The 56,011-nt window shown below is 66.6% G+C and carries 55 protein-coding genes (1 of these 55 cut by a window edge); 34 read left to right on the top strand and 21 right to left on the bottom strand.

Annotation, left to right across the window (positions count from 1 at the left end):
* The 15 genes from BSZ14_RS11035 to BSZ14_RS10965 all read left to right on the top strand — a co-directional run.
* Positions 1-1,327 carry the 3' portion of a methyl-accepting chemotaxis protein gene (locus BSZ14_RS11035; protein WP_076710959.1) on the top strand. It extends 470 nt beyond the left edge of the window, so only the last 1,327 of its 1,797 coding nucleotides appear in the window; the start codon falls outside the window, past its left edge; it ends in the stop codon at positions 1,325-1,327.
* Between the two features lie 118 nt (positions 1,328-1,445).
* Complete coding sequence (locus BSZ14_RS11030) at positions 1,446-2,018, top strand: NifU family protein (protein WP_076710966.1); 573 nt, start codon at positions 1,446-1,448, stop codon at positions 2,016-2,018.
* Positions 2,018-2,608, top strand: a complete 591-nt coding sequence (locus BSZ14_RS11025) for a malonic semialdehyde reductase (protein ID WP_076710958.1) — start codon at positions 2,018-2,020, stop codon at positions 2,606-2,608. The genes BSZ14_RS11030 and BSZ14_RS11025 overlap by 1 nt, the downstream gene beginning before the upstream one ends.
* Positions 2,609-2,615: 7 nt before the next feature.
* The gene (gene tsaB / locus BSZ14_RS11020) at positions 2,616-3,266 is read left to right on the top strand and encodes a tRNA (adenosine(37)-N6)-threonylcarbamoyltransferase complex dimerization subunit type 1 TsaB (protein WP_076710957.1); all 651 of its coding nucleotides are present in this window, start codon (positions 2,616-2,618) and stop codon (positions 3,264-3,266) included.
* Positions 3,266-3,736 (top strand): GNAT family N-acetyltransferase, encoded by a 471-nt coding sequence (locus BSZ14_RS11015; RefSeq protein WP_076710956.1) that lies wholly within the window; start codon positions 3,266-3,268, stop codon positions 3,734-3,736. Before tsaB ends, BSZ14_RS11015 begins: the two co-directional genes overlap by 1 nt.
* 98 nt (positions 3,737-3,834) lie before the next feature.
* Positions 3,835-4,257, top strand: a complete 423-nt coding sequence (locus tag BSZ14_RS11010) for a Fur family transcriptional regulator (RefSeq protein ID WP_042489602.1) — start codon at positions 3,835-3,837, stop codon at positions 4,255-4,257.
* Positions 4,257-5,003, top strand: a complete 747-nt coding sequence (locus BSZ14_RS11005) for a lysophospholipid acyltransferase family protein (RefSeq protein WP_076710955.1) — start codon at positions 4,257-4,259, stop codon at positions 5,001-5,003. The genes BSZ14_RS11010 and BSZ14_RS11005 overlap by 1 nt, the downstream gene beginning before the upstream one ends.
* A 63-nt stretch (positions 5,004-5,066) precedes the next feature.
* The gene (locus BSZ14_RS11000; RefSeq protein WP_076710954.1) at positions 5,067-5,459 is read left to right on the top strand and encodes a hypothetical protein; all 393 of its coding nucleotides are present in this window, start codon (positions 5,067-5,069) and stop codon (positions 5,457-5,459) included.
* 177 nt (positions 5,460-5,636) lie between these two features.
* Positions 5,637-6,959, top strand: a complete 1,323-nt coding sequence (gene miaB, locus BSZ14_RS10995) for a tRNA (N6-isopentenyl adenosine(37)-C2)-methylthiotransferase MiaB (protein WP_076710953.1) — start codon at positions 5,637-5,639, stop codon at positions 6,957-6,959.
* A 405-nt stretch (positions 6,960-7,364) separates the two neighbouring features.
* Positions 7,365-8,363 carry a PhoH family protein gene (locus BSZ14_RS10990; RefSeq protein WP_042489596.1) on the top strand — a complete coding sequence of 333 codons (999 nt, stop codon included), beginning with the start codon at positions 7,365-7,367 and terminating at the stop codon, positions 8,361-8,363.
* A 14-nt stretch (positions 8,364-8,377) separates the two neighbouring features.
* Positions 8,378-8,647, top strand: coding sequence for a type II toxin-antitoxin system VapB family antitoxin (locus tag BSZ14_RS10985; RefSeq protein ID WP_076710952.1), 270 nt, complete (start codon positions 8,378-8,380; stop codon positions 8,645-8,647).
* Positions 8,644-9,057: a type II toxin-antitoxin system VapC family toxin gene (locus BSZ14_RS10980; protein WP_076710951.1), complete on the top strand. Its 414-nt coding sequence runs from the start codon at positions 8,644-8,646 to the stop codon at positions 9,055-9,057. Before BSZ14_RS10985 ends, BSZ14_RS10980 begins: the two co-directional genes overlap by 4 nt.
* Entirely contained in the window at positions 9,054-9,569 is a 516-nt protein-coding gene (ybeY, locus tag BSZ14_RS10975) for an rRNA maturation RNase YbeY (RefSeq protein ID WP_076710950.1), read from the top strand. Before BSZ14_RS10980 ends, ybeY begins: the two co-directional genes overlap by 4 nt.
* Positions 9,570-9,578: 9 nt before the next feature.
* Positions 9,579-10,484, top strand: a complete 906-nt coding sequence (locus BSZ14_RS10970) for a hemolysin family protein (RefSeq protein WP_076710949.1) — start codon at positions 9,579-9,581, stop codon at positions 10,482-10,484.
* The gene (locus BSZ14_RS10965) at positions 10,481-10,921 is read left to right on the top strand and encodes a GNAT family N-acetyltransferase (RefSeq protein ID WP_076710948.1); all 441 of its coding nucleotides are present in this window, start codon (positions 10,481-10,483) and stop codon (positions 10,919-10,921) included. Before BSZ14_RS10970 ends, BSZ14_RS10965 begins: the two co-directional genes overlap by 4 nt.
* A gap of 66 nt (positions 10,922-10,987) precedes the next feature.
* On the opposite strand, the gene BSZ14_RS10960 is transcribed toward BSZ14_RS10965, so the two are convergent.
* Together BSZ14_RS10960 and BSZ14_RS10955 are read right to left on the bottom strand one after the other, a co-directional pair.
* Positions 10,988-11,260, bottom strand: a complete 273-nt coding sequence (locus BSZ14_RS10960) for a hypothetical protein (protein WP_139330419.1) — start codon at positions 11,258-11,260, stop codon at positions 10,988-10,990.
* A gap of 286 nt (positions 11,261-11,546) precedes the next feature.
* Positions 11,547-12,377: a hypothetical protein gene (locus BSZ14_RS10955; RefSeq protein WP_076710946.1), complete on the bottom strand. Its 831-nt coding sequence runs from the start codon at positions 12,375-12,377 to the stop codon at positions 11,547-11,549.
* Between the two features lie 240 nt (positions 12,378-12,617).
* Here BSZ14_RS10955 and BSZ14_RS10950 point away from each other — a divergent pair, with 240 nt between their 5' ends.
* Positions 12,618-13,943 (top strand): PQQ-dependent sugar dehydrogenase, encoded by a 1,326-nt coding sequence (locus BSZ14_RS10950; protein ID WP_076710945.1) that lies wholly within the window; start codon positions 12,618-12,620, stop codon positions 13,941-13,943.
* On the opposite strand, the gene BSZ14_RS10945 is transcribed toward BSZ14_RS10950, so the two are convergent.
* The 3 genes from BSZ14_RS10945 to BSZ14_RS10935 are packed head-to-tail and all read right to left on the bottom strand — an operon-like array spanning position 13,927 to position 15,196.
* Positions 13,927-14,463, bottom strand: a complete 537-nt coding sequence (locus BSZ14_RS10945; protein WP_042489586.1) for a GNAT family N-acetyltransferase — start codon at positions 14,461-14,463, stop codon at positions 13,927-13,929. The genes BSZ14_RS10950 and BSZ14_RS10945 overlap by 17 nt on opposite strands.
* Positions 14,464-14,465: 2 nt before the next feature.
* On the bottom strand, positions 14,466-14,768 hold the full coding sequence (locus tag BSZ14_RS10940; RefSeq protein WP_076710944.1) for a polyhydroxyalkanoic acid system family protein: 303 nt from the start codon (positions 14,766-14,768) through the stop codon (positions 14,466-14,468).
* Positions 14,765-15,196: a VOC family protein gene (locus BSZ14_RS10935; protein WP_076710943.1), complete on the bottom strand. Its 432-nt coding sequence runs from the start codon at positions 15,194-15,196 to the stop codon at positions 14,765-14,767. Before BSZ14_RS10935 ends, BSZ14_RS10940 begins: the two co-directional genes overlap by 4 nt.
* Before the next feature lie 221 nt (positions 15,197-15,417).
* Here BSZ14_RS10935 and lnt point away from each other — a divergent pair, with 221 nt between their 5' ends.
* The 3 genes from lnt (at position 15,418) to BSZ14_RS10920 (ending at position 19,144) form a co-directional block, all read left to right on the top strand.
* Positions 15,418-16,968: an apolipoprotein N-acyltransferase gene (gene lnt, locus BSZ14_RS10930; protein ID WP_076710942.1), complete on the top strand. Its 1,551-nt coding sequence runs from the start codon at positions 15,418-15,420 to the stop codon at positions 16,966-16,968.
* A gap of 41 nt (positions 16,969-17,009) precedes the next feature.
* On the top strand, positions 17,010-18,209 hold the full coding sequence (gene metK / locus BSZ14_RS10925; protein ID WP_042489576.1) for a methionine adenosyltransferase: 1,200 nt from the start codon (positions 17,010-17,012) through the stop codon (positions 18,207-18,209).
* A 131-nt stretch (positions 18,210-18,340) separates the two neighbouring features.
* The gene (locus BSZ14_RS10920; RefSeq protein WP_076710941.1) at positions 18,341-19,144 is read left to right on the top strand and encodes a hypothetical protein; all 804 of its coding nucleotides are present in this window, start codon (positions 18,341-18,343) and stop codon (positions 19,142-19,144) included.
* A gap of 5 nt (positions 19,145-19,149) precedes the next feature.
* Here BSZ14_RS10920 and BSZ14_RS10915 read toward each other — a convergent pair whose 3' ends face one another.
* Positions 19,150-19,968: a formate/nitrite transporter family protein gene (locus tag BSZ14_RS10915; protein ID WP_076710940.1), complete on the bottom strand. Its 819-nt coding sequence runs from the start codon at positions 19,966-19,968 to the stop codon at positions 19,150-19,152.
* 64 nt (positions 19,969-20,032) lie between these two features.
* Here BSZ14_RS10915 and trmB point away from each other — a divergent pair, with 64 nt between their 5' ends.
* Positions 20,033-20,713, top strand: coding sequence for a tRNA (guanosine(46)-N7)-methyltransferase TrmB (gene trmB, locus BSZ14_RS10910; protein WP_076710939.1), 681 nt, complete (start codon positions 20,033-20,035; stop codon positions 20,711-20,713).
* A 21-nt stretch (positions 20,714-20,734) separates the two neighbouring features.
* Here trmB and BSZ14_RS10905 read toward each other — a convergent pair whose 3' ends face one another.
* The gene (locus BSZ14_RS10905) at positions 20,735-20,947 is read right to left on the bottom strand and encodes a hypothetical protein (protein ID WP_042489504.1); all 213 of its coding nucleotides are present in this window, start codon (positions 20,945-20,947) and stop codon (positions 20,735-20,737) included.
* 157 nt (positions 20,948-21,104) lie between these two features.
* Here BSZ14_RS10905 and BSZ14_RS10900 point away from each other — a divergent pair, with 157 nt between their 5' ends.
* Positions 21,105-21,557 carry a hypothetical protein gene (locus tag BSZ14_RS10900; RefSeq protein ID WP_076710938.1) on the top strand — a complete coding sequence of 151 codons (453 nt, stop codon included), beginning with the start codon at positions 21,105-21,107 and terminating at the stop codon, positions 21,555-21,557.
* Positions 21,558-21,736: 179 nt separating this feature from the next.
* On the top strand, positions 21,737-23,008 hold the full coding sequence (locus BSZ14_RS10895; protein WP_198930499.1) for a methyltransferase family protein: 1,272 nt from the start codon (positions 21,737-21,739) through the stop codon (positions 23,006-23,008).
* Between the two features lie 90 nt (positions 23,009-23,098).
* On the opposite strand, the gene BSZ14_RS10890 is transcribed toward BSZ14_RS10895, so the two are convergent.
* Both BSZ14_RS10890 and BSZ14_RS10885 read right to left on the bottom strand, forming a co-directional pair.
* Entirely contained in the window at positions 23,099-24,472 is a 1,374-nt protein-coding gene (locus tag BSZ14_RS10890) for a glutamate--cysteine ligase (RefSeq protein WP_076710937.1), read from the bottom strand.
* 45 nt (positions 24,473-24,517) lie between these two features.
* Complete coding sequence (locus BSZ14_RS10885) at positions 24,518-25,261, bottom strand: 16S rRNA (uracil(1498)-N(3))-methyltransferase (RefSeq protein ID WP_076710936.1); 744 nt, start codon at positions 25,259-25,261, stop codon at positions 24,518-24,520.
* Between the two features lie 77 nt (positions 25,262-25,338).
* Between BSZ14_RS10885 and ppk2 the strand changes: the two genes are divergently transcribed.
* From ppk2 to BSZ14_RS10870, 3 genes are all read left to right on the top strand, one after another.
* The gene (ppk2, locus tag BSZ14_RS10880) at positions 25,339-26,094 is read left to right on the top strand and encodes a polyphosphate kinase 2 (RefSeq protein ID WP_076710935.1); all 756 of its coding nucleotides are present in this window, start codon (positions 25,339-25,341) and stop codon (positions 26,092-26,094) included.
* Positions 26,095-26,174: 80 nt separating this feature from the next.
* On the top strand, positions 26,175-27,185 hold the full coding sequence (locus BSZ14_RS10875; RefSeq protein WP_198930498.1) for a glycosyltransferase family 2 protein: 1,011 nt from the start codon (positions 26,175-26,177) through the stop codon (positions 27,183-27,185).
* A gap of 50 nt (positions 27,186-27,235) precedes the next feature.
* Complete coding sequence (locus tag BSZ14_RS10870; protein WP_241823725.1) at positions 27,236-28,243, top strand: glycosyltransferase family 2 protein; 1,008 nt, start codon at positions 27,236-27,238, stop codon at positions 28,241-28,243.
* Here BSZ14_RS10870 and BSZ14_RS10865 read toward each other — a convergent pair.
* Positions 28,240-28,449 carry a hypothetical protein gene (locus BSZ14_RS10865; RefSeq protein ID WP_076710933.1) on the bottom strand — a complete coding sequence of 70 codons (210 nt, stop codon included), beginning with the start codon at positions 28,447-28,449 and terminating at the stop codon, positions 28,240-28,242. The two genes, BSZ14_RS10870 and BSZ14_RS10865, sit on opposite strands and share 4 nt — an antisense overlap.
* A 25-nt stretch (positions 28,450-28,474) precedes the next feature.
* Between BSZ14_RS10865 and ubiA the strand changes: the two genes are divergently transcribed.
* The 8 genes from ubiA (at position 28,475) to glgX (ending at position 41,839) form a co-directional block, all read left to right on the top strand.
* Positions 28,475-29,383 (top strand): 4-hydroxybenzoate octaprenyltransferase, encoded by a 909-nt coding sequence (gene ubiA / locus BSZ14_RS10860; protein ID WP_076710932.1) that lies wholly within the window; start codon positions 28,475-28,477, stop codon positions 29,381-29,383.
* Positions 29,384-29,488: 105 nt separating this feature from the next.
* Positions 29,489-30,799, top strand: a complete 1,311-nt coding sequence (locus tag BSZ14_RS10855) for an Nramp family divalent metal transporter (protein WP_076710931.1) — start codon at positions 29,489-29,491, stop codon at positions 30,797-30,799.
* Between the two features lie 92 nt (positions 30,800-30,891).
* Positions 30,892-33,324: a glycogen/starch/alpha-glucan phosphorylase gene (locus BSZ14_RS10850; protein ID WP_083748211.1), complete on the top strand. Its 2,433-nt coding sequence runs from the start codon at positions 30,892-30,894 to the stop codon at positions 33,322-33,324.
* Positions 33,321-35,474 (top strand): 1,4-alpha-glucan branching protein GlgB, encoded by a 2,154-nt coding sequence (gene glgB / locus BSZ14_RS10845; protein WP_076710930.1) that lies wholly within the window; start codon positions 33,321-33,323, stop codon positions 35,472-35,474. The genes BSZ14_RS10850 and glgB overlap by 4 nt, the downstream gene beginning before the upstream one ends.
* 77 nt (positions 35,475-35,551) lie before the next feature.
* Entirely contained in the window at positions 35,552-36,814 is a 1,263-nt protein-coding gene (gene glgC / locus BSZ14_RS10840; RefSeq protein WP_042489477.1) for a glucose-1-phosphate adenylyltransferase, read from the top strand.
* Positions 36,815-36,822: 8 nt separating this feature from the next.
* A complete protein-coding gene (glgA, locus tag BSZ14_RS10835) occupies positions 36,823-38,277 on the top strand; it encodes a glycogen synthase GlgA (RefSeq protein ID WP_076710929.1) in 1,455 nt (484 codons plus the stop codon).
* Positions 38,274-39,899, top strand: a complete 1,626-nt coding sequence (locus BSZ14_RS10830; protein WP_076710928.1) for an alpha-D-glucose phosphate-specific phosphoglucomutase — start codon at positions 38,274-38,276, stop codon at positions 39,897-39,899. Before glgA ends, BSZ14_RS10830 begins: the two co-directional genes overlap by 4 nt.
* Positions 39,900-40,042: 143 nt before the next feature.
* Positions 40,043-41,839 (top strand): glycogen debranching protein GlgX, encoded by a 1,797-nt coding sequence (gene glgX / locus BSZ14_RS10825; protein ID WP_076710927.1) that lies wholly within the window; start codon positions 40,043-40,045, stop codon positions 41,837-41,839.
* Between the two features lie 52 nt (positions 41,840-41,891).
* Here glgX and cyoD read toward each other — a convergent pair whose 3' ends face one another.
* The 5 genes from cyoD to BSZ14_RS10800 are packed head-to-tail and all read right to left on the bottom strand — an operon-like array spanning position 41,892 to position 46,311.
* Entirely contained in the window at positions 41,892-42,275 is a 384-nt protein-coding gene (cyoD, locus tag BSZ14_RS10820) for a cytochrome o ubiquinol oxidase subunit IV (RefSeq protein ID WP_042489469.1), read from the bottom strand.
* Positions 42,272-42,907 carry a cytochrome c oxidase subunit 3 gene (locus BSZ14_RS10815; RefSeq protein WP_076710926.1) on the bottom strand — a complete coding sequence of 212 codons (636 nt, stop codon included), beginning with the start codon at positions 42,905-42,907 and terminating at the stop codon, positions 42,272-42,274. Before BSZ14_RS10815 ends, cyoD begins: the two co-directional genes overlap by 4 nt.
* Before the next feature lie 13 nt (positions 42,908-42,920).
* On the bottom strand, positions 42,921-44,933 hold the full coding sequence (cyoB, locus tag BSZ14_RS10810; RefSeq protein ID WP_089413630.1) for a cytochrome o ubiquinol oxidase subunit I: 2,013 nt from the start codon (positions 44,931-44,933) through the stop codon (positions 42,921-42,923).
* Positions 44,930-45,817 (bottom strand): ubiquinol oxidase subunit II, encoded by an 888-nt coding sequence (gene cyoA / locus BSZ14_RS10805; protein ID WP_076710925.1) that lies wholly within the window; start codon positions 45,815-45,817, stop codon positions 44,930-44,932. The genes cyoB and cyoA overlap by 4 nt, the downstream gene beginning before the upstream one ends.
* Positions 45,818-45,867: 50 nt before the next feature.
* The gene (locus BSZ14_RS10800; RefSeq protein WP_076710924.1) at positions 45,868-46,311 is read right to left on the bottom strand and encodes a hypothetical protein; all 444 of its coding nucleotides are present in this window, start codon (positions 46,309-46,311) and stop codon (positions 45,868-45,870) included.
* An 80-nt stretch (positions 46,312-46,391) separates the two neighbouring features.
* Between BSZ14_RS10800 and BSZ14_RS10795 the strand changes: the two genes are divergently transcribed.
* Positions 46,392-47,234, top strand: a complete 843-nt coding sequence (locus BSZ14_RS10795; RefSeq protein ID WP_076710923.1) for an HpcH/HpaI aldolase/citrate lyase family protein — start codon at positions 46,392-46,394, stop codon at positions 47,232-47,234.
* A 104-nt stretch (positions 47,235-47,338) separates the two neighbouring features.
* On the opposite strand, the gene BSZ14_RS10790 is transcribed toward BSZ14_RS10795, so the two are convergent.
* The 6 genes from BSZ14_RS10790 to BSZ14_RS10765 all read right to left on the bottom strand — a co-directional run bounded on the left by BSZ14_RS10790 (position 47,339) and on the right by BSZ14_RS10765 (position 55,838).
* A complete protein-coding gene (locus BSZ14_RS10790) occupies positions 47,339-49,336 on the bottom strand; it encodes an acetyl-CoA carboxylase biotin carboxylase subunit (protein WP_076710922.1) in 1,998 nt (665 codons plus the stop codon).
* Between the two features lie 204 nt (positions 49,337-49,540).
* The gene (gene bioB, locus BSZ14_RS10785; RefSeq protein WP_042489455.1) at positions 49,541-50,563 is read right to left on the bottom strand and encodes a biotin synthase BioB; all 1,023 of its coding nucleotides are present in this window, start codon (positions 50,561-50,563) and stop codon (positions 49,541-49,543) included.
* A 14-nt stretch (positions 50,564-50,577) separates the two neighbouring features.
* Complete coding sequence (gene scpA, locus BSZ14_RS10780; protein ID WP_076710961.1) at positions 50,578-52,833, bottom strand: methylmalonyl-CoA mutase; 2,256 nt, start codon at positions 52,831-52,833, stop codon at positions 50,578-50,580.
* A 72-nt stretch (positions 52,834-52,905) separates the two neighbouring features.
* Entirely contained in the window at positions 52,906-53,664 is a 759-nt protein-coding gene (locus tag BSZ14_RS10775) for an enoyl-CoA hydratase-related protein (protein WP_076710921.1), read from the bottom strand.
* Positions 53,665-53,672: 8 nt separating this feature from the next.
* Entirely contained in the window at positions 53,673-54,092 is a 420-nt protein-coding gene (gene mce / locus BSZ14_RS10770; protein ID WP_076710920.1) for a methylmalonyl-CoA epimerase, read from the bottom strand.
* A gap of 219 nt (positions 54,093-54,311) precedes the next feature.
* Positions 54,312-55,838, bottom strand: a complete 1,527-nt coding sequence (locus BSZ14_RS10765; protein ID WP_076710919.1) for an acyl-CoA carboxylase subunit beta — start codon at positions 55,836-55,838, stop codon at positions 54,312-54,314.
* Between the last annotated feature and the right edge of the window lie 173 nt (positions 55,839-56,011).

Below are 56,011 nucleotides of genomic sequence, written 5' to 3'. Positions count from 1 at the left end.
CGATACGCGGATCGATGCGCTGACCGGCGAGGTGAAGGCGTTGCATATCCGCGCCGATACCGTGGCCGAACAGGGACGCTGGATCCTGATCGGCGCGACGGTGCTGCTCGCCATCGCCGGGTTGGCGACCGGCCTGTACATCGCACTGCGCACCGTCGTCCGGCCGCTGCACGAGCTGCGCCAAGCCATGGGGCTGCTGGCGGAAGGGCAGACCGGGCGCGCCATTCCCCATGCCGAACGCGAGGACGAGGTCGGGGAAATGGCGCGGTCGATGGTCGCCTTTCGTGACCAGCTCGCCCGTGCCGAGGCGGAGAAGACCGCCCAGACCGGGCTGATCGTCGCCAGCATCGGCCAGGGCCTGTCGGCCCTCGCCAAGGGCGACCTGACCGCGCGGATCGACGCGACGCTGGACGAGCCCTTTGCCCGGCTGAAAAGCGATTTCAACGCGGCGATGGCGGCGTTGCATGCGACGATGGCGCGCGTCGTCGGTGCGGCCGGCGGCGTGCGGGCGGGCGCGATGGACATTCGCCAGGCCTCCGACGACCTGTCGCAGCGGACCGAGCAGCAGGCCGCCAGCCTGGAGGAAACCGCCGCCGCGATGGACGAGATCACCGCGACCGTCCGCCACGCCGCGACCGGCGCGACCGATGCCGCGCATGCGCTGGAACAGACCCGCGCCGATGCGCGCGACGGCGGCGCGGTGGTCGTCCGGGCCAGGGCGGCGATGGTCGACATCCAGCGCGCCTCGTCCGAGATCGAGGAGATCATCGGCGTCATCGACGGCATCGCCTTCCAGACCAATTTGCTGGCGCTCAATGCCGGGGTCGAGGCCGCGCGCGCGGGCGAGGCCGGACGCGGCTTCGCGGTGGTCGCCTCCGAGGTGCGCGCGCTGGCGCAGCGTTCGGCCGATGCCGCACAAGACGTCAAGCAGCGCGTGCTGGCCAGCGCCAGCGGGGTGCAGAACGGCGTCGCGCTGGTCGGCGAGACGGGCGTGGCGCTGGAGAAGATCAACGAGGGGATGGGTCGGCTGGGCACGCTGATGACCGGCATCGCCGACGATGCGAATCGCCAGGCCAAGGGGCTGGGCGAGGTGAACAGCAGCCTGTCCCAGATGGACATGGTGACGCAGCAGAATGCCGCGATGGTCGAACAGGCCACCGCCGCCGCGCGCAGCCTGGCCGACGAGGCGGAGCAATTGTCGCAGGCGGTCGAGCGCTTCGTCCTCGACATGGCACCCACGCCGTTGCGCGTCGTCGAGTCGGAGAAGGAACGGGTCGTGTCGATACCCGTCCGGCGCGCGGCGAACGAGGATTGGTCGGCTTTCTGATGGCCAGCCATAGCGGGTCGGCCAAAGCAGGCGCATCAAAGCGGGATTGCCTCTGCGGAAACGCATCCTTTCCCGCGTCCGGCTTGATCCCCATCGCGAGCCGCGCCACATGGGGGTCATGCTGATCGAGACCGAACCGACGCCCAACCCGGCGACGCTGAAATTCCTGCCCGGCCGCAAGGTCATGGACAGCGGCACCCGCGACTTCGCCTCGCCCGAGGAAGCCGCCGCCAGCCCGCTGGCCGAGGCGATCTTCAACCTGGGCGACGTGACCGGCGTGTTCTTCGGCCGCGACTTCGTCTCGGTCACGGTCGCGCCCGGCACCGACTGGTCGGATGTGAAGCCCGATGTGCTGGGCATCCTGCTCGACCATTTCTCGGCGCAGATGCCGCTGTTCCGCCAGGGTGCGGCGGACTTTTCGGTGCCGGTCGAAGAGGAAAGCTTCACCGACGATCCCGAGGATGCCGACATCGTCGCGCAGATCCGCGAACTGATCGACACGCGCGTGCGCCCGGCCGTGGCCAATGACGGCGGCGACATCGTCTATCGCGGCTTCGACAAGGGCAAGGTTTACCTCAAGATGCAGGGTGCCTGCGCCGGGTGCCCCTCGTCCAGCGCCACGCTGAAGAACGGCATCGAGCAGTTGCTGCGCCATTATGTGCCCGAAGTCACCGAAGTCAGGGCCGTCTGATGAACCCGATCGACGACGCCAGCCTGGATCGGCTGTTCCGCGAGGGGCGCACCTTCAACCATTATCTCGATACGCCGGTGGGCGAGGACGAAATCCGGGCGATCTGGGATCTGATGAAGATGCCGCCGACCTCGACCAACCAGAGCCCGGCGCGCATGGTCTGGTGCCTTAGCGCGGAGGCGAAGGAAAAGCTCGCGGCCTGCGCCTCGGACAGCAATGCCGACAAGATCCGCCAGGCGCCCGCCGCCGTCATCATCGGCATGGACGTGAACTTTCACGAAACCCTGCCGCAGCTCTTCCCGCATGTGGACGCCAAGAGCTGGTTCGAGGGCAATACCGAACTGCGCGAGGCCTCGGCCTTCCGCAACAGCTCGCTCCAGGGGGCCTATCTGATCCTCGCCACGCGCGCGCTGGGGCTGGATACCGGCGCGATGTCCGGCTTCGACCAGGGTGCGGTGGACAAGGCGTTCTTCGCCGACCAGCCGGGCGTTCGGTCGAACTTCATCGCGACGCTAGGTTACGGCGACACGTCGAAGCTGCACCCGCGCAACCCCCGGCTGGCGTTCGAGCAAGCCAACCGGATCGCCTGAGCCTCCCTTGCGCACGCTGGTCATCGACACCGCCACCGCCGCCTGCTCGGTCGCCCTTCTCGACGGCGACCGGGTGGTCGCGCATGGCCATGACGTGGTCGGGCGCGGCCATGCCGAGCGGCTGGTGCCGATGATCGCGGCCTTGCCCGATGGCGGCCGGGCAGAGCGCATTCTGGTCGATTGTGGGCCGGGCAGCTTTACCGGCATCCGCGTCGGCATCGCGGCGGCGCGCGGACTGGCACTGGGCTGGGGCGTGACCGCAACCGGCTATCAGTCGCTGGCGCTGGTCGCCGCCGCCGGGTTCGCCGCGCGCGACGATGACTCGCTGACCGTCGTGCTGGAGGGCGGGCATGGCGAGGTGTTCGTCCAGCCCTTTGCCCGCGATCTGACTGCCCTCGCCCCCTTCGCCTCGATGAAGCCCGATGCCGCGCTTGCCGCGCTGGAGGGGCGGGTCGCGATCGGTAATGGCGTGCGCTGGCTGACCGCGCTGTCACCCGACCTGATGGTGGTCGAGGTGCTGCCGGATGCGTCGCAGGCCTGGCGGCTTCCCGCCGACCTCACCGCCCTGCCCCCGCGCCCCGTTTACGGCCGCGCACCTGACGCCAAGCTACCCGGTGGCATCACCCCGCCCGACGCCGTCGGTCTCGGGGCGGCCTGATGGCCAGTATCGGCATCTCGCTTCGCCCCGGTGACGCGCGCGACGCCGGGGTCGTCGAACAGGTCATGGCCGCGGCCTTCGACCCGCAATGGGGCGAGGCCTGGACCCGCTCGCAATTGCTCGGCGTGATGGCGCTGCCCGGCATCAAGCTGCTGATCGCCGAGGCGGGCGAGGAACCGGCGGGCTTTGCACTGACCCGCGCGGTGTTGGACGAAGCGGAATTGCTGCTGCTGGGCGTCGCGCCCGACCATCGCCGCGCGCGGATCGGCAGCCGTCTGGTCGAGGCGGTCGTCGCCGACTGCGCCGCGCACGGCGTCGAGACGCTGCATCTGGAGGTGCGCTCCAACAACCCGGCCATCCTGTTCTATGCGACCCACGGCTTTGCCAAGTGCGGCGAGCGGCGCAATTATTACAAGGGCGCGGACGGGCGGCATTACGACGCGCATACCTACACCCGCCCCATCGGCTGACCCGATCACTGTTTCCAGGTTATTGCGAGTCGCTATCCTCTTTTCGCAATTAGCCTTTGGGGGTAGAGAGGGGTTCGCCCGAGGAGTTAGACGTTACCATGGCCCGCAAAATCGATCTCGAAGCGCTGTGCGCACAAAAGGGACTGCGCATCACCGAACAGCGCCGCGTGATCGCCCGCGTCCTGTCGGAAGCGGAGGACCATCCGGATGTGGAAAAGGTCTATGAGCGCGCCGCCAAGATCGATCCCGGCATCTCGATCGCGACCGTGTACCGCACCGTCCGTCTGTTCGAGGAAGCGGGCATCCTGGACCGCCATGATTTCGGCGACGGCCGCGCCCGCTACGAGCCCTCGCCCGAGGCGCATCACGACCATCTGATCGATGTCGAGACCGGCCGGGTGATCGAGTTCGTCGATCCCGAACTGGAACAGCTGCAAAAGGCGATCGCCGAGAAGCTGGGCTTCCGCCTGGTCGATCACCGGATGGAGCTTTACGGCGTCAGCCTCGACCGCAAGAGTTGATGGCGGTCGCCGTCCCCATCGACGCCGACAACAAGGGCGGCCTGCGTGCAGCGGGTCGCCTTTTGAGTATCCTGGGCGTGCTGCTGATCGCGCTGACGCTCCATGGAACGTGGCGGCTGGTCGGACGCGCTTCGCCGTGGCCGCCCCGGTTCCTGCGCCGGGTCGCGATGATCCTGGGCGCGGACATTCGCGTTACCGGCACGCCCGAGCGCCGCAACGTCATGATCGCGGCCAATCATCTGAGCTGGATGGACATATTGCTGCTGGCGGGCACGTCGGGAACGCGCTTCGTCGCCAAGGCGGAGGTGGCGGCGCTGCCGCTGGTCGGTTGGCTGGCGGGGCTGAATCGCACGCTGTTCGTCGAGCGCGGCGACCGGCTGGGGGTCGGCGATCAGGTCGCGGCGATCCGATCCGCGTTGACTGAAGGCCAACCTCTTGCGGTGTTTCCCGAAGGGACCACCGGCGACGACCTGTCCGTCCTGCCGTTCAAGCCCGCGCTGTTCGCGGCGCTGGTCCCGCCCTTGCCCGGCATTCGGGTGCAGCCGGTGCGGATCGACTATGGCACGGTCGCCCGCGACATCGCGTGGCTCGGCACCGATCCGGGTGACGCCCATGCCAAGCGCGTGCTGCGGCGGCGGGGGCGATTCACGGTGACCCTGCACTATCTCGAACCCTTCGACCCCGCCGGCTTCCCGGATCGCAAGGCGATCGCGGCCGATACGCGCAGGCGGATCGTCGGCGCCTGATATCCGACATCGCCGGCGGCGAACCCCCGGGATAGGATCGGCGCGCCATTCCGGGGGGACGCCATGCTCAAGACGATTCTCGTTGCCGCCAGCCTGCTGACCACGACCGCCGCCACCGCGCAGATGGCCAATCCCTGCCCCGGCGGCACGGTCCCCGCGACGATCCGTCACAACAGGATCAAGCCCGGCCAGTGGGTGACCTTCGCCAAGGCGATGGCGGCGCATAACGCCTGGTATGTCAGCCAGAACGATCCGACCCGCACCATGCTGGTCCGCGTGGTGACCAGAGGGGCTGGCGGCCCCGCCGTCACCGATACCGAAGCGGTGACGATCACCCGCTATGGCGCGACCAAGCCCCAGGCGGCCCTTGACGCCGCCTATTCGGCCTTCACCGTCCGCTATCGCCAGAGCAGCGAGATGGCCGACGAAACGCGGGTCTGTTTGCCAAAGGGCTGACAAAAAGCATTCCTCCCCTGTGAGGGGAGATGGCAGGGCGAAGCCCTGACGGAGGGGTGCCGCGCTTTCGATAGGGGTGACACCCCTCCACCATCCTGCGGATGGTCCCCCTCCCCTTGCAGGGGAGGAATAGCGGAACGCTGGCGAGCGCGGTCGATTTACGATAAGGGCCGCGTCATGCCCGCATCTCCCAAGACCTTTCACGTCAAGTCCTTCGGCTGTCAGATGAACGTCTATGACGGCGAGCGCATGGCCGAGCTGATGGCCGCGCAAGGGCTGACGACGACCGACGATGCCAGCGCCGCCGATCTGGTGGTGCTCAACACCTGCCACATCCGCGAACGTGCGACCGAGCGGGTCTATTCGGAGATCGGCCGCCTGCGCAAGGATGCGGGCGAGCAGGGTCGCAAGCCGATGATCGCGGTCGCGGGCTGCGTCGCCCAGGCCGAGGGGGCCGAGATCGTGCGCCGTGCCAAGGTCGATGTGGTCGTCGGCCCGCAGGCCTATCACAACCTGCCCGATCTGGTCGCCAGGGCGGCGGCGGGCGAAGCCGCGCTCGACACCGACATGCCCGTCGAGTCCAAGTTCGTCCACCTGCCCGGCCGCCGCAAGGTGAACCCGTCCGCCTTCCTGACCGTGCAGGAGGGTTGCGACAAATTCTGCACCTATTGCGTCGTTCCCTATACGCGCGGTGCGGAGGTCAGCCGGTCCTTCTCGGCGATCATGGACGAGGCGCGGTCGCTGGTCGATGCGGGCGCGCGCGAGATCACGCTGCTGGGCCAGAACGTCAATGCGTGGAACGACGCGGACGATCGCGGCCTGCACGGCCTGATCCGCGAGCTGGACCGGATTCCCGGGCTGCACCGCATCCGCTATACGACCAGCCATCCCAACGACATGACGCAAGGGTTGATCGACGCGCACCGCGATGTCGAAAGCCTCATGCCCTTCCTCCATCTGCCGGTCCAGTCGGGCAGCGACCGCATCCTGAAGGCAATGAATCGCCAGCATACGCGCGACAGCTATATGCGGGTCATGGACCGCGTGCGCGCCGCGCGCCCCGACATCGCGCTGTCGGGCGATTTCATCGTCGGCTTCCCCGGCGAGACCGAGGCGGACTTCGCCGACACGCTGAGCCTGGTCGACGCGATGGGCCATGCCCAGGCATTCAGCTTCAAATACTCGCCCCGCCCCGGCACTCCGGCCGCAACGATGGCGGATCAGGTCCCGGCTGAGGTGATGGACGACCGGCTCCAGCGCCTGCAGGCCGCGCTCAATCGCGACCAGCATGCGTTCAATCTGGCCAGCGTCGGGCGGACCTGCACCATCCTGCTGGAGCGGCGCGGCAAACTGCCCGGCCAGATGCTCGGCAAGTCGCCCTGGTTGCAGTCCGTGCACCTGATCGGCGACCACCAGATCGGCGACCTGGTCGAGGTCGAACTGGTCGCGGCCGGACCGAACTCGCTGACCGGCCAGGCCAAGGTGAAGGCGGCGGCCTGATCCCCATCCTCCGTTCGGACTGAGCGAGGTAGAAGCCCACGCTCCCGTTTATTGTTCACGCGAAGCCGCGAAGACACGAAGTGGTAGCACCGGTGGGCCGCGCATCCCGTCATCGCGAACGGAAGACATATCAGAACGGTTGATAGGGTGGAGCCATCCTTACGGCCGAACCCGCCATCATCGCGTCTTCGCGTCTTCGCGCGAACAGATTTTTTGACCGCGCAGAGGACGCAGAGGAAAAAGAATGTCTCCCGGCCGCCGCGCCGGGCTCTTCTTCTCCGCGCCCTCTGCGCCTCTGCGCACCAAAAAACCTTGCAAACGTCACGCCTATGTCACGCAATTTCGCTGGCGTTCCGCTCCTTGCCTCCCCATCTTGGGGAAACCTACTGACGGTGAAAGGACCGCATGAGCCGCAAGCCCCTCCCCGCCCAGGCCGGTGAACGCAGCCGGGCGGAACTCAGCTTCGACAAGCCGCAAGTGCTGGCGCAGCTGTTCGGCCAATATGACCGCAATCTGGTCGCATTGGAGAATCGATTGGGCGTCTACATCACCGCACGCGGCAACCGCGTCGGGTTGGAGGGGACCGCCGAGCAGGTCGCGCTGGCCCGCGACGTACTGAACGACCTCTATGCCCGCATCCAGCGCGGCGAGGAGGTCGATACCGGGCTGGTCGACGCCTCGATCGCGATGGCGTCCGAGCCGACGCTCGACGGCATCCTCAGCGCCGAGCGCAGCTCGACCCCGTCGGTCATGATCCGCACACGCAAGAAGACGATCGTCCCGCGCACCCCCGCCCAGGCGCATTACATGAAGGAGCTCGTGTCCAACGACATGATCTTCGCGCTCGGCCCGGCGGGCACCGGCAAGACCTATCTGGCGGTGGCGCAGGCGGTGGCGCAGCTCATCACCGGGTCGGTCCAGCGCCTGATCCTGTCGCGCCCCGCGGTCGAGGCGGGCGAGAAGCTGGGCTTTCTGCCCGGTGACATGAAGGAGAAGGTCGATCCCTATCTGCGCCCGCTCTACGACGCGTTGCACGATTGCCTGCCCGCCGAGCAGGTGGAGCGCCGCATCGCCAGCGGCGAGATCGAGATCGCGCCCATCGCCTTCATGCGCGGCCGGACGCTGGCCGATGCCTTCGTCATCCTCGACGAAGCGCAGAACACCACGCCCGCGCAGATGAAGATGTTCCTGACCCGCTTCGGCCAGAACAGCCGCATGGTCATCTGTGGCGATCCCAACCAGGTCGACCTGCCCGGCGGCGTCGCGGCTTCGGGCTTGGCCGATGCGGTGCGTCGCCTGGAGGGTATCGAGAGCATCGCGATGAGCCGCTTCACCGCCGCCGACGTCGTCCGCCATCCGATCGTAGGGCGGATCGTCGATGCCTATGAAGGACCCAACGCCTGAGATAGGATGCGGTCATGGCCGAACGCGATCCCTATCCCCCGCTGACGCTGGGCTCCGAAACGCGCGAGCAGGTAGCCCGCGCCGCCGAGCGGCTGGGCGTCAGTGAGGAAGAGGCGATCCGGCGGGCGTTGGCGGAGTTGTTGGCGAACCGGTTAGCCGCCCAGCCGGAACGGCGACCGTTGCGAGATGTCATCGCCGAACTGCACCGCACCTCGTCGCTGCCGCCACCAACAGGGATCGTGATCGACAAGGCATTTTACGACGATCTTTCGGGCGGCCTGTGACCCTGTTCGTCGACGCATCGGCCCTGGTTGCGATCATCCTCAAGGAACCGGATGTCGGCTCGCTTGCCGATCGCCTGGACCATCATGACCAGCGCCTGACCAGCGCCGTCGCGCTCTGGGAAACGATGGCCGCAGTCCGTCGTGCTCGGGATACCAGCGTCGAACTGGCCTGGGCCGAAGTCGAAAGGTTTCGTACCGCGCTTGGCCTAAGGCTGATACCCATCGGCGCCGAGGAGGTGGAGCAGGCCGTCATCGCCCATGCCCGCTACGGCAAGGGTCACCACCCCGCCCGCCTCAACATGGGTGATTGTTTCGCCTATGCCTGCGCGCATAGCCAGGGCGCGGAACTCTTGTACAAGGGCGACGATTTCGCACTTACTGACCTGGCTGATCCGGAAAGGCCCCGATGATCGAGATTGCGCTGATCCACGAAGACCCCTGGTCGGGCGACGAGCAGAGCTGGGAGGCGCTCGCCACCCGCGCCGCGCGCGCCGCGATCGAGCGGACGCCGTACGGCCCGTTGCTGACCACGCCCGCGCTGATCGAGATTTCGGTGCGGCTGACCAGCGACGACGAGGTTCAGTCGCTCAACCGCCAGTATCGGCAGAAGGACAAGCCGACCAACGTCCTGTCCTTCCCGATGGTGCAGCCCGACCTGATCGAGACGGTGACGCAGAATTCGGACGATGGCGAGGTCCTGCTGGGCGACATCGTGCTCGCGCACGGCGTCTGCATCGCGGAAGCGGCCGAGCGCGGGATTTCCGCCGAGACCCATGCGACTCATCTTTTGGTGCATGGCGTCCTGCATCTGCTAGGCTATGACCATATGAACGATGACGAGGCAGAGGCGATGGAGGCGATCGAACGCGACGCGCTGGCCAGTCTCGGCATCGACGACCCTTATCTAGTGCGCGAGGACTGACATCCCCCGATGGCCGACGGCCCCAGTAGCAGCACCGGCAACGGTGACTCCAACGAATCCAGCATCTGGCACGGGCTGAAAAGCCTGATCTTCGGCGGTGAGCAGGAAGAGTCGCTGCGCGACCAGCTTGAAGACGCGATCGACCGCCATGAGGGCGATCCCGGTCCCGATGCCAAGGGCGACCTGACCCCGCTGGAGCGGCAGATGGTGCGCAACCTGCTGCATTTCGGCGAGCGTGATGCCGGCGACGTGGGCGTACCCCGCGCCGACATCATCGCGGTCGAGGAACAGACGACCTTCGACCATCTGGTCCAGATCTTCGCCGAGGCCGGGCACAGCCGCCTGCCCGTCTATCGCGAGACGCTCGACCAGATCATCGGCATGGTTCATATCAAGGACGTGTTCAACATCCTGGCGACCGGCGCGGAGCATCCCGCCACCCTTGCCGGGCTGATCCGCGATCCGCTTTATGTGCCCATGTCGCGCGGCGCGCTCGACCTGCTGGCCGACATGCGCCAGAAGCGCGTGCATCTGGCCGTCGTGCTCGACGAATATTCGGGGACCGAGGGCCTCGTGACGATCGAGGACCTGATCGAGGAGATCGTCGGCGAGATCGAGGACGAGCATGACGACGCGCCCCAGGCGCTGCTCATACCGCTCGACGGCGGGGCGTGGGATGCGGATGCGCGCGTCGGGCTGGAGGAAGTCGGCCGCGCCATCGACCCGCAGCTCGAAGAGGCCGAGGAGGATGTCGACACGCTGGGCGGCCTGACCGCCGTGCTGGCAGGGCAGGTGCCGGAAGTCGGCACCTGTATCGACCATCCCAGCGGCTGGCGGATCGAGGTGACGGAGGCCGACGAACGCCGTATCCACCGCCTGCGCCTGCATCCGGCGGTGGCCACGGTCGACGAGTGATCCGCGCGTACCGGGCGGAAGACCGAAACGCCTGCCTGGCGCTGTTCGATGGCAACAGCGCCCCCTATTTCGCACCCTCCGAGCGCGCAGATTTCGCCCATTTCCTAGATCACGGGGCGATGAAATGGGAGTTTCAGGTCGCGGAGCGGGACGGCCGCCTCATCGGCTGTAGCGGCATGGCGATCGGCGCGGACGGCCGGACCGCGCATTTCTGCTGGGGCATGGTCGACCGGACACTGCATCGACAGGGCATCGGCACCGCACTGGTTCGCGCAAGGCTGGACAAAGCGACCCACGCAGGTGTGTGCGAAGTCCTGCTGGATACCAGCCAGCATAGCGGGGCGTTTTACGAGCGGCTGGGCTTTCGTGCCTGGAGCGTGACCGCGGATGGATATGGGCCAGGGCTGGATCGCTGGGATATGGTGCTGACACTCTGAACGCTGTTGGCGGAGCGAGGGAGCAGGCGGCTCGTCGGACGATCCGACAAACCGCCCATCCCGTCTTTATGCCTGTTGATACCGGAAGCGCATCAGACTGGCCGTCTGCGAACCATCGCGCGGCGCGGTGCAGCGCGTCTCCGTCTCGCGTTCGACGCATTCATCATAGCTCGAATAATGGATGTCCAGTCGCGGCCGGCCATTGAAATCATAGCCGGAGCAGCGGATTTCCACCTCCTGCTGACAGGTTGGCGCCGCAAGAACCGGCGATGCCGTTCCCGCGATGGCAACCGTCGCCAGCGCGGCAAACCCCGGAATAGACAGCGCAATCTTCTTCATCTTGGCCTCCCTGAACATGCCCTGTGGCATGGCCGAGTGTAGGCACGGGCGGGTGCCGGACAACGGCCGATGGGTTCGTTTCGGACGGAAAGCAACCTCCACCCGAAAATCAGCCAATCGATCACAGATCCCATCTTATTACATTACCCCGATCGGATCGCCTGCCCTATGGGAGAGAACTTCGAAGCCTAGGCTCCCGAGTTCGAGGGCGCGGGAAAACTCCCTGACTTTCGCGCCTTCGACGGCCGCCGGTGCGCTCCCCTTGGCACCGGCGGCCAAATTTTTGTCAGGACTGGAGCAGCGTGCCGACGTCCCGTGCCGCCACGACCCAGCGGTAAAAGGCGTCGTCCAGATAATAGCGGAGCTGAACCGGCTCCATCGTCACCTTCTTGGCATTGCCGACACAGGGGCGGGTCTGGTCCAGCACCATCAGCGTCAGGCGTTCCTGCAACGCGGAATCGCCATGCGCCTGCACCATCCGGGTCACCAGGTCGGGGCGCAGCCGCGTCATGCAAATACCGATCTGGAACAGCAGCCGATCGGTCGGGATACGCCGCGCGTTGCGCCCCGCTTCCCGCATGTTCAGCCGTTGCTGAACGGCCGGATTGTTCACTTCCGCCTCGGTCAGCGTCGCATCGGGAGCGTAGCGGGCCATCGCCTCCTCCAGCAGCGCACCGCGATCATACAGGTTGCGGCACGTCACGATATCGAGCTGCGCCACCGGATTGCATTCGCCCAGCTGCGGCGGCGCGCTGGCGAAGGGTAGATCGGAATAGCAACTCGCATTGGCGCGGATGATCCGGTCCAGCGCATAGGTCTGCGGCGCGCTGTTCATTTCACCATCGATCAGCGGCCCTAGCATCTGCGCATCGATGTTCTTCGCGCATTTGGCGAAGGCTGCGGAACGACTGCCGACCATGGCGAAGCTCTGCCCGGTAATGATCTTGTTGATCCCCGGTGGCGGCGGTGCCTTGCGATCGTTATTGCCCTGCACAACGACATCGGCTGGTTCACCGGCCTTTTCCTTTGCCGGAACCTGAGTTTTTGATTGCGGTGAAGCCACGACCTGTGCCGTCGGCAGCAGCAGGATCGTCGCCAGGACCTTGATTTTCTTCAACACCCCAACACCCCCCGATCGATGGAATCGCAACAGCTATGCTCCCGATTCGCATATTTTGCGAGAATTTTTCGAAAGACGCGGAAATACTTGGATTTACTCGCCTAAATTCTACGCGCATCTTGGTCCCTGCCGATCATATCTGACACGATCATGTATTGATCGGGTATCGCGGTAAAAAATCGATCGTTGCGCGCCTTGGTTCTTCCCCCCGCGCCGCGCGCCGCCTATCCTTCCACCATGCGCAAACATGTCCTGATCGTCCTCGGCATCATCGTCCTGATCGGTATCGGTGTCGTCACCTGGCTCGCCTGGCCCGACACCGCGCGGTTGAGCGTCGATCAGGTGGCGGGCGCGCGTCCGACGATCGAGACACCGCGTGAGCAGACGATACCCACGGTCGACATCGCCAAGCCGGTCGGCTGGGCGAACGGCGCCAAGCCCAGCGTCGCGCCGGGCCTGGCCATCCAGCCCTTTGCAAGCGGCCTCGACCATCCGCGCTGGCTGTACCAGTTGCCCAATGGCGATGTGCTGGTCGCCGAAACCAACTCGCCGCCGCGGCCCAGTTCGGGGATCGTGCAGCGGGTGATGAACGTCTTCCTCGGCCGGGCAGGCGCGGCGGTGCCGTCGGCCAACCGGATCACCCTGTTGCGCGACACGAACGGCGACGGCGTGGCGGACGTGAAGACGCCGTTCCTGACCGGGCTGAATTCGCCCTTCGGCATGGTGCTGTTCGACGGGCAGCTCTACATCGCCGACACCGACGCCCTGGTCCGCGTGCCGTATCAGGAGGGTGCGACGAAGATCACCGCCAAGCCGGAAAAGGTCGTGCCCCTGCGCCCGGCTGGCAATCACTGGGCGCGCAACGTGATCGCTTCGGGCGATGGCAAGACGCTGTTCGTGTCGGTCGGCTCGGCCAGCAATATCGCTGAAAACGGCTTGGGCGCCGAAAAGAACCGCGCCGCGATCCTGCAGGTCTGGCCAAAGGACAAGAACTGGCGAGTCTATGCGGGTGGGCTGCGTAACCCGAACGGCATGGCGCTGAACCCGGTCAACGGGCGGCTGTGGACCGTGGTCAATGAGCGCGACATGCTCGGCTCCGACCTGGTGCCCGATTATCTGACCCAGATCGAATTCGGCGATCACTTCGGCTGGCCCTGGTATTATTGGGGCGGCTATCCCGACAATCGCGTCCAGCCGACCAATCCGCCGCTCCAGCAATATGTGAAGCGCCCCGACTATGCGCTGGGGCCGCACGTCGCCGCGCTCGGCCTGACCTTCTCCGAGGGCGCGAAGCTGGGCGACACATTCGCGCGCGGCGCGTTCATCGGCGAGCATGGCTCGTGGAACCGCAAGCCCCCCTCGGGCTACAAGGTCGTGTTCGTGCCCTTTGCGGGAGCGTTCCCCGTACCGAAGGCCAAGCCGGTCGAGGTGGTCGGCGGCTTCCTGAACGCCAAGGGCGAGGCGCGGGGGCGGCCGGTGGGCGTGATCGTCGACAAGACCGGCGGTTTATTGGTCGCAGACGATGTCGGCAACGTGGTGTGGAAGGTCAGCGCGGCGAAGTGAATTCAGAGAAACGCCTTGTTATGGAGCGACCAAGTTCGACCCGGCAATGGCGTTTCTCTTTGAACTTGTCAGGGCCGACGCGGCGAATTTCCTCAAAGCCCAGCGCGCGCCAGAAGCGTTCTCCTGCCACATTGGCTTCCAGTACGGCCAATCGCATGTGTCGCGCACCACGTGCTGCGGCCCACGCCTCGATCGCTTCATAAAGAGATCGACCAATACCAAGTCGGCGACGGGTGGCATCCACCACCAACAGGCCGAGATACCAGATGCCGTCGCCCGGATAATCACGAAGAACCGCCGCGACGGCGTATAGGCCACGATCATCGCGCCAGCCCAAGACCACTTGATCGCCTGTGGCCTTCTCCGGCGGAACGTCCGCAAATAGCGCGACGGCATCGGCTGGTTCCGGCATCACGCCGTCCTGCAACAGGAAATAGTCGGCGCAACGAACAAACAAGTCCGCTACGGCAGGGGCATCGGCTTCGGTCAGTTCCCCGCCCTCTGCGCCTAGGCCGATCACGGCTACTTCAACAGCTTCGGCGCTTCCGAGCGGATCACCGCCTCCAACTGGCTGGAAAACAGCGACAGGAAGGCGGGCAGGTTTACGACCGCATGGACCTTGTCCTCATAGACCGTCGCCTGCGCGCCGATCGACTGGCCCATCGCGCCGACGGTGAAGTGCATCGTGTCGCCGTCCCAGCGATGCTCGACGGTCGCGCCGCCGGGGATCATGCGGCCGATCTTGCCGATGCCGCCGTCCAGGCGCTGGCGCACGCCCTCCTTGCCAAGCTTGTGCGGGATATCGAGCGAAATGGGGGCGCTCATGCGGTCATCTCCGTGGCAAAGAGCATCGCGTCGTCGGCAAAGGCCTTGAACTCCAGCGCATTGCCGCTGGGGTCCTGGAAGAACATCGTCGCCTGTTCGCCCGGCTGACCCTGGAAGCGAATGTGAGGATCGATGCCGAAGGGCACCCCCGCCGCCTGGACCCGCGCCGCCAGCGTCCGCCAATCGGCCATGGTCAGGACGACGCCGAAATGCGGCACCGGCACCCGGTGGCCGTCGACCGCGCTCTCGACCGCGACCGCCTTCGCGGCGGGATCGAGATGCGCGACGATCTGATGACCGAACAGGTCGAAGTCGATCCAGTGATCGCTCGAACGTCCTTCGGGACAGCCCAGCACTTCGCCGTAGAAATGGCGGGCAGCGGTCAGGTCATGGACCGGGAAGGCGAGGTGGAAGGGGCGCAGGGTCATATGGGAAAGCTAGGGTGACGGGGCCGGTTTTTCCACCTTTTCCTCCCCGGCACGGGGAGGGGGACCAGCCGCAGGCTGGTGGAGGGGGCATGCGGCAAAGGTCATCCCGTGCGGAAGCCCCCCCCTCCGTCAGGGCTGCGCCCTGCCACCTCCCCGTTCCGGGGAGGATCGACACACATCCCGCATTGCTCCTGTCACAGGCCCGCGCCATAGCCAGCGCCGTGACCCGCTATCCCGCTCTCCTCGCCCTGATCGCCGGGGCCGTTGCCGCCTGTGGCCTTGCCCCGCTCGACCTCTGGCCATTGTTGCTGGTCGGGCTGATCGTGCTTCTGGCGCTGGTGCAGGAGGCCCCGACCATCAAGAGCGCCCTGTGGCGCGGCTGGGCGTTCGGGGTCGGGCATTTCACCGTCAACAACAACTGGTTCCAGCACGCCTTCGACTTTCAGGACAAGATGCCGCCGGTGCTGGGCTATTTCGCCGCGGTCGGGCTGGCGCTGTACCTGGCCGTCTTCCCGATGGCGGCGGCGGGCGTGGCGTGGAGAGCGTCCGGGCGGTTGCGCGGGCGGCGACCGGATGCGGCCTATGTGCTGATCTTCGGCGCGGCGTGGATCGCGACCGAATATCTGCGCGCGCGACTGTTCACCGGCTATGCCTGGGATCCGGTGTCGGTCGCATGGCTGCCGGTCATCGGCGTGGCGCGGATGAGCGCCTTTGTCGGCACCTATGCGCTGTCGGGGCTGACCGTGGTGCTGGCGGGCGCGATCTGGCTGGCGCTTCGGCGGCACTGGCATCTGGCGGCGGTGATGGTGCCCGCGACCGGCCTCGCCGCCCTCTCCGCGCCGCTGACCCGCGCGCCCGAACCCGCAGCCGACGCGCCGCTGGTCCGCGTGGTCCAGCCCAATGTCAGCCAGGACCAGCGCGGGCAGAGCGACGGACCGCTGCTGCTTCAGCGGCTGACCCAGTTGTCGGGAAGGCCCGGCCCCCGACCGCGCCTGATCGTCTGGCCCGAGGGCGTCGTGCGCGACATGATCGAGGACGGCTATCCCGACTGGGCCTATTTCGGGTTCAACTATGCCCCGCCCTTCTGGACGCGCCGCCAGATCGCCCGCGTGCTCGGCCCGCGCGACACCGCGCTGGTCGGCGGGACCGCCCTGCTCTTCTCGCCCGACCGCGCCCGGGTGAGCAGCGCGACGAACAGCGTCTTTGCGATCGATCCCGCCGCCCGGATCACCGGCCGCTACGACAAGGCGCATCTGGTGCCCTATGGCGAATATCTGCCGATGCCGTGGCTGTTGAAGCCGCTGGGCCTGGCGCGGCTGGTGCCCGGCGACATGGACTTCACCCCCGGCCCCGGCCCGCGCAACCTGCGCGTGCCCGGCTTCGGGCCGGTCGGGGTGCAACTCTGCTACGAGATCATCTTTTCGGGGCAGGTGGTGGACGAGGCGCATCGCCCGCGCCTGCTCTTCAACCCGTCCAACGACGCCTGGTTCGGCCGCTGGGGGCCGCCCCAGCATCTGGCGCAGGCGCGGATGCGGGCGATCGAGGAAGGGCTGCCGATCATCCGCGCCACCCCGACGGGCATCTCGGCCATCATCGCCGCCGATGGACGCCTGATCGCCACCGTGCCCCACGAGACGGCGGGCGCAGCCGAAGCCCCCCTGCCCGCCGCGCTGCCGCCCACGCCCTTCTCGCGCATCGGCAACATGATGGCGCTGGCCATCGCCGCAGGCCTGGCCGCGATCGGCGTTGCCTTCCGCCGCCGTGGTCGCTAGGACCGATATAAAGCTATCTTTATATCCTTATGAGGACGGGAATGCGGAACTCGTACATCTTTACCTCGGAATCGGTTTCCGAAGGTCACCCCGACAAGGTCGCAGACCAGATCAGCGACTCGATCGTCGACCTGTTCCTGTCCAAGGATTCGGAAGCGCGTATCGCCTGCGAAACCCTGACCACCACCAACAAGGTCGTGCTGGCGGGTGAAATCCGCTGCAAGGGCGTGTTCGAGAACGATCAGTGGGCCGAGGGCGCGCTGGAAGAGATCGAGCGGACCGTGCGCGATACCGTCAAGCGGATCGGCTACGAGCAGTCGGGCTTCCACTGGCAGACCTTCGACTTCTCGAACAACCTGCATGCCCAGTCGGCGCACATCGCAATGGGCGTGGACGAAAGCGGCAACAAGGACGAAGGCGCCGGCGACCAGGGCATCATGTTCGGTTACGCGACCGACGAGACGCCCGGCCTGATGCCCGCGACCCTCTATTACAGCCACAAGATCCTGGAAAAGATGGCGGCCGACCGCCATTCGGGCGCCGCTCCCTTCCTGGAGCCCGACGCCAAGAGCCAGGTGACGCTGCAGTACGAGAACGGCGTGCCGGTCCGCGCGACCGCGATCGTCGTGTCGACCCAGCACTCGGCCGAGCTGTCGAACGAGGCGGGCCAGGCCAAGCTTCGCGACTATGTGAAGTCGGTCCTCACCGACATCCTGCCCGAAGGCTGGCTGCCGGAAGAGAAGCAGATCTACGTCAACCCGACCGGCCTGTTCGAAATCGGCGGCCCGGACGGTGACGCCGGCCTGACCGGCCGCAAGATCATCGTCGACACGTACGGCGGCGCGGCCCCGCATGGCGGCGGCGCGTTCAGCGGCAAGGACCCGACCAAGGTCGACCGTTCGGCCGCCTATGTCGCGCGCTACCTCGCCAAGAACGTGGTCGCGGCGGGTCTGGCCAAGCGCTGCACCATCCAGCTGTCCTACGCGATCGGCGTCGCCGAACCGCTGTCGGTCTATGTCGACCTGCACGGCACCGGCACGGTCGACGAAGCCAAGCTGGAAGCCGCCCTTCCCAAGCTCGTACGCCTGACGCCCAAGGGCATTCGCGAGCATCTGAAGCTGAACGCGCCGATCTATTCGAAGACCGCCGCTTACGGGCATTTCGGCCGCGAAGCCGAAGGCGCGCTGTTCACTTGGGAAAAGACCGACCTGGTCGACCGGATCAAGGCCGCTATCGCCTGATCCGACCCGATCCGACAGGTTGACGACGCCCGTGCGGGGATGCCCGCGCGGGCGTTTTCTTTTTCGGGCAATGCGCTTGCCCTTTGGGACAGCGCACGTCAGCTTCCCTTCGATCGATAGGGGGACGAACGATGCTGGCGATGGCGATTCTAGCGGCGGCGGCGCAGGTGGCGGCGGCACCGCCCGTCATCGCAGCGCAGGACAGCCGTTCCGAGCAACAGCGTCTCGCCGACGCCTCGATCTTTGGCGTGATGATCTACGCCTTCGACCGCGCGGCCTGGGTCAGCACCGACTCGCTGATGGAGGTGGTGCCCAGGGACCAGCTGGCGGGCACCGGCGGCTATGTCATCGAGCCGATCGACAAGGACACGCTGCGCGCCACCTATTTCAAGGGCGACGCCGCCAGCGCGCGTGCCTTCTTCGTCGCCGATGTGCGCGGCGGGAAGGTCGTCCGCCACGAGATCCTGCCCGAACCCCTGCCATTGACGCCCGTGCAGATGATCCTGGCCCGCGCGCGCGAAATCGCCAGACATGAGGCGGCGGCGAAAGGCTATCGCCCCTGTACCGCCGCACCGTTCAACACGGTGGTCCTGCCCTCCGTCAACGGCGGCCCCGTCACCGTCTATCTGCTGTCGCCGCAGGTCTCGAACGCCAGCTACATAATGGGCGGCAATTACCGCGTGGCCATCGCGCCGGACGGGCGGATCGTGGCCAGCCGTGCGTTCAACACCAGCTGCCTCAACATAACATTGCCCGCCGCGACCAAGGACACCAAGGTTGCCGGGTTGCTCGTCAATCATCTGCTTGACCCGGTACCGACCGAAATCCACGTCTTCGCATCGTACAGCGTCCTGCAACCCGTCTTCGTCCGGACCCCGGACAAGCGGGTATGGCAGGTGCGCGGCCGGGACATCAGCGTCGTTTCGCCGCGCTGAGGCCGCTATTCCCGCGTCTCGCCCTGCACCTGACCATGGGCGAGCAGCGTGAACAGCCCCGCGCCGCCGACCAGATTGCCCAGGATCGCCGGGATCAGCAGGCCGAACACCGTTCGCCACAGATCGGCATGGCCGGTGAACAGCAGCAGGAACGCCTCGTCCGCGCCGACGATCGAGTGGCTGAACCCGGCGATGGCAATGACATAGGTGATCGCCAGGATGATCCAGAAGGCCTGGGTCCGGCCATTGGGCAAGATCCAGGCGACGACCGCGATCAGGAATCCGGCGGGGATCGCGTTGACGAAGGTCGCCCAGCCGCCCAGTTCCAGGATGCGCGCCGACACCGTCACCATCGCCTCGCGAATCTCGGCATTGCCCAAGGCCCCTGCCGCGACCATTCCGGCGGCCAGCGCGGTGCCGATCAGATTGGCGCCGAGTACGATCGCCCAGAGCCGCACCGTGCGCCGGAGCGCCCAGAGCGATGGCTTCGTCACCAGCGGCAGCATCGCGGTGATGGTGCTTTCGGTGAACAGCTGCATCCGCCCGAGAATGACGACCAGGAAGCCCACCGGATAGCCGAGCGCGGCGACGAGGCCCCGCCACGGCGCATCGGGCAGTCCGGCATGGAGCGCGCCCTCGGCGATCAGCGAACTGTGGATCGCGATCCCCGCCGCCAGGCCCGACCAGAACAGCGCGCCCGCGGGCCGGTCCAGTTCGCTCTCCCCCGCCTCGCGCACCGCGCGGTGCAGGTCTTTGGCATCGGCGGCCTTCTGCGCCTTTCCATCGGGCTGGGGGCCATCGGCTTGGGGAGCGTCGTCATCCATGATGGAAGGGCAACGAGCGGCCCCACCCTTGGCTCCCTGTCCGACCCGCGCTAAAGGCCCGGCGATGAACGATCCGACGACGATCCGCCGCCTTTATGGTCGGCGTCAGGGGCATAAGCTGCGCCAGGGCCAGGCCGCGCTGGTCGAAGAGATGCTGCCGACGCTCAGCGTGCCCGAGGAAGGCCCGCTGGATGCGGTGCGCCTGTTCGGCGAGGATCGGCCGCTGCAGGTCGAGATCGGATTCGGCGCGGGCGAGCATCTGGCCGGACAGGCCGAGGCGACGCCCGGCACCGGCTTTATCGGTTGCGAGCCGTTCCTGAACGGCGTGGTCGGCGCGCTCGGCCATATCCGCGACCGCGAACTCACCAATGTCCGCCTGCACATGGGCGACGCGCTGGAGGTGATCGAGCGACTGCCCGATGCCAGCCTGGAGCGTGTATATCTGCTCCACCCCGATCCCTGGCCCAAGGCGCGCCATGCCAAGCGGCGGATGATGAACCACGGCCCGCTCGACACCATCGCGCGCAAGCTGAAGCCGGGCGGCGAATTTCGCCTGGGGACCGACGATCCGACCTATTGCCACTGGTCGATGATGATCATGAACGGCCGGGACGATTTCGAATGGCAGGCCCGCACGCCCGCCGACTTCCTCACCCGCCCCGCCGACTGGCCCGAGACGCGCTACGAACGCAAGGCCCGCCGCCAGGGGCATGAGGTGTGGTATTTCCGGTATATCCGGCGGTAGGAGACGGCCACCATTGATGATCTAAAGGCGCAGCGGGCCGCTCCGATGGTCGGTGCGGGCGACGTCGAGCAGTCCTGGCATGGCCGCGATCGGGCGCAGGCCGCGGCGGGTCATTTCGGCCTGGATCGCCTGGGCTTCGCCGCCGCCGGGTTCGCCGCTCGCCATCGCAAAGGCCAGCAGCAGCGACTCGTCGTCCATGAACTCCATGAGATCGGGGTCCAGCATCGGGTTCATCACCTTCCTCCCATTCTATATCGGCATCCATAACAAGCAGATCCCCCGCAGGTTGCCAATGCCGCCGGTTTCGGCCCGTTTCGTCGGTGACGCGCGCTCCCTCTGGCGGGGCAGGCCGCCTCGTTATAGACGGCAGCCTCGAAATTTGAGGCAAGACATGGTCGATGACAGCTGGGGCGTGACGCCACCGCGCGGCGGACTGCGCGTCCGGACGAATGACAGTTTGGAAGAGCGCGCCGCCGCACGAGCCAAGGCGCGCGAGGCGCGGGCGGGCGAGCGAAGCACGCTGATGGCAGGGCGGATGGAAGCGCGCGCCGCGCTGCGTGAGCGCGAGACGCTGGCCCGCGAAGCCGAACGCGCCGCCCGTCGCGAGGCGGAGGAAGCGGCCGCCGCCAGGGACCCCCATGCCGCCGCCGCCAAACGGCACCGTACCTCGGGCCGCAAGGATGTGGTGCGCGAGCAGCGCGATACGCGGGGGTACACCACGGTGATCGACGAGGGGCGGATTCGCGAATTGTCGAAGCGGGGCGCGTCGCTGTCGGGGCTGGCGGCTACATTCGGGATTACCGCCGAGGAGGTTCAGCACATTCTGGCGACGGCGGAGGAGTGATCCTCCCCGGTACGGGGAGGTGGCAGGGCGCCAGCCCTGACGGAGGGGGGCTTCGTCAAAGATAGCCCCATGTGGCGATCCCCCTCCACCAGCTTCGCTGATCCCCCTCCCCTTGCAGGGGAGGAATAGCGATCCCCCCTAACGCCTTGCTTACCGAATTGCGCTAAAGCCCGCATCCCATGGCCGATTCCGCCCCGCATAGCTCGCGCCCGCCGCGTCCTCGCTCCGCCGTCAGCCGGGGCGTCGGGCTGGCCGGGCTGGCGGGTTCGCTGGGCTGGATCGCTTATGCGCGGTGGCGGCATCTCGACGGGCCTTATGCGGCGCTTCTGCATCTGGTCTGTGCGGGGGTGCCGATGCTGCTCTGGTCAGTACTGGTCGACAAGGTGCATCGCCATGCCTCGACCGGGATCGACTGGGCCAATCCCCGCCCCGCCCGCGAGACGCTGGACATCAGTCTGACCAAGCTGGCCGGGCTGTGGGCGACATTCGGCGGGATCGCGCTGATCTTTGCGACGGGGCGATTCTATTGGCAGGGGATTTTCGCCTTTGCCATGTGGTGCCTGGGCTGGATCGCGCCGGTGCTGTTCCTGCTGTCCATCCCCTATGTGATCTGGCTCGACCGGCGGCTGGTCGAGCCGAAGGACGGCGCCTGGATGCTGGGCGCATGGCTGACCGGGCAGCCGGGCGTCGAGCCCGAGGCGATCTACGCCCATCTACGATCCTGGGCGGTGAAGGCCTTCTTCCTGCCCTTCATGCTGGCTGTGGTGCCCGGCGGGTTCGGGATGTTCGTGCGGACCGACCTGTCGGTCGCGCTGCACGATCCGGTGGCGCTGGCCAACTGGCTGATCACCCTGATGTTCCTGATCGACGTCGCCTTTGCGACGATCGGCTATATGCTGACCATGCGGCCGCTCGATGCGCATATCCGCTCGGCCAATCCGTATGCGGCGGCCTGGGCGGCGGCGCTGATCTGTTATCCGCCGACGATCCTGATGGGGGATAACGGCCCGCTCAATTACCGGCCGGGGACCGCCGAGTGGAGCTACTGGTTCGCCGGGCATCCGGTGGTGTTGGCGGCGATCGGAGCGGTGCTGGTCGGGCTGACCGCCATCTATGCCTGGTCGACGGTGGCGTTCGGCATCCGCTTTTCCAATCTGACGCACCGGGGGATTTTGACCCATGGGCCTTATGCGGTATCACGGCACCCGGCCTATCTGTCGAAGAACATCTTCTGGTGGATCGCGACGATTCCGATCCTGTCGACCGGGACCTGGGTGGATGCCGCGCGGAGTACGTTGCTGCTGGGGGTGGTCAGCGGGATTTACTACTGGCGCGCGCGGACCGAGGAGCGGCATTTGTCGGCCGATCCGGCGTATCGCGACTATTATGACTGGATGCAGCGGTACGGGGCGGTGCCGCGATTCTTCCGTTGGGTATTGGGGCGGGGTTAGTCCCTTGGCCTTCGACTTCGCTCAGGCTGAACGGATGAAGGGCTTAAACCTCCGTTCAGGCTGAGCGAAGTCGAAGCCCACGCTTGAACCTCAGAAACTCGCTTCCCCATAAACCCGCGAGATATCCCCACCCCATTCGCCATGATAGCGGTCGAGCAGCACCTGCGCGGGCACCTTGCCCGAGCGGACGATCTCGCGCAGCGGGTCGAGGAAGCCGGTCTCGTTATCCCCGGCTCCGTTGACCCGCCCGCGCGCCGCCAGGCCCGCATGGGCGATGTCGAGCACCTCGCCCGCAATATCGCGCAAGCGCCCGCCACCCGGCAGCGGCGCATCCAGCGCCAGTTCCGGCACCGAGTCGCGCAGCGCCTGCCGCTCGTTCAACGACCAGCCCTTGACCAGATTCCATGCCGCATCGAGCGCGCCATTGTCGTACAGCAGCCCGACCCAGAGCGCGGGCAGCGCGCAGATGCGGTTCCACGGGCCGCCGTCCGCCCCGCGCATCTCCAGGAAGGTCTTCAGCCGCACCTCGGGGAAGGCGGTCGACAGGTGATCGTTCCAGTCGTCGATCGTCGGCAGCTCGCCCGGCAGCACCGACAGCTCACCCTTCAGGAAGTCGCGGAACGACAGCCCCGCCGCGTCGATATATTTCCCGTCGCGGTAGACGAAGTACATCGGCACATCGAGCGCATAGTCGGCGTAACGCTCATAACCGAATCCGTCCTCGAACACGAAGGGCAGCATTCCGGTGCGCGCGGGGTCGGTGTCGGACCAGATATGGCTGCGGAAGGACAGCATGCCGTTGGGTTTCCCTTCCGTGAAGGGCGAGTTGGCGAACAAGGCGGTCGCCAGCGGCTGGAGCGCCAGGCCGACCCGGAACTTCTTCACCATGTCGGCTTCCGACGCGTAGTCGAGGTTCACCTGGATCGTCGAGGTCCGCAGCATCATGTCGAGGCCCAGCGAGCCGACGCGCGGCATGTGGCGCAGCATGATCGCATAGCGACCCTTGGGCATGATCGGCAGCTCGGCGCGGGTCTTGTCCGGCCACATGCCCAGGCCCAGGAAGCCGAGGCCCAGCTTGTCGCCCGCCGCCTTGACCTGTTGCAGGTGGCGCCCCGTCTCGGCACAGGTCTGGTGCAGATTGTCGAGCGGCGCGCCCGAAAGCTCGAACTGGCCCGCAGGCTCCAGGCTGATCGATCCGTCCGCGCCGGTCATCGCGATGACGTTGCCGCCCTCCAGCACCGGCTCCCAGCCATATTGCTCCAGCTCGCCCAGCAGCGCGCGAATGCCCGAGGCTTCGTCGTAGGAGGGCGCGTGATGATCGCCCAGCGCATAGACGAACTTCTCGTGCTCGGTGCCTATCCGCCAGCGATCGCTGGGTTTTTCGCCGCGCGCGAAACTGGCGATCAGCTGATCGCGCGACTCGATGATGGCGCCCTTGGCGGTGCTCGCGGTCTTGGTGCTCATGAACCGCGCCTTACGCGGGCGGAAGCCTTCACGCCATAGGCTGAATCAGTGCCAGTCACCCGCCGCCGCCATCCACAAGGATATCGCCGCCGCCGCCGCCGTGTCGGCCCGCAGGATGCGGGGACCCAAGCCGATTCCCACGGCGGCGGGGTGCGCGCGGATCGCCTCGCGCTCCTCGGCATCGAAGCCGCCTTCGGGGCCGATCAGGATCGCTGCCGGACCCGAATGCGCCCGCATCGCCTCCAGCGCAGGGACACCGCCGGTCTCGTCGGCGAAGAACAGGGCGCGTTCCGGCGACCAGTCGCGCAGGAACGCCGCCAGCTTCACCGGCTCGGCCACCTCCGGCAGCGCGGTGCGGCCGCATTGCTCGGCGGCTTCTATCATGTGGGCGCGCAGGCGTTCGGTATTGGGCTTGTCGACCACGGTGCGGCGGGTGACCACGGGGACCAGCCTTGCCACACCCAGCTCGCACGCCTTTTCCGCCAGCCAGTCGACCCGGCCCTTCTTCAGCGGCGCGGCGCACAGCCACAGATCGGGTGCCGCCTCCCGCTCGCGGAGCCGTTCGGTGACGTCCAGCGTCAGGTCGCGCTTGCCGACCGAGGCGGCGACGCCCAGCCATTCGCCGGTACGGTCGTCGAACAGCTTGACCGGATCGCCGACCTTGGTGCGCATCACCGACACCAGATAATGCGCCGCCGGGCCGTCGATGCGGATCGGTCCCTCGGCCAAAGGCTGGTCGACGAACAGTCGGGGGGTGGATTGCGGCGGCCAGGCGGGGGTAGCGGGCATGGGCTTCGCTTACACGGGTCGCGCCGCACTTGCCACTTTTGCGGCTTCGGGTGTTTTCTGTCGTGAAAGGACGGACGATGGGCAAACATTATCAAGAGGAACTGGAGTCGCTGCAACTCGCGCTGGTCCGCACCCAGATGGCGATGGCGGGATCGGACGAGCGCGTCGTCATCGTGCTGGAGGGCCGCGACGGCGCGGGCAAGGACGGCACGATCAAGCGAATCACCGAGCATCTCTCGGTCCGTGCCACCCGCGTGGTCGCGCTGCCCAAGCCGTCCGATCGCGAGCGCACGCAATGGTATTTCCAGCGCTACGCCACGCACCTGCCCGCCGCGGGGGAGATCGTGATCTTCAACCGCAGCTGGTACAATCGCGCGGGCGTCGAGGTGGTGATGGGCTTCTCCACCGCCACCGAGCAGGAGGCGTTCCTGCGCGACGCCCCCGATTTCGAACGGATGCTGGTCGAAAGCGGCATCAGGCTGGTCAAGATCTGGCTCGACATCTCGAAGAAGGAACAGGAAAACCGGCTGGAGGCGCGGCGCACCGATCCGCTGAAGGCGCTGAAGGTGTCGGACATGGACAAGGTGGCGCAGGCCAAATGGGCCGATTATTCGGCGGCGCGCGACACGATGCTGACCCGCACCCATACGCCCTTCGCACCGTGGCATATCGTGCGCGCCGACGACAAGAAGGACGCGCGGATCGCGATCATTCGCCACATCCTGCACCGCATCGCCCCCGCCGATATCGCCGACGACGTGAAGGCGCCCGACCCGGACATCCTGTTCCCGTTCGACATGGCGGCGCTGGAGGACGGGCGGCTGGCCAGATAGGGTTACGGCGGCATTAGGCAAATCTTCACGGGGGCGGGGATAGCGTGCGCGCAAATCCCCAGCGTCGAGGACTGCCCAGGATGTTGCCCCCTGCCCCCCGTATCGCCGCGACGCTGATCGTCCGCAACGAGGAACGCTGCCTGGCGCGCTGCCTGGAAAGCGTCGCGCCGTTCGTGGATCGCATGGTGGTGCTCGATACCGGATCGACCGACCGGACCGTCGCCATCGCCCAGGCGGCGGGCGCCGAGGTTCATCACCTGCCCTGGCCGGACGATTTCGCCGAGGCACGCAACCATGTGCTGGCCTGCGCCGATGCCGACTGGAACCTGATGCTCGATGCCGATGAATGGATCAGCGCGGGCGGCGAGCAGCTCCGTCGCTGGTGCGGCGGGCCGCCACGGCTGGGGTCGGTCTGCATCGAGAACGAAACGGATGGCAGTGCCCAACCGACGCGCAGCTGGATTCCCCGCCTGTTGCCGCGCGGCACCTGTTATGAGGGGCGTATCCACGAACAGGTCGTCTCTTCCCTGCCGATCACCCCTACCCCGATCCATGTCGGTCATGACGGCTATCTCGCGGCGCAGAAGGCCAGGAAGATCGACCGCAACTATCAGCTGTTGCAACGCGAACTCGCCGAGCAGCCGGACAATCCCTATCTGATGTTCCAGTTCGGCATGGAAGCGCAGGCGCGGCGCGATCTTCCGACCGCCTGCGACTATCTGCAACGCGCGCTGGCGACCGCGCCGCGCGAAGCTGGCTGGCGGCATCCGCTGGTGACGAGCGCCATGACCCTGATGGCCTATATGGGTCGGCGTGACGAAGCGCTGGCGCTGGCCGATGCCGAATTCCCGTATTGGCAGGACTCGCCCGACTATTTCTGCGTGCTGGGGGACATATTGTTCGATCAGGCGCTGGCCGAGCCCGCCCAGGCGATCGGCCATTGGCTGCCACTGGCGCAAGCGGCCTGGGAACGCTGTCTCGCGATCGGCGAGCGCCCCGATCTGGACGGCAGCGTCGCCGGACGCGGCAGTTATCTGGCGCAGCAGAGCCTCGACATCGTGCGGTCGCAACTGGCGACGCTGGCCGCCTGAGATCAAAACCTTAGGGCGTTCTTTACGATCGCTGTGCCTCAAGGCGGATCATGTCCCCACCCGTATCGATCGCCGCGACCCTGATCGTCCGAAACGAGGCACGCTGCCTCGCGCGCTGCCTGGAGAGCGTCGCGCCCTGGGTCGATCGCCTCGTCGTGCTCGACACGGGTTCGACCGACGACACCATGGCCATCGCGCAGGCCGCCGGGGCCGAGGTCCATCGTCTGCCCTGGCCGGACAGCTTTTCGATCGCGCGCAATCATCTCCTCGATCTGGCCGACAGCGACTGGGCGCTGATGCTCGATGCCGATGAATGGCTGGTCGCGGGCGGCGAGATCCTGCGCGAATGGTGCGACGGCCCGGCGCGGCTGGGGCGGGTATGCATCCATAACCAGCATGACGATGGCGAGACCGCCACGCGCAGCTGGATCACCCGACTGATCCCGCGCGGCGCGCGCTATGAGGGCCGCGTGCACGAGCAGGTCGCGTCACCGCTGCCGCGCATTCCCCTGCCCGTGCATATCGCGCATGACGGCTATCTGGCCGCGCAGATCGTGCCCAAGCGGAACCGCAATCACATCCTGTTGCTGCGCGATCTGGCCGAGCAGCCGGACGATCCATATCTCCATTACCAGATCGGCCGCGACGCCCGGATGCGCGATGACCTGGACACGGCCTGTGCCCATTTCGCACAGGCGCTGGCACTGACCCCGGCGGAGGCGAACTGGCGCCACGAGCTGGTCGTCACCGCGATCACGACCCTGTCAAAGGCCGGGCGGCTGGACGAGGCGCTGGCGCTGGCCGACGGACAAATGCCGCATTGGCCGACATCGCCGGACTTCTTCTTCGTGCTGGGCGACCTGCTGCTCGACCGGGCCATGGCCGATCCGGCGAAGGCGATCGCGCACTGGCTACCGCTGGCGGAGGGGGCCTGGCAACGCTGTCTGGCAATCGGCGAGCGCCCCGAGCTGGAAGGCAGCGTGGCGGGGCGCGGCAGCCACCTGGCGCAGCACAATCTGGATGTCATCCGCTCGCAGCTGGCGATGCTGTCGGCCTAGCGCCGCCGCCGGATCAGCCACCACATCACGCCCAGCACGACACCCACGAGCAGGACCACGCCGCCGACCATCCCGGCGACGCGCAGGATCGCCCAGAACAGCGCCTCGACGAAACGGCCGACCGCGACCGACAGGCCGATCATGAAACGGAAGCGCGCGGGAGGATCACATGCACGACGATAGCCGCGAACGGGCTTGCGCGCCACGGGTCACCCCCATAGGCCACCTCTCATGACCATCGAGATCGTACCCGATAGCGAGCACAAGGGACTGGTCGGGCGGCTGCCGCCCCGGCTGCGCGGGCTGGCGCTGCTCGCCCGGTTCGATCGGCCGATCGGCTGGTGGCTGCTCTTCTGGCCCGGCGTCTGGGCGATCGCGCTGGCGGGCGGGCTGCCCGATCGCTGGCCGCTGGTCCTGTGGTTCCTGCTCGGCTCGATCGCGATGCGGGGTGCGGGGTGCGTGTTCAACGACATCGTCGACCGCGACCTGGACGCGCAGGTGGCGCGGACGCGGGCGCGGCCGATCCCGTCGGGACTGGTGTCGGTGAAGCTGGCGGCGATCTGGCTGGTGGCGCTGTGCCTGATCGGGCTGGTCGTGCTGGTGCAGTTGCGCCCGCTCGCCGCGATCGTCGCGGTGACCAGCCTGGCCCCCGTCGCGGCCTATCCCTTCATGAAGCGGATCACCTGGTGGCCACAGGCATGGCTGGGCATGGTGTTCAGCTGGGCCGCGCTGGTCGGCTGGGCCGAGGTGGAGGGGGCGCTCTCCGCGCCGCTCTGGCTGCTTTACGCGGGGTCGATCGCCTGGGTGATCGGCTATGACACCATCTATGCGTTGCAGGACCGGGAAGACGACGCGCTGATCGGGGTGCGCTCCTCCGCGCTGCGCATGGGCGCGCATGTGAAGCCGGGCGTGGGGGCGTTCTACCTCGTGGCGGTGCTGTGCTGGGCCGGGGCGATCTGGCTGGTGCGGCCGGACGTACTGGCGGTCGCCGCGCTGGCGCCCGTGGCGCTGCATCTGGGGTGGCAGGTGATGACGTTGAAGCCCGACGATGGCGCAGGGGCACTATATCGCTTTCGGTCGAACCGCTTTGCCGGGTTGCTGATGGCGCTGGCCTGTGCGGTGGTGGGGTCTTCTCTCTAATTCCTCCCCTTCCAGGGGAGGAATTGATAACTCCCCCCAAACTGCTCCCCCGCAACGCTTTGCCGGGTTGTCGGTTCTCGGAAACTCCGTCACATCTGAAGGTTGATGACCGTAGCCACGCCCGCCACCCGCTCGCTTGCCGAAAGCCATCGTTCGGTCGTCGTGCCCGAAGGCGCGTCCTTCCTGCGGCGGCTGTTCGCCTTTGCCGGACCGGGTTATCTGGTCGCGGTCGGCTATATGGACCCGGGCAACTGGGCGACCGATATCGCGGGCGGATCGGCTTACGGCTATGCGCTGTTGTCGGTCATCCTGCTGTCCAACATCATGGCGATGATCCTGCAGGCGCTGTCGGCGCGGCTGGGCATCGCCGCCGGGCTGGACCTGGCGCAGGCGTGTCGGGCGGCTTACTCCAAGCCCGTCTCGCGCATCCTGTGGCTGCTCTGCGAGATCGCGATCATCGCCTGCGACCTGGCCGAGGTGCTGGGCACCGCCATCGCGCTGCAATTGCTGTTCGACCTGCCGCTGGTCTGGGGGGTGCTGATCACCGGCTTCGACGTCTTCCTGATCCTGGCGCTCCAGCGTTACGGGTTCCGCAAGATCGAGGCGTTCATCATTGCGCTCCTGCTGATCATCGGCGGCTGTTTCCTCTATGAACTGATCGCCTCGCGCCCCGATCCGGGGGCGGTGATGGCAGGATTTATCCCGACGACACGGATCGTGACCGACCCGGCGATGCTCTACATCGCGATCGGCATCCTCGGCGCGACGGTGATGCCGCATAACCTGTACCTCCACTCGTCGCTGGTGCAGACCCGCGCCTTCGACGAGTCCGAGAACGGCAAGCGCGATGCGATCAGGATGGCGACGATCGACAGCACCGTCGCGCTGTTCTTCGCCTTCTTCATCAACGCCGCGATCCTGATCGTCGCGGCGGCCACCTTCCATGTCGCCGGGCGCACCGACGTCGCGGAGATCGACCAGGCGTATCGCCTGCTCGCCCCGATGCTGGGCGCGGGCGCGGCGAGCGTGGTGTTCGGCGTGGCGTTGCTCGCCTCGGGTCAGAATTCGACCGTCACGGGGACGCTCGCCGGGCAGATCGTGATGGAGGGTTTCCTCGATCTGCGGCTGGCGCCGTGGCTGCGGCGGCTCATCACGCGCGGGCTGGCCATCGTGCCCGCCGTGCTGGTCGTCGGCGCGAGCGGTCAGGCGGGGGCGACCAAGCTGCTCGTCCTCAGCCAGGTGATCCTCAGCCTGCAACTCCCCTTCGCGGTGGTGCCGCTGGTCCGCTTCACCGCCGACAAGGGCATGATGGGGCCGTTCGCCAGCCCGGTCTGGTTGCGCATCCTGGCCTGGATCATCGCGGCGATCATCATCGGGCTTAACCTGATGCTGCTATGGGGTCTGGCAACGGGCTGATTCCGTTTCGCAATTGCGAAGGAATGCCGCGTGACTTCATCCTTCGCGCGGTTAAGCTGGGCGCGACTGGACCGACAGGGACGCCCGAATCAATGACGACCACCATCACCACCCTGCATGTCGACGACACCGGGCCGCTGGCCGACGCCATCGTCGATACGCTGGTGCATCGGATCGGCAAGGATGCCGCCAATGCGCGGCCGCATGACTGGCTGGCCGCGACCATCCTGACCGTGCGCAACGACATCATCGAACGCTGGATGGCCTCCACCCGCGAGGCGCATGCGGCGGGCGCCAAGCGGGTCTATTATCTCAGCCTGGAGTTCCTGATCGGGCGGCTGCTGCGCGATGCCTTGTCCAATCTGGGCGTGATGGCGCAGGTGGCGGGCGCGCTCCAGAGCCTGGGCGTCGACCTGACCGCGCTGGAGGAGATCGAACCCGACGCCGCGCTGGGCAATGGCGGTCTCGGACGGCTGGCGGCGTGCTTCATGGAGAGCCTCGCCAGCCTCGACCTGCCCGCCTACGGATACGGCATCCGTTATGTGAACGGCATGTTCCGCCAGCGGATCGACGATGGCTGGCAGGTCGAGCTGCCCGAAACCTGGCTGAGCCACGGCAATCCCTGGGAGTTCGAGCGGCGCGAGAGCGCCTATTTCGTCGGCTTCGGCGGCGAGGTGATCGGGACCGAGACCGGCGCCGTCCACTGGAAACCCGCCGAGGCGGTCGAGGCGATCGCGGTCGACACCCCCGTGGTCGGCTGGCGCGGCAAGCGGGTCAATACACTGCGCCTGTGGACCGCGCAGGCGATCGACCCGATCCGCCTCGATCGGTTCAATGCAGGCGACTATACCGGCGCACTCGCGGGGCAGATGGCGGCGGAAACGCTGGTCCGCGTCCTCTATCCGTCCGACAGCTCGCCTGCGGGCCAGGAATTGCGACTGCGGCAGGAATATTTCTTCTCCTCCGCCTCGCTTCAGGACATCGTCCGGCGGCATATCCAGTATTTCCACGACATCCGCACCCTGCCCGACAAGGCGGCGATCCAGCTGAACGACACCCATCCGGCGGTGTCGGTCGCCGAGCTGATGCGCCTGCTGGTCGATCATCACGATCTGGGCTTCGATCAGGCGTGGGACATCACCCGGCGCACCTTCGGCTATACCAATCACACCCTGCTGCCCGAGGCCCTGGAAAGCTGGCCGCTGCACCTGTTCGAGCGGTTGCTGCCGCGTCACATGCAGTTGATCTATGCGATCAACGCCAAGCTGCTGCGCGAGGCGCGCGCGGTCGAGGGCATGGACGACCACGCCATCGCCGCGATCAGCCTGATCGACGAGGGCGGCGAGCGGCGGGTGCGCATGGCGAACCTGGCCTTTGCGGGCAGCCACAGCGTCAACGGCGTCGCCGCACTCCATACCGAGCTGATGAAGAAGACGGTCTTCGCCGATCTGCATCGCCTGTATCCGACGCGGATCAACAACAAGACCAACGGCATCACCCCGCGCCGCTGGCTTCAGCAATGCAATCCGCAACTGACCGCGCTGATCCGCGAGGCGATCGGGCCGGGTTTCCAGGATGACGCGGAAAAACTGATAGCGCTCACGGAATTTACGCAGGACGCGAATTTCCGGGAACGCTTTCTCTTGATCAAACGTTCCAACAAAGTGGGGCTGGCAAATTATCTTCGGGAATCGAGTGGACTTCGGGTGGACCCCGATGCGTTGTTCGACGTCCAGATCAAGCGCATCCACGAATATAAGCGCCAGTTGCTCAACATCATCGAGACGGTGGCGCTGTACGACCAGATCCGCAGCCATCCCGAGCGCGACTGGACGCCGCGCGTCAAGCTGTTCGCCGGGAAAGCGGCGTCGAGCTATCACAACGCCAAGCTGGTCATCAAACTCGCGAACGACGTCGCCCGCCGGATCAATTCGGACCCCAGCGTCGGTCACCTGCTGAAGGTCGGGTTCATCCCCAACTATAATGTCAGCCTCGCCGAGAAGATCATTCCCGCCGCCGACCTGTCCGAACAGATCTCGACCGCGGGCATGGAGGCATCGGGCACCGGCAACATGAAGTTCGCGCTGAACGGCGCGCTGACCATCGGCACGCTCGACGGCGCCAATGTCGAGATCAAGGAACATGTCGGCGACGACCATATCGTCATCTTCGGCCTGACCGCCGACGAGGTCGCCGAGAAGCGCCGCGACGGCTACGACCCGCGTGCGGTGATCGAGGGCAGCCCGGAGCTGCGCCAGGCCGTCTCCGCCATCGCCTCGGGCGTGTTCTCGCCCGACGATCCCGGCCGTTATGCCGGACTGATGGGTGGCCTCTACGACGGCGACTGGTTCATGGTCGCGGCCGATTTCGACGCCTATGCCGCCGCGCAGCGCAGCGTCGATGCCCGCTGGCAGGATCAGGCGGGTTGGGCGACCTCGGCCATCCACAATGTCGCGAAAGTCGGATGGTTCTCCTCCGATCGCACCATCCGGCAATATGCCGAGGAAATCTGGAACGTGATGTGAAGCCACCCCGTGCCGCCTTGGAAGCCCTGATCGAGGGCCGCAACGCCGATCCCTTCGCGTTGCTGGGGCCTCATGAAGGGCCGGGCGGCACGTTCCTGCGGGCGCTGGTCCCGGGCGCGGAGGCGGTCACCGCCTTCGACCTGTCCGGCACGAAGCTGGGCGTCCTGAAGCCGGTCGACACGCGCGGCCTGTTCGAGGGCGCAGTGTCGGGCGCGCCGCAGCCGGTGAAATACTGTGCCAAGGGGCATGGCGCGGAATGGTGGATCACCGATCCCTACAGCTTCGGCCCCGTGCTCGGCCCGCTCGACGATTTCCTGATGGGCGAAGGCAATCACTTCCGCCTCTATGACAAGATGGGCGCGCATCTGATCGCGCATCAGGGCGTGGCGGGCGTCCATTTCGCCGTCTGGGCACCCAATGCCGAGCGGGTCGCGGTGGTCGGCGACTTCAATGACTGGAACCCCGGCCGCCACGTCATGCGCCGCCGCCTGGATGTCGGCGTCTGGGAAATCTTCATCCCCGATATCGGCGAGGGTCGCGCGTACAAATTCGCGATCACCGGACCGCACGGCGCGGAACAGCCGATGAAGGCCGACCCCTTTGCCTTCGCCGCCGAGCTTCGCCCCAAGACCGCCTCGATCACCACCGCGCCGCCCGCCCATGTCTGGAAGGATGCGCCCCACCGCGAGCATTGGGCGAAGATCGATCCGCGCCGCGTGCCGATCAGCATCTATGAGGTGCATGCCGGGTCATGGGACCGCGACGAGAATGGCTGGTATCTCAGCTGGGATGCGCTGGCCGACCGGCTGATCCCCTATGTGGTCGAGATGGGCTTTACCCATATCGAATTCCTGCCCATCTCCGAACATCCCTACGACCCCAGCTGGGGCTATCAGACGACCGGGCTTTACGCCCCGTCGGCGCGGTTCGGCGATGTCGAGGGTTTTGCCCGCTTCGTCGACGGCGCGCACCGCGCGGGCCTGGGCGTCATCCTCGACTGGGTGCCCGCGCACTTCCCCACCGACGCGCATGGCCTGGCGCATTTCGACGGCACCGCGCTCTACGAGCATGAGGACCCGCGCCAGGGTTTCCACCCCGACTGGAACACCGCCATCTATAATTTCGGACGGCGCGAGGTGGCGAGCTTCCTGGTCAACAACGCGCTGTTCTGGCCCGAGCGCTATCATATCGACGGACTGCGCGTGGATGCGGTCGCCTCGATGCTCTACCGCGATTATAGCCGCAAGGACGGCGAGTGGGTGCCCAACGAGCAGGGCGGGCGCGAGAATTGGGAAGCGGTCGAGTTCCTCCGCCAGGTCAACCGGCAAGTCTATGGCCAGCATCCCGGCGTCTTCACCGTCGCCGAAGAATCCACCGCCTGGCCGGGTGTCTCCGCGCCCGCGCATGACGGAGGCTTGGGCTTCGGGTTCAAGTGGAACATGGGCTTCATGCACGACACGCTCCAGTATATGGCACGTGAGCCGGTGCATCGGCGGCACCATCATGGCGAGATCCTGTTCGGGCTGCATTACGCCTTTGACGAGAATTTCGTCCTGCCGCTCAGCCATGACGAGGTGGTGCATGGCAAGGGCAGCCTGCTGACCAAGATGGCGGGCGACGACTGGCAGAAATTCGCCAATTTGCGTGCCTATTATGCCTTCATGTGGGCCTATCCGGGCAAGAAGCTGCTGTTCATGGGCCAGGAATTCGCCCAGCGCGAGGAATGGTCGGAGGATCGCCCGCTCGACTGGCATCTTCGGTGCAGCCACGCGCATGAGGGCGTCCGCTCGCTCGTGCGCGACCTGAACCATCTCTATCGCGACACGCCCGCGCTCCACGCCCGCGACTGCGAGCGCGAGGGGTTCGAGTGGCTGGTCGCCGACGACAGCGCCCAGTCGGTCTTCGCCTGGCTGCGCAAGGCCCCCGGCGAGCCGCCGGTTGCGGTCATCGCCAACATGACGCCCGTCGCCCGCGCCCCCTATCGCCTGCCGCTGCCGCAGGACGGCCGCTGGACCGAGGTGCTGAACTCCGACGCGACCCAATATTGGGGCTCGGGGCTGGGCAATATGGGCGGGGTGGATGCGAAGGACGGCGCGGCCTGGGTGACGCTGCCGCCGCTGGCCACCGTCATCCTGCGCTTCGACGGCTGACCCGCAATCGCATTTGCCCGGAATAACAACGCACCGATCAAGCGTTGCGACACTAACACACGGACAGGAGACGGACGATGGACCTGAGGCGCGGACAACCGCTGGCGCGCGATGCCATGGCCTATGTGCTGGCGGGCGGCCGTGGCAGCCGCCTCATGGAAATGACCGACACGCGCGCCAAGCCCGCCGTCTATTTCGGCGGCAAGGCGCGGATCATCGACTTCGCCTTGTCCAACGCCATCAACTCCGGCATCCGCCGCATCGGCGTGGCGACCCAGTACAAGGCGCATTCCTTGATCCGCCACCTTCAGCGCGGCTGGAACTTCCTGCGCGACGAACGCAACGAAAGCTTCGACATCCTGCCCGCCAGCCAGCGGATCAGCGAGTTTCAGTGGTATGAGGGCACCGCCGACGCGGTGTTCCAGAATATCGACATCATCGAAAGCTATGCGCCCGAATTCATGGTCATTTTGGCTGGCGACCACGTCTACAAGATGGACTATGAGTTGATGCTCCAGCAGCATGTCGACAGTGGCGCCGACGTCACCGTCGCCTGTCTGGAAGTGTCGCGCGAGGAGGCGAGTGCGTTCGGCGTGATGCATGTCGACGAGACCGACCGCATCGTCGATTTCGTCGAAAAGCCCGCCGATCCGCCCTCCATCCCCGGCAATCCGGGCGTGTCGCTGGCGTCGCTGGGCATCTATGTCTTCCGCACCGCCTTCCTGTTCGAACAGCTGCGCCGCGATGCCGCCACGCCCGGCTCGGCGCGCGACTTCGGCAAGGACATCATCCCCTATCTGGTCGAGCATGGCAAAGCACAGGCGCACCGCTTCTCCGCCAGCTGTGTCCGCTCCGACGACGAACCCGGCGCCTATTGGCGCGACGTCGGTACGGTCGACGCCTATTGGGAGGCCAGCCTCGACCTGACCGACGTGGTGCCGCAGCTCGACCTGTACGACCGCAGCTGGCCGCTCTGGACCTATGCCGAGATCACGCCGCCGGCCAAGTTCGTCCATGATGTCGAGGGACGGCGCGGGTCGGCGGTGGCCAGCCTCGTCGCGGGCGACTGCATCGTGTCGGGTTCGACCATTAACCGCTCGCTGCTGTCGACCGGCGTGCGCACCCACAGCTATGCCTCGCTGAATGAAGCGGTCGTCCTGCCCTTCTGCCATATCGGGCGGGGTGCGCAGTTACGGCGCGTGATCCTCGACCGCGGCGTGAAGATCCCCGACGGCCTGGTGGTCGGCGAGGACCCGGTGCTCGACGCGCACCGGTTCCGGCGCACCGACAAGGGTATTTGCCTCATCACCCAGCCGATGATCGACCGTCTGGCCAACTGAAAGTCCCCATGACCCTTTCCGTCCTGTCGGTCGCCTCGGAGGCGTTTCCGCTCATCAAGACCGGCGGTCTGGCCGATGTCGTCGGCGCGCTGCCCGAGGCGTTGGCGCCCCACGATATCGCCGTCACCACGCTGATCCCCGGTTTCCCCAAGGTGATGCGCGCGATCGGCGAGGACGCGCCGCGCGTCCATCGCTGGACGCACATCATCGGGACCGAGGCATGGCTTCGCGAGGCGATGATCGGCACCCATCGGCTGCTGGTGATCGACGCGCCGCAGCTTTGGGAGCGCGAGGGGCTTCCCTATGTCGATACCGACGGGAACGACTGGCACGACAATTGGCGGCGCTTCGCAGTGCTGGCAAGGGCCGGGGCCGACCTCGCCTCGGGCGCGGTGCCGGGTTACGACTTCGACCTGCTCCACGCGCATGACTGGCAGGCGGCGCTCGCCCCCGCCTTCCTCCATTATGCGCCCGGCCCCGGCAAGGTCGCCAAGAGCATCGTCACCATCCACAACATCGCCTTCCAGGGCTCGTTCGCGGCGCATCACTTCCCCGATCTGGGCCTGCCCCCCGAGGCGTGGAGCGTCGAGGGCGTCGAATATTATGGCCAGATCGGCTATCTGAAGGCGGGCCTGCGCACCGCCGATGCGATCACCACGGTCAGCCCGACCTATGCCGAGGAAATCCACCGTGCCCGATATGGCATGGGGCTGGAGGGCCTGATCGCCGCGCGTGCCGAGTGCGTCAGCGGTATCGTCAACGGCATCGATCCCGCCATCTGGAGCCCCAAGGCCGACGCCGCCCTGCCCGCACCCTTCACCGTCGACACGCTGGACGATCGCATCGCCAACAAGCGCGCGGTCGAGCAGGCGTTCGGGCTGGACGAGGATAACAGCCCGATCTTCACCGTCATCAGCCGCCTGACCTGGCAAAAGGGCATGGACGTGCTGGTCGAGGTGATCGACGATCTGGTGGCGCTCGGCGGACGGCTGGTGGTGCTGGGCACCGGCGACCCGGCGCTGGAGATCGCCTTCGCCACCGCCGCGCTGCGCCATCCGGGCCGCGTCGCGGTGCGGATCGGCTATGACGAGCCGGTCTCGCATCTGCTGCAGGGCGGGTGCGACGCGATCCTGATCCCCTCGCGGTTCGAGCCGTGCGGGCTGACCCAGCTATACGGCCTGGCCTATGGCTGCGTGCCTGTGGTCGCGCGCACCGGCGGGCTGGCCGATACGATCATCGACGCCAATGAAGCGGCGCTGGCCATGGGCGTGGCCACCGGACTTCAGTTCGACACTGTCACCACCGACAATATTGTCGCGGTCCTGCGTCGCACAATGAGACTATATGCCGACCAAGACCAATGGCGGACCATTCAGGTCAATGGCATGAATGCCGATTATAGCTGGCACCATAGCGGCCGCCACTATGCCGAACTCTATCGATCCGTGCTGGGGAACCCATGATCAAGACCGTCGCGACCGAGCCTTATCTCGACCAGAAGCCCGGCACCTCGGGCCTGCGCAAGAAGGTCCGCGTCTTTCAGCAGCCCAATTATGCCGAGAATTTCATCCAGTCGACGTTCGACGCGCTGGGTGACGAAAAGACCGGCCAGACGCTGGTGATCGGCGGCGACGGCCGCTTCCTGAACCGGGAGGTGATCCAAGTCGCCATACGCATGGCGGCGGCGAACGGCTTTGCCCGTGTGGTTGTCGGTCAGGGCGGCATCCTGTCGACGCCGGCAGCCAGCAACGTAATCCGCCAGCGGGGGGCATTGGGCGGTCTGGTCCTCTCGGCCAGCCACAATCCCGGCGGGCCGGACGAAGATTTCGGCATTAAGTACAATATCTCCAACGGCGGGCCTGCGCCGGAGAAGGTGACGGACGCGATCCACGCCAACACCAGGTCGATCAGCCGCTGGCTGACCGTCGAGGCGGACGATATCGACCTCGATACGCTGGGCGAGGTGACGGTCGGTGGCATGACGGTCGAGGTGATCGACTCGGTCGCCGACTATGCCGCGCTGATGGAAAGCCTGTTCGACTTCGCCGCGATCCGGGCTGCGGTCGAGGGCGGCTTCACCATGTCGTTCGACGCGATGAGCGCTGTGACCGGGCCGTACGCGACCGAGATTCTTGAGAACCGGCTGGGCTTCGCAAAGGGCACCGTGAAGAACGGTACGCCGCTCCCAGATTTCGGGGGGCATCACCCCGACCCCAATCTGGTCCATGCCAAGGAACTGTACGACCGGATGATGGCCCCGGACGCGCCCGATTTCGGCGCGGCCTCGGACGGGGACGGCGACCGCAACCTCATCATCGGGCGCGGGCGCTTCATCACGCCGTCGGACAGCCTGGCGATGCTGGCGGCCAACGCCCATCTCGCGCCCGCCTATGCCGGTGGCCTGAAGGGCATCGCCCGTTCCATGCCGACCAGCGCCGCCGCCGACCGGGTGGCGGAAAAGCTGGGCATCTCGGCGTACGAAACGCCTACGGGGTGGAAGTTCTTCGGCAATTTGCTCGACGCCGGGATGGCGACCATCTGCGGCGAGGAGAGCGCCGGGACCGGCTCGGACCATGTGCGCGAGAAGGACGGGCTGTGGGCGGTGCTGCTCTGGCTCAACATTCTCGCCGCCTCGGGCAAGTCCGTCGACCAGATCGCCCGCGACCATTGGGCGACCTATGGCCGCAATTATTATGCGCGCCACGATTATGAGGGCGTCGAGAGCGAGCGCGCCGATGCGCTGATGGCCGACCTGCGGGGCAAGCTGGCGACGCTGCCGGGGCAGACGTTCGCCGGGCTGACGGTCGAGACGGCGGACGATTTCGCCTATACCGACCCCACCGACCATTCGGTCAGCCGCAACCAGGGCATCCGGGTGCTATTCCGGGGCGGCAGCCGCGTCGTATTCCGCCTGTCGGGCACCGGCACCAGCGGCGCGACCTTGCGCGTCTATCTGGAGCGTTACTCGGCCGACGAACTCGACCGCGAGACGCCGGAGATGCTCGCCGACATCATCCAGGCGGCGGACGAGATCGCCGGGATCACCCAGCATACCGGCCGCACCGAACCCGATGTCGTGACGTAAGGACTTCCTATTCCTCCCCTGCAAGGGGAGGTGGCAGCGCGAAGCGCTGACGGAGGGGTGTCACGGCCAGCGGGGACACCCCTCCACCATCCTTCGGATGGTCCCCCTCCCCTTGCAGGGGAGGATTTGAGATGGTCTCAGCCATGACGAATCAGCCCTATCCCCTCGGCGCGACACCCATCCCCGGCGGCACCCGCTTCGCCGTGCGCTCGACCGCCGAGCAGGTGGAGCTTTGCCTGTTCGACGGCCCCACCGAACGCCGCATCGCCATGTCCCGCAACGGCGATAGGTGGACGGCCACCGTTCCAGGCCCCGCCCCTCTCTACGGCTATCGCGCGCATGGGCGTTACGACCCGGCCCGCAACCTGTGGTTCGACCCCGCCAAGCTGCTGGTCGACCCTCACGCGCTCGAAATCGACCGCCCCTTCGTCCAGTCGCCACGCCTGGGCATTTTCGGCGAGGACACCGCCGACATCGTCCCCCGCGCCCGTGTCGTCGCCCCGCTGACCACCACCCCCGCCCCGCCGCTGTTCCGGCCGGGCAGGCTGATCTACGAACTCAATGTGCGCGGCTTCACCATGCGCCATCCCGCCATACCGCCCGAACGGCGCGGCACCTTGGCGGCACTCACCCATCCCGCCGTGCTCGATCACCTCCGCAAGCTGGGCGTGGCGGCCGTCGAACTCATGCCGATCACCGCCGCGATCGACGAACGCCACCTCCCCCCGCTCGGCCTGCGCAATGCCTGGGGTTATAACCCGGTCGTGCCGATGGCGCTCTGCCCGGAGCGGGTGCCGGGCGGCGTCGCCGAACTGGTCGCCACGATCGCGGCGCTGCGCGAGGCAGGCATCGGCGTCATCCTCGACCTCGTGTTCAACCATATGGGCGAGAGCGACGTAGAGGGCGGCACCCTGTCCTTCCGGGGCCTGGACCCGGATGCCTATGCGCGCACGGCCAACGGTACGCTCATCAATGATACGGGGACCGGCAACACGCTCGACGCCAGCCGCCCGAGCGTACGCGCGATGATCCTCGACACGCTTCGCCATTTCGCGCGAGCCGGGGTGGACGGCGTCCGTTTCGACCTGGCGCCGGTGCTGGCGCGCGGGCCGGGCTTCGACGCCCACGCCCCCATCTTCGCCGAGATCGCCGCCGATCCGATCCTGTCGACCCGCGTCATGATCGCCGAACCCTGGGATATCGGCCCCGGCGGCTACCAGCTCGGCCAATTCCCCGAGCATTGGCTCGAGTGGAACGACCAATATCGCGACCAGGTGCGCCGCTTCTGGCGCGGCGACGGGCGCAGCGGCGATCTGGCGACGCGGATCGGGGGGTCGGCGGATGTCTTTACCGGCCCCGCCAGCCGCTCGGTCAATTTCGTCGCGGCGCATGACGGCTTCACCCTCGCCGACCTGACCACCTATGCCGCGCGCCACAACCACGCCAATGGCGAGGACAATCGCGACGGGCATGGCGACGAGGTGTCATGGAACCATGGGCAGGAAGGGCCGACCGACGATGCCGCCATCCGCGCCGCGCGTGAGACTTCGGTCCGCGCGATGCTGGCGACGCTGTTCCTGTCACGCGGCACGCCGATGCTGACCGCAGGCGACGAATTCGGCCGCAGCCAGCAGGGCAACAACAACGGCTATGCCCAGGACAATGAGACGACGTGGCTCGACTGGCAAACCCGCGACGAGGCGCTGGAGGATTTTGTCGCGCAGCTCGCCGCCCTTCGCCGGGAAACCCCGATCGACTGGACCAACTGGCTGGCCGGGGCCGAATGGCGCAAGCTGTCCGGTGGCCCGATGACACCCGAGGACTGGGACAACGGTAACGGCTTTGCCCTGCACGTCCCTGTCGGCGACGAGAGCCTGATCCTGCGCTTCGACCGCGCGCACGGCGTCTCCGCCATCCGGGGGCGAGTGCTGGAAAGCTGAGGCCTTTCCATTCCTCCCCTTCCAGGGGAGGAATGGAACGTATCGACCGCTCCTAAGGCGTCGCCATCGGCCCCATCAGATTGTGGTTCAGATGCCCCATGATCCAGATCGAGCCCAGCAGGACCAGCGCCACGATCAATATGCCGAACAGCAGCGCCAGCACATTGTTGCTATTGTCCGGCCCGGTGGTGATGTGGAGGAAGAACACCAGATGCACCCCCATCTGCCCGATCGCCAGCGCGACGAGGGCAGCGGGCACGGCTGGCCCCCAGACGATATCGAACTGGACCAGCGCGAAGGATGCCGCCGTCAGGATCGCCGCCGCGACCAGCCCGATCGCATAGCTGCGGATGCCGCCGACGACCGAGTCCTTCTCGCTCTCGACGCCCGGCGCGGTTTCGTCGCGGGCCATTTCCTCGTCGGGCCGCTGGCTCATCCCCGCACTCCCATCAGATAGACCATGGTGAACAGCGCCACCCAGATGATGTCGAGCGCGTGCCAGAACAGGCTGAAGCACAGGATGCGGCGCAATATGTCTTCGCGGAACCCCTTGGCCCAGGCCTGCGCCATCATCGTCGTCAGCCAGAGCAGGCCGAGCAGCACATGGAGCCCGTGGCACCCGACCAGCGCGAAGAAGGCCGACAGGAACGCGCTGCGCCCCGGCCCCGCCCCCTCGCCGATCAGGTGGAGAAACTCATAGGCCTCCAGCGCCAGGAAACCTCCGCCCAGCAGCCCGGTCGCCGCCATCGCGATCTGGAACCAGCGCATGTCGCGCGCCAGCGTGCCGATCCCCGCCAGACCGCAGGCGAAGCTGGACAGCAGCAGCAGCACCGTCTCCGCCTCGACCAGCTTCAGTTCGAACAGGTCCTTGCCCGAGGGACCGCCCGCCGTCGCATCCTTCAGCACCGCGTACCCGGCAAAGAAGCAGGCGAACAGGATGAAGTCCGACAGCAGGAAGATCCAGAAGCCATAGGACACCACCACCCGCTTGGGCGCAGGGCCATCCGGGTTGGGCTCGGCGGTACGGCCCAGCTTGTTGGGATCATGCGCCTGGGCGGTCTGGCTCATGCCAAGCTCTTGTTCATGACAGCGCCTCTTCCGGCAAGTCCAGCAGCGTCGCCTTGCTGCGGCGACGCGCCTGGTCCAGCCGTTCGACCTCCTCGACCGGGATCTCATACTCGGCCTTGTCCCGCCATGCGAAGACGATGAACGTCCCCCAGGCCCCGAAGAAACCCAGGCCGACCAGCCACCAGATATGCCAGATCAGCGCAAAGCCCATGGCAGTGGCGAAGAAGGCGGTGACGATTCCGGTCGGCGAATTCCGCGGCATCTCGATCGGTTCGTAATCGGGGCGATCGGACAGGGCGCGGTTCTCGCGCGCCTTCGCCTTGATGCCCCAATAGGCCTCCTCGCCCTTCACATCGGGCAGCACCGCGAAGTTGAAGGCGGGCGGCGGCGAGGTGGTGATCCACTCCAGCGTGCGCCCGTCCCAGGGATCGCCGCTTTCGTCGACCCGATCCTTGCGGGTACGGATCGAAACATAAAGCATCATGACCTGGCACGCGTTGCCAGCGGCGATCAGCAGCGCGCCCAGGCCCGCCGCGATCAGCCACGGATGCCAGCCGGGCACGTCATAATGCTGCATCCGCCGGGTCATGCCCATCAGGCCCAGCACATAGAGCGGCATGAAGGCGAGATAGAAACCGCTCAGCCACAACCAGAAGGCCCGCTTGCCCCAGGTCTCGTCCAGTGTGAAACCGAACATCTTGGGAAACCAGAAGGTGAAGCCCGCAAAGGCGCCGAACAGCACCCCGCCGATGATGACGTTATGGAAATGCGCGACCAGGAACAGCGAGTTGTGCAGCACGAAGTCGGCCGGGGGCACCGCCAGCATCACGCCGGTCATGCCGCCGATTACGAAGGTCACGATGAACCCGATCGACCACAGCATCATCGACGTATAGCGAATGCGCCCGCCATACATGGTGAACAGCCAGTTGAAGACCTTCACCCCGGTCGGCACCGCGATGATCATCGTGGTGATGCCGAAAAAGCCGTTCACATCGGCCCCGGCCCCCATGGTGAAGAAATGGTGCAGCCACACCATGAAGGACAGGATGCAGATCACCATGGTCGCGATGACCATCGAGCGATAGCCGAACAATGGCTTGGACGAGAAGGTCGAGATGATCTCGGAAAACACGCCGAAGGCGGGCAGGATCAGGATATAGACTTCCGGGTGCCCCCAAGCCCAGATGAGGTTGACGAACATCATCTGGTTGCCGCCCGCTTCCGGCGTGAAGAAATGGAAGCCAAGATATCGGTCGAGGATCAGCATCGCCAGCACAGCGGTCAGCACCGGAAAGGCCGCGACGATCAACAGGTTGGAGGCCAGCGACGTCCAGGTGAACATCGGCATCCGGCTGTAACCCATCCCCGGCGCGCGCATCTTCAGGATGGTGGTGACCAGGTTGACGCCCGACAGCAGCGTCCCCATCCCAGATATCTGCAGCGCCCAGAGGTAATAATCGACACCGACACCGGGCGAGAAGCGCAGTTCGGACAAGGGCGGATAGACCAGCCAGCCGGTCTTGGCGAACTCACCGATGACCAGGCTCATATTGATGAGCAGCGCGCCGCTGGCGGTCAGCCAGAAACTCACCGAATTGAGCGTTGGAAACGCCACGTCGCGCACGCCCAGCTGCAACGGCACGACGAAGTTCATCAGCCCGATCATGAACGGCATCGCCACGAAAAAGATCATGATCGTGCCGTGCGCGGAGAAAATCTGGTCGTAATGATCGGGCGGCAGATAGCCTTCGTTGCCGTACGCGATCGCCTGTTGCGACCGCATCAGCAGCGCGTCGGAAAAGCCGCGCAACAGCATGACGCCCGCCAGCAGGCAGTACATGACGCCGATCCGCTTGTGGTCGACGCTCGTGATCCACTCGCTCCAGATGTAGGGCAGATGCCCGCGCCGCCACACCCAGATGAAGACGCCCAGCAACACCAGGCCGATGACGCCCGCCGACACCAAAGGCAGCGGTTCGTGGAAGGGAATCGAGTCCCAGCCCAGCTTGCCGGTCAGACTCATTGCTCGCGCCCGTCCTTGGCTTTCTCGCCCTCGGGCGCGCCATTCTTCATGACGATCTGGTCGTAGAGGCCGGGTTGGAGCCGGGGATAGCTGGCGGGGCGGACATTGCGGCTGGGGTGCGCCATCGCGATGAACTCGTTCCAGTCGAGCGTCTTGCCCTGTCCGCCCTTGGCGGTCGCGACGAAGCGGTCGAAGCTCGCCTGCGGCACCGCATCGACGAAGAAGTTCATATCGGCAAAGCCCTCCCCGCTATAATGCGCCGACAGCCCGCGATAGCGCCCGGCCTTGTCGGCGCGCAGGTGAAGCGTTGAGTCCATGCCCGACATGGCGTAGATCTGGCTGCCCAGCTGCGGCACGAAGAAGCTGTTCATGACGCCCGCCGAGGTGATCCGGAACTTCACCGGCGTGCCGACCGGCACGACCAGCCGGTTGATCGTCGCGATTCCCTGTTCGGGATAAAGGAACAGCCATTTCCAGTCGGTGGCGACGACCTCGATGGTCATCGTCCTGGCCTTGGACGCGATGGGCTTGGGCGGATCGAGATCATGGCTGCCGATCCAGGCGATGCCGCCCAGGAACATGATGGCCAGCGCGGGGATCGACCAGACCAGCAGCTCCAGCCGCCCCGAATAGGCCCATTCGGGCAGATGCCTGGCGCGGGTGTTGCCCGCGCGGAACCACCAGCCAAAGGCGAAGGCCAGGATGATGACCGGCACCACAATGGCCAGCATCACCGCCAGCGAGTTGAAGAAGATGCTGCGCTCGCCCGCCGCGATCGGCCCGGCGGGGTCCAGTATGCCGGGCTCACAGGCGGAAAGGACGACGCACAACCCAAGGCACGCGAAACGCGCATGATTTTTGGCGAGGCGCGGATCGCGGAGCATTCAGCGGGTGAACGGCGGCCTGACGCTTTCGTTCCGCCCCCGCAAAGGGATCAGGCGGCGCGTCTATGCCCCTCGCCGTCGTCACTGTCATTGGCGGGTCGCTCCACCCGGCGCGGGCGAGCGGTCCGGCTGGCGGACATCCGCCCGGCCCAGCGACCGAAAACAGGCCAGCGCGCCAGCATCGAGGAGGACAGGACCGCCGCCATCACCAGTTCGGCCACGCCGCCCCATTCGATCGCCGAGGCGAGCATGACCAGATCGCCCATCGGCGCGGCCGCCGCGGCGAGCATCCTGATCTCATCGATCTCGAACCAGATGGCGAGGCCGAGCAGCGCAACACCCAGCGCCATCATCGCCCAATGCCCCGGTCGGACCCGCCCCAGCAGCCGCGCCGGAGCCTCGACCACCATGCCCGCCAGCCAGCGGCTGACCGGCAGGTCCGGCCAGGCGTAAAGCATGATCGTCAGCCCCAGCAGCAACAGCGTCGCGGTCATGTCATCATCCCCCTTTGCGCCTTCGATTATGGCGCGACTCCGCCATTTTACCAGAGGCATGACGCCGCTATGCTCGCGCCATGATCTTGCGCAGCGCCCTGTTCCTCCCCGCCTCCAATTCCCGCGCCATCGCCAAGGCGCGCATGTTCGACAGCGATGCGGTGATCCTCGATCTGGAGGATGCGGTCGCCCCCGACGCCAAGGCCATGGCGCGCGATGCGGCGGTGGCGGCGGTGCGCGAGGGCGGCTTTGGCGAGCGGTTGCTGGTCGTGCGGACAAACGGACTGGATACGCCCCATGCGATGGACGACCTCGCCGCGCTGGCGACGACGCGTCCGGCGGCGGTGCTGATACCCAAGGTCGACGATGTCGCGACGCTTGCCGCCGCGCGGGCGGCATTGGGGCCGGTCGTGCCGCTCTGGGCGATGATCGAGACGTGCCGCGGTATCCTGTCGCTCGGCGCGATCGCGCAGGCGGCAACGGGGTTGGGGCTGGCCGCTTTGGTCGCGGGCACCAACGATCTGGCGAAGGAAATGCGCCTGCCCTCCCCGCCCGCGCCCGAGGCGTTGTTGCCACTCCGGGTCCAGATCGTCGTCGCGGCCCGCAGCGCCGGACTGATCGCGCTGGACGGCGTATGCAACGCGCTCGACGCGCCCGAGCGGCTGGCGGCGGAATGCACGGAGGGGCGGCGGCTGGGCTTCGACGGCAAGACGCTGATCCACCCCAACCAGATTGCGGCGGCGAATGCGGGGTTCGGCCCGGATGCGGCGGAAATCGCCTGGGCGCGGAAGGTGATGGACGCCTTTGCCGACCCCGCGCAAGCGACGCTGGGCGCGATCCGGCTGGACGGGCAGATGGTCGAACGCCTGCATCTGGCCGAGGCCGAGCGGATATTGGCGCGTGCGGAGAAGGCGGCCGGATAATCTACCCTCACCCTTCCCACCCGCTATCGCGGGCAGGCCCCTTCCCTCTCCCATTGGGAGAGGGAGGGAGGCGCGAAGCGCCGGAAGGGTGAGGGCGGTAGAGTTTACTCCAGTTCGAGAATCACCGCATCGACGGCCAGGCTGTCGCCGGTCTTGGCGCTGATCGTCTTCACCGTGCCGGTCTTGGCGGCGCGGAGGATGTTTTCCATCTTCATCGCCTCGACGACGGCCAGCGGCTGGCCGGCCTCGACGGAATCACCCTCGGCTACGTCCAATCGAACGAGCAGGCCCGGCATCGGCGCGATCAGGAATTTCGACAGGTCGGGCGGCACCTTTTCGATCAGGTGCTGGGCATAAGCCGCCGCGCGCGCGGGGAGGACGCGGACCATGTGGCTGGCACCGCGCGTGGTCAGCTTGAAGCCGGTGCGCGTCTTCGCGATGCGGACGTGGAGCGTCTCGCCATCTTCGTCCTCGACCGCGATCATCCGGTCGCCGGGCGTATAGGCGATGGCGAGGTCCAGGTCGTCGCCATCGACGGTTATGCCGTCGGTCGAGACATGGACCTGATGATCCGCTCCGCCGATCCGCACCGTCCAGTCGGCGGGCGGTTGCAGGCGGTGGCCGAGCTGGCCGTCGATCCGCCGCGCGCGATCGGCCTCGGCGGTGGCGGCGAAGGCGGCGACCGCCGCAAGGGTGCGGGTCAGGTCGTCGCTGGCAGGCGCGCCCTGGAAGCCGTCGGGATATTCCTCGGCGATGAAGCCCGTCGACAGCGCTCCTGCGCGGAAGCGAGGATGCTGCATCAGCGCGGAGACGAAGTCGATATTGGTCCCCGGCCCGACGATCTCGAACGCATCAAGCGCGGCGATCTGGGCGTCGATCGCGGCTTCGCGGGTCGGCGCCCAGGTGACGAGCTTGGCGATCATCGGGTCGTAGAACATGCTGACCTCGCCGCCCTCGGCCACGCCGTCGTCGACGCGGACGCGGGCTTCGTCTTCCGAATGTTCGGCGGGCGGGTTGTAGCGGACCAGCCGCCCGGTCGAGGGCAGGAAGCCGCGATACGGGTCCTCGGCATAGACACGGTTCTCGACCGCCCAGCCGGTCAGCGTCACCTCGTCCTGACCGAAGGCCAGCGGCTCTCCGGCAGCGACGCGGATCATCTGCTCGACCAGATCGAGGCCGGTGATTTCCTCGGTGACGGGATGTTCGACCTGGAGCCGGGTGTTCATTTCGAGGAAGTAGAAGCTCTTGCCCGTCGTGTCCGCGCCCGACACGATCAGCTCGACGGTGCCCGCCGAATAATAACCGACCGCCCGCGCCAGCGCGACCGCCTGCTCACCCATGGCGCGGCGCATCTCGGGGGTCACGAAGGGGGACGGGGCTTCCTCGACCACCTTCTGGTGACGGCGCTGGACCGAGCATTCGCGCTCGCCGAGATAGACGATATTGCCATGCTGGTCGCCCAGCACCTGGATTTCGATATGGCGGGGGGACTCGATGAACTTCTCGATGAAGACGCGGTCGTCGCCGAAGCTGGCAAGCCCCTCGCGTTTGGTCGCCTCGAAGCCCTCGCGCACATCCGCTTCCGACCAGGCGAGCCGCATGCCCTTGCCGCCGCCGCCCGCCGAGGCCTTCATCATCACCGGAAAGCCGATGTCGGCGGCGATACGCACCGCCTCCTCGGTATCGGCGATCTCGCCCAGATAGCCGGGGACGACATTGACGCCCGCCGCCTTGGCCAGCTTTTTCGACTCGATCTTGTCGCCCATCGCGGCGATGGCGTTCGGCGGCGGGCCGATGAAGGCGACACCCGCCTCGGCACAGGCTTTCGCGAAGCTCTCACGTTCGGACAGGAAGCCGTAACCGGGATGGATCGCGTCCGCGCCGGTCGCCTTGGCGGCGGCGAGGATCAGCTCGGCCTTGAGATAGCTTTCGGCGGCGGGCGCTGGCCCCAAGCGGACCGACTCATCGGCCAGACGGACATGCGGCGCGCTGGCATCGGCGTCCGAATAGACCGCGACCGTGGCGATGCCCATCGCGCGGGCGGTGCGGATGACCCGGCACGCGATTTCCCCGCGATTGGCGATCAGGATTTTCTGGAACACGGGGATACCTCTCCTTTTATGTCGTTGGTCCGTGTCGAATGTCTTGTGGGAAGCACCACCCCGGCGAAGGCCGGGGTCCAGTTCCCCTTTTGTCGATGGCGCGCCGCAGCACCTCGGGGGGAGGCCGATGCGTCGCACCATCGATGGTTCACCGCATCTGGACCCCGGCCTTCGCCGGGGTGATCAAGATGGGGTGAACCGAAATCACTCGGCTGCCACCCGCATCGGCTCGGCACCTTCCATCGGCTTCAGGCCCAGCTTGGCGAATAGCGCGGCATCCGCATCGTCCCCCGCATTGCCCGCGGTCAGCAGCTTGTCGCCGGTGAAGATCGAGTTCGCCCCCGCCATAAAGCACAAGGCCTGGGTCGCCGCCGACATGCTCTCGCGCCCGGCTGACAGGCGGACCATGCTCATCGGCATGGTGATGCGCGCGACGGCGACGGTGCGGACGAACTCGATGTCATCGATCCGCGCCAGCGGCGTGTCGGCCAGCATGTCGCCCAGCACCGTGCCCTTGACCGGGACCAGCGCATTGACCGGCACGCTTTCGGGGTGGCGCGGCAGGGTGGCGAGCGCATGGACGAAGCCGACGCGGTCGCCGCGCGTCTCACCCATGCCGACGATCCCGCCGCAGCAGACCGAAATGCCCGCGTCGCGCACGTTGGACAGCGTCTCCAGCCGATCCTCGAAGCAGCGCGTCGTGATGACGTTGGCGTAGTTTTCGGGCGAGGTGTCGATATTGTGGTTGTAATAGTCGAGACCCGCCTCGGCCAGACGCTGCGCCTGAGGGGCATCAAGCATCCCCAGCGTCATGCAGGTCTCCAGCCCCATGGCCTTCACCCCCTCGACCATGGCGACGACCTTGTCCATGTCGCGCTCCTTGGGGGACCGCCAGGCCGCGCCCATGCAGAAACGCTGCGAGCCCGCCGCCTTGGCCTCGGCCGCCGCCGCCAGCACGGCTTGCACGTCCATCAGCTTCTCGGCCTTCACGTCGCTCTCGGCCGAGGCGCTTTGCGAACAGTAACCGCAATCCTCGGGGCAGCCGCCGGTCTTGATCGAGCAGAGCGTGCAGAGCTGCACCTCGTCCGCCGCGTGATGCGCGCGGTGGACTTCGGCCGCGCGGAACAGCAGCTCGGTGAAGGGCAGGTCGAACAGAGCGCTGATCTCGGCGCGGGTCCAGTCGGTGCGCAAGGTCGCCTCGGGGCGAAGCGCGGTGGTCGTCGTCATCACGTCATGTCCTGTCATTCGCCCGTCTCGGGCGGCATATTATGGCCCAGCAGCCTCAGCACATCCTCGGCCGCCTTCACAAGGTTGGTGCCGGGGCCGAAAATCGCCTGCACCCCGGCATCGTAGAGCGCCTGATAATCCTGTGCGGGAATAACGCCACCCGCGATGACCTTGATATCGGCGCGCCCCGCCTCGCGGAGGTGGCCGATCAGTTCGGGGATCAGCGTCTTGTGCCCGGCGGCCAGGCTGGACGCGCCGACCACGTCGACGTCGCGGGTCAGCGCGATCCGGGCGGCTTCCTCCGGCGTCTGGAAGAGCGGGCCGGGCACCACCTCGAACCCCAGATCGCCGAACATAGAGGAGACGAGGTTCGCGCCCCGGTCATGCCCGTCCTGGCCCATCTTGGCGACGAACAGCCGGGGCTTGCGGCCCAGACGCCGCTCCACCGCCTCGACGCCGCGGAGCAGGCGCGCCCAGCGTTCGTCTTCGGCATAGGCACCGCCATAGATGCCCGACACCGGGGTGGGTTGCGTGCCGTAACGGCCGAACACATCCTCCAGCGCGGCAGATATCTCGCCCAGCGTCGCGCGCGCCCGCGCCGCCTCCACGGCCAGCGCGAGGAGGTTACTCCCCATTCCTCCCCCGGCGGGGGAGGTGGCAGCGGCGTCAGCCGCTGACGGAGGGGTGTCCACGCTCGAGAGGGGTGACACCCCTCCGTCATCGCTGCGCGATGCCACCTCCCCTTGCAGGGGAGGAATTTTGGCGGTTTGGCGCAGCGCATCCAAGGCGGCCTGGCACGCCGCTTCGTCGCGTTCGGACTTCACGCGAGCGATCCGCGCCACCTGCCCCGCGCGCACCGCGTGATTGTCGATGTCGAGGATTTCGACCGGCGCTTCGTCCGCCAGCCGGTATTTGTTGACGCCGACGATGACATCCTCGCCCCGGTCGACCTTGGCGGCGCGCGCGGCGGCGGCTTCCTCGATCATCGCCTTGGGCCAGCCGGCCGCGACCGCTTTCGCCATGCCGCCCTCGGCCTCGATTCGCTCGATCAGTTCCCACGCACCGTCGACCAGGCTCTGGGTCAGGCTCTCTATATAGTAACTGCCGCCCAGGGGATCGACGACCTTCGTCATCCCCGTCTCTTCCTGCAGCACGATCTGGGTATTACGCGCGATCCGGGCGGAAAAGTCGGTGGGAAGCGCGATCGCCTCATCCAGCGCGTTGGTGTGGAGCGACTGCGTGCCGCCCAGCATCGCGGCCATCGCCTCGATGGTGGTGCGGATGACGTTGTTATACGGGTCCTGCTCGGTCAGCGACACGCCGCTGGTCTGGCAGTGCGTGCGCAGCATCTTGGAGCGTTCGTCTTTCGCCCCCAGCTGCGTCATCGCCCGGTGCCACAGCACGCGTGCGGCGCGCAGCTTGGCGACCTCCATGAAGAAGTTCATGCCGATCGCGAAGAAGAAGGACAGCCTCCCTGCGAACTTGTCGATGTCGAGGCCCGAGGCCACGCCATATTTTACATATTCCATGCCGTCGGCGATGGTGAAGGCCAGCTCCTGAAGCTGCGTAGCCCCGGCCTCCTGCATGTGATAGCCGCTGATCGAGATGCTGTTGAACTTGGGCATCTCGGCGCTGGTGTAGGCGAAGATGTCCGAGATGATCCGCATGCTCGGTTCGGGCGGATAGATGTACGTGTTGCGGACCATGAACTCCTTGAGGATGTCGTTCTGGATGGTCCCTTCCAGCCTGGAGCGGTGAACCCCCTGCTCCTCGGCCGCGACGATGAAGAAGGCCAGAACCGGGATCACCGCGCCGTTCATCGTCATGCTGACCGACATGGCATCCAGCGGAATGCCGTCGAACAGGATCTTCATATCCTCGACCGTGTCGATCGCGACGCCCGCCTTGCCCACGTCACCCGTCACGCGCGGATGATCGCTGTCATAACCGCGGTGCGTCGCCAGATCGAAAGCGACCGACAACCCCTTCTGCCCGGCCGCCAGATTGCGACGATAGAAGGCGTTCGATTCCTCGGCGGTCGAGAAGCCCGCATATTGCCGGATCGTCCAGGGGCGGCCCGCATACATGCTCGCGCGCACGCCGCGCGTGAACGGAGCGAAGCCCGGCAGGCCGGGATCGGTGGTCACATCGGCAGCGGTATAGAGCGGCTTGACCGTGATCCCCTCGGGCGTCTGCCAGTCGAGATCGCGGCCCTTCACCTCGCGCGCGGCAAGGGCTTCCCAATCGGACAGCTCAGGGCGTTCGGCCATCGGCCACTCCTCATCCACTCTTATTTTATTTCACTAGAGCGAAATCATCATGCGTGCGCAAGGGGCCGTATCCTACCGCCCGAGGAAACGCGGCGGACGCTTTTCAAAAAAGGCTCGGCCGCCTTCCTCGCCGTCCTGGGTCGCGCGGGCGGTGCGCTGGTCTTCCGCCTCGCGGGTCAGCGCGGTGGCATAGTCGCTGTCGAACCCGGCCTGGAGCGCACGGCGCATCAGCCCGAGCGCCACGCTCGGCCCCGCCGCCAGCCGTTCGGCGAGGGACAGGGCTTCGGCGTCGAGCGCATCGTCGGCCACGACCTTGTGGATCATACCCCAGTCGAGCGCCTTGGCCGCAGGCACCCGCTCGCCCAGCATCATCATCTCGGCGGCCCGCGCCCGACCGATCAGGCGGGGCAGCATCCAGCTCGCCCCACCATCCGGCACCAGTCCGATATTGACGAAGGCGTGGAGGAAATAGGCATTCTCGCTCGCGATGCAGAAATCGGCGGCCAGCGCCAGGCTGCACCCGATCCCCGCCGCCGCGCCGCGCACCGCGCTGACCACGGGAATGGGCAGGTCGGCGAGCGCCAGCATCGCGGGGTTGTAATGCTCGACCAGCGCCCGGTGGACAGTATCGGGACCGACATCGCCGCCCGAGATATCCGCGCCCGAGCAAAAGGCCCGCCCCTCGCCCGCGATCAGCACCGCGCGCGCATCGCCACGCGCGTCCAGCGCCTCACGGATCGCATCGAACAGCGCGGGCGGCGCGGCGTTCAGCCGCTCGGGCCGGTTGAGCGTCAGGACCAGGACATCGCCCCGACGCTCGACGCGCAGCATGGCGTCGCTCAATGCCCCTCTCCCGGTGTTTCCATCAGCTCGACCAGCACCCCGCCCATGTCGCGCGGGTGGAGGAAGACGACCGGCGTGCCATGCGCGCCGATGCGCGGTGCTCCCAGCAGCGTCGCGCCCTTGGCCTGAAGCGCGGCGACCGCGGCGGGGATTTCGGCGACCTCGAAACAGAGATGATGCTGTCCGCCCGCCGGATTCTTCTTCAGGAAGTTGGCGATGGGGGAGGTTTCGTCGAGCGGCTGGATCAGCTCGATCTGGGTATTCGGCGCGTCGATGAAACATACCCGCACGCCCTGTGGCGGCAGGTCGAACGGTTCGCCGATCGCGTCGGCACCGAGGATGTGGCGATAGGTTTCGATCGTCTTCTCGATCGAAGGCGTGGCGATGCCGATATGGTTGAGGCGGCCCAGGGTCATGTGGCGCTCCTCCAGCGTGGGAATATGCGGACAGCGCCAGCCCTCCCCCAGCCCAGTTTCAGGTAAACGATGCCCCGCATCGTTTCGGTCATGCCGGGGGCATGACCAACCTGAAACTCGCCTGCGGGAGGGGAGATGTTCCGGGCACGCGCGGTCCACCAGCACGCCCCTCCCGCAAGCGGGAGGGGATGGGGGAGGGCTTTGCCGCGAGCGACCAACTCAGAGCGGCAGATTGTCATGCTTCTTCCACGGATTCGCCAGGTCCTTACCCCGCAGCTTGCGCAGGCCCAAGGCGATACGCCTGCGGGTCGAGTGTGGCTGGATCACCTCGTCGACGAACCCCTTGCTCGCCGCGACGAACGGGTTGGCGAAGCGCGCCTCGTACTCCGCCGTCCGCTCGGCGATCTCCTCCGGCGTCTTGCCCCGGAAGATGATCTCGACCGCGCCTTTCGCGCCCATCACCGCGATCTCGGCGGTCGGCCAGGCATAGTTGAGGTCGCCGCGCAAATGCTTGGACGCCATCACGTCATAGGCCCCGCCATAAGCCTTGCGGGTGATGACCGTGATCTTGGGCACCGTCGCCTCGGCATAGGCGAAGAGCAGCTTCGCGCCATGCTTGATGATGCCGTTATGCTCCTGCGCGGTGCCGGGCAGGAAGCCGGGCACATCGACAAAGGTCACGATCGGAATCTCGAACGCGTCGCAGAAGCGTACGAACCGCGCGGCTTTCCGGCTGGCATTGATGTCGAGCACCCCCGCCAGCACCATCGGCTGGTTGGCGACGAAGCCGACCGTCCGCCCCTCGATCCGGCCGAAGCCGGTGATGATGTTGGCCCCGTGCGCGGGCTGCACCTCGAAGAAGTCGCCCTCGTCGACGACCTTCGACAGCAGTTCGTGCATGTCATAGGGCTGGTTGGCGCTGGCCGGGATCAGCGTGTCGAGGCTTTCCTCTTGTCTGTCCCAGGCGTCCGCCGTCGGCCGCTCGGGCACGCCTTCGCGATTGTTGGCGGGCAGGAAGTCGATGAAGTCGCGCGCCGCCAGCAGCGCCTCGATATCGTCCTCGAACGCCACGTCCGCCACGCCGGTCTTGGTGGTGTGCGTCACCGCGCCGCCCAGCGCTTCCTGGGTCACGACCTCGTTGGTCACCGTCTTGACCACATCGGGGCCGGTGACGAACATATAGCTGGAATCCTTCACCATGAAGATGAAGTCGGTCATGGCGGGGGAATAGACCGCTCCGCCTGCGCATGGCCCCATGATGAGGCTGAGCTGCGGCACCACGCCGCTCGCCAGCACATTGCGCTGGAACACCTCGGCATAGCCGCCGAGCGAGGCCACACCCTCCTGTATGCGCGCGCCGCCCGAATCGTTCAGGCCGATGACGGGCGCACCGACCTTCATCGCCATGTCCATGATCTTGCAGATCTTCTGCGCATGGCGTTCCGACAGCGAGCCGCCGAAGACGGTGAAGTCCTGGCTGAACACAAAGACCAGCCGCCCGTTGATCGTGCCCGAGCCGGTCACGACGCCGTCGCCGGGGACGACCTGTTCGGTCATGCCGAAGTCGGTACAGTTATGCTCGACGAACATGTCGAGCTCCTCGAAGCTGCCCTCGTCGAGCAGCACGTCGAGCCGCTCGCGCGCGGTCAGCTTGCCCTTGGCGTGTTGCGCGGCAATGCGCTTCTCACCACCACCGGCGCGCGCGCCTTCGCGGCGGCGTTCCAGTTCGACCATCGTCGATGCCATGACCTCTCCTTCTAGTCTTTGCACGGGCTTATGCCTGACTGGCGTAGGGGATGGCAATCGCAGGGATTTCCGTTTTCGTAAGGGGAAGGCTGCCCCGCGCGCTCCCCCTCCCGCAGGCGGGAGGGGGAGCGCGCGGGGCAGCCTTCCCCTTACGAAAACGGAAATCCCTGCGA

The organism is Sphingomonas sp. Sph1(2015) (genome assembly GCF_001970915.1).
Classification (GTDB): Bacteria; Pseudomonadota; Alphaproteobacteria; order Sphingomonadales; family Sphingomonadaceae; genus Sphingomonas; species Sphingomonas parapaucimobilis.
This window is presented reverse-complemented; position numbering and strand designations above follow the sequence as displayed.

Coding starts and splice junctions, on each gene's coding strand:
- BSZ14_RS10795 (WP_076710923.1), top strand. CDS start 46,392: ATGATCTTGCGCAGCGCCCTGTTCCTCCCCGCCTCCAATTCCCGCGCC.
- BSZ14_RS10870 (WP_241823725.1), top strand. CDS start 27,236: ATGTCCCCACCCGTATCGATCGCCGCGACCCTGATCGTCCGAAACGAG.
- mce (WP_076710920.1), bottom strand. CDS start 54,092: ATGACCCTGGGCCGCCTCAACCATATCGGCATCGCCACGCCTTCGATC.
- cyoD (WP_042489469.1), bottom strand. CDS start 42,275: ATGAGCCAGCGGCCCGACGAGGAAATGGCCCGCGACGAAACCGCGCCG.
- BSZ14_RS10915 (WP_076710940.1), bottom strand. CDS start 19,968: ATGGATGACGACGCTCCCCAAGCCGATGGCCCCCAGCCCGATGGAAAG.
- trmB (WP_076710939.1), top strand. CDS start 20,033: ATGAACGATCCGACGACGATCCGCCGCCTTTATGGTCGGCGTCAGGGG.
- BSZ14_RS10940 (WP_076710944.1), bottom strand. CDS start 14,768: ATGAGCGCCCCCATTTCGCTCGATATCCCGCACAAGCTTGGCAAGGAG.
- BSZ14_RS10830 (WP_076710928.1), top strand. CDS start 38,274: ATGATCAAGACCGTCGCGACCGAGCCTTATCTCGACCAGAAGCCCGGC.
- scpA (WP_076710961.1), bottom strand. CDS start 52,833: ATGGCCGAACGCCCTGAGCTGTCCGATTGGGAAGCCCTTGCCGCGCGC.
- BSZ14_RS10990 (WP_042489596.1), top strand. CDS start 7,365: ATGAGCCGCAAGCCCCTCCCCGCCCAGGCCGGTGAACGCAGCCGGGCG.
- BSZ14_RS10875 (WP_198930498.1), top strand. CDS start 26,175: ATGTTGCCCCCTGCCCCCCGTATCGCCGCGACGCTGATCGTCCGCAAC.
- BSZ14_RS10815 (WP_076710926.1), bottom strand. CDS start 42,907: ATGAGCCAGACCGCCCAGGCGCATGATCCCAACAAGCTGGGCCGTACC.
- metK (WP_042489576.1), top strand. CDS start 17,010: ATGCGGAACTCGTACATCTTTACCTCGGAATCGGTTTCCGAAGGTCAC.
- BSZ14_RS10890 (WP_076710937.1), bottom strand. CDS start 24,472: ATGAGCACCAAGACCGCGAGCACCGCCAAGGGCGCCATCATCGAGTCG.
- ppk2 (WP_076710935.1), top strand. CDS start 25,339: ATGGGCAAACATTATCAAGAGGAACTGGAGTCGCTGCAACTCGCGCTG.
- BSZ14_RS10920 (WP_076710941.1), top strand. CDS start 18,341: ATGCTGGCGATGGCGATTCTAGCGGCGGCGGCGCAGGTGGCGGCGGCA.
- ubiA (WP_076710932.1), top strand. CDS start 28,475: ATGACCATCGAGATCGTACCCGATAGCGAGCACAAGGGACTGGTCGGG.
- BSZ14_RS10765 (WP_076710919.1), bottom strand. CDS start 55,838: ATGGCATCGACGATGGTCGAACTGGAACGCCGCCGCGAAGGCGCGCGC.
- BSZ14_RS10985 (WP_076710952.1), top strand. CDS start 8,378: ATGGCCGAACGCGATCCCTATCCCCCGCTGACGCTGGGCTCCGAAACG.
- BSZ14_RS11005 (WP_076710955.1), top strand. CDS start 4,257: ATGGCGGTCGCCGTCCCCATCGACGCCGACAACAAGGGCGGCCTGCGT.
- BSZ14_RS11025 (WP_076710958.1), top strand. CDS start 2,018: ATGAACCCGATCGACGACGCCAGCCTGGATCGGCTGTTCCGCGAGGGG.
- bioB (WP_042489455.1), bottom strand. CDS start 50,563: ATGACGACGACCACCGCGCTTCGCCCCGAGGCGACCTTGCGCACCGAC.
- miaB (WP_076710953.1), top strand. CDS start 5,637: ATGCCCGCATCTCCCAAGACCTTTCACGTCAAGTCCTTCGGCTGTCAG.
- BSZ14_RS10905 (WP_042489504.1), bottom strand. CDS start 20,947: ATGAACCCGATGCTGGACCCCGATCTCATGGAGTTCATGGACGACGAG.
- BSZ14_RS10775 (WP_076710921.1), bottom strand. CDS start 53,664: ATGCTGCGCGTCGAGCGTCGGGGCGATGTCCTGGTCCTGACGCTCAAC.
- BSZ14_RS11015 (WP_076710956.1), top strand. CDS start 3,266: ATGGCCAGTATCGGCATCTCGCTTCGCCCCGGTGACGCGCGCGACGCC.
- BSZ14_RS10950 (WP_076710945.1), top strand. CDS start 12,618: ATGCGCAAACATGTCCTGATCGTCCTCGGCATCATCGTCCTGATCGGT.
- BSZ14_RS10935 (WP_076710943.1), bottom strand. CDS start 15,196: ATGACCCTGCGCCCCTTCCACCTCGCCTTCCCGGTCCATGACCTGACC.
- glgA (WP_076710929.1), top strand. CDS start 36,823: ATGACCCTTTCCGTCCTGTCGGTCGCCTCGGAGGCGTTTCCGCTCATC.
- BSZ14_RS10970 (WP_076710949.1), top strand. CDS start 9,579: ATGGCCGACGGCCCCAGTAGCAGCACCGGCAACGGTGACTCCAACGAA.
- BSZ14_RS10900 (WP_076710938.1), top strand. CDS start 21,105: ATGGTCGATGACAGCTGGGGCGTGACGCCACCGCGCGGCGGACTGCGC.
- BSZ14_RS10850 (WP_083748211.1), top strand. CDS start 30,892: ATGACGACCACCATCACCACCCTGCATGTCGACGACACCGGGCCGCTG.
- ybeY (WP_076710950.1), top strand. CDS start 9,054: ATGATCGAGATTGCGCTGATCCACGAAGACCCCTGGTCGGGCGACGAG.
- BSZ14_RS11000 (WP_076710954.1), top strand. CDS start 5,067: ATGCTCAAGACGATTCTCGTTGCCGCCAGCCTGCTGACCACGACCGCC.
- BSZ14_RS10885 (WP_076710936.1), bottom strand. CDS start 25,261: ATGCCCGCTACCCCCGCCTGGCCGCCGCAATCCACCCCCCGACTGTTC.
- BSZ14_RS11030 (WP_076710966.1), top strand. CDS start 1,446: ATGCTGATCGAGACCGAACCGACGCCCAACCCGGCGACGCTGAAATTC.
- BSZ14_RS11010 (WP_042489602.1), top strand. CDS start 3,835: ATGGCCCGCAAAATCGATCTCGAAGCGCTGTGCGCACAAAAGGGACTG.
- BSZ14_RS10855 (WP_076710931.1), top strand. CDS start 29,489: ATGACCGTAGCCACGCCCGCCACCCGCTCGCTTGCCGAAAGCCATCGT.
- cyoA (WP_076710925.1), bottom strand. CDS start 45,817: ATGCTCCGCGATCCGCGCCTCGCCAAAAATCATGCGCGTTTCGCGTGC.
- BSZ14_RS10800 (WP_076710924.1), bottom strand. CDS start 46,311: ATGACCGCGACGCTGTTGCTGCTGGGGCTGACGATCATGCTTTACGCC.
- cyoB (WP_089413630.1), bottom strand. CDS start 44,933: ATGAGTCTGACCGGCAAGCTGGGCTGGGACTCGATTCCCTTCCACGAA.
- BSZ14_RS10960 (WP_139330419.1), bottom strand. CDS start 11,260: ATGAAGAAGATTGCGCTGTCTATTCCGGGGTTTGCCGCGCTGGCGACG.
- BSZ14_RS10895 (WP_198930499.1), top strand. CDS start 21,737: ATGGCCGATTCCGCCCCGCATAGCTCGCGCCCGCCGCGTCCTCGCTCC.
- glgC (WP_042489477.1), top strand. CDS start 35,552: ATGGACCTGAGGCGCGGACAACCGCTGGCGCGCGATGCCATGGCCTAT.
- glgX (WP_076710927.1), top strand. CDS start 40,043: ATGACGAATCAGCCCTATCCCCTCGGCGCGACACCCATCCCCGGCGGC.